62 protein-coding genes and 2 pseudogenes (2 of these 64 cut by a window edge) are annotated in these 57,671 nt (G+C 38.1%); 22 read left to right on the top strand and 42 right to left on the bottom strand.

Annotated features, from left to right (window positions below; all coding sequences use genetic code 11):
* Positions 1-1,155, top strand: the 3' portion of a protein-coding gene (locus AC1M9H_RS02335) for an MFS transporter (protein ID WP_481612668.1). Its footprint begins 54 nt before the window's first position; the window shows 1,155 of its 1,209 coding nt (coding positions 55-1,209); its start codon lies off the left edge, out of view; it ends in the stop codon at positions 1,153-1,155.
* 49 nt (positions 1,156-1,204) lie between these two features.
* On the opposite strand, the gene AC1M9H_RS02330 is transcribed toward AC1M9H_RS02335, so the two are convergent.
* The 5 genes from AC1M9H_RS02330 to AC1M9H_RS02310 all read right to left on the bottom strand — a co-directional run bounded on the left by AC1M9H_RS02330 (position 1,205) and on the right by AC1M9H_RS02310 (position 6,384).
* Positions 1,205-1,807, bottom strand: coding sequence for a nitroreductase family protein (locus AC1M9H_RS02330; protein ID WP_481612667.1), 603 nt, complete (start codon positions 1,805-1,807; stop codon positions 1,205-1,207).
* A gap of 245 nt (positions 1,808-2,052) precedes the next feature.
* Complete coding sequence (locus tag AC1M9H_RS02325) at positions 2,053-2,544, bottom strand: hypothetical protein (RefSeq protein WP_035267803.1); 492 nt, start codon at positions 2,542-2,544, stop codon at positions 2,053-2,055.
* 181 nt (positions 2,545-2,725) lie between these two features.
* Positions 2,726-3,625, bottom strand: coding sequence for a DUF4760 domain-containing protein (locus AC1M9H_RS02320; protein ID WP_481612666.1), 900 nt, complete (start codon positions 3,623-3,625; stop codon positions 2,726-2,728).
* A 252-nt stretch (positions 3,626-3,877) separates the two neighbouring features.
* Positions 3,878-5,272: a class II fumarate hydratase gene (gene fumC / locus AC1M9H_RS02315; protein WP_481612702.1), complete on the bottom strand. Its 1,395-nt coding sequence runs from the start codon at positions 5,270-5,272 to the stop codon at positions 3,878-3,880.
* 110 nt (positions 5,273-5,382) lie between these two features.
* On the bottom strand, positions 5,383-6,384 hold the full coding sequence (locus tag AC1M9H_RS02310) for an NAD-dependent epimerase/dehydratase family protein (protein WP_481612665.1): 1,002 nt from the start codon (positions 6,382-6,384) through the stop codon (positions 5,383-5,385).
* Positions 6,385-6,455: 71 nt separating this feature from the next.
* Between AC1M9H_RS02310 and tusD the strand changes: the two genes are divergently transcribed.
* Genes tusD through AC1M9H_RS02290 form a run of 4 tightly spaced genes read left to right on the top strand, consistent with a single transcriptional unit; the run spans position 6,456 to position 7,875 of the window.
* Positions 6,456-6,824, top strand: a complete 369-nt coding sequence (gene tusD / locus AC1M9H_RS02305; protein ID WP_481612664.1) for a sulfurtransferase complex subunit TusD — start codon at positions 6,456-6,458, stop codon at positions 6,822-6,824.
* A 44-nt stretch (positions 6,825-6,868) separates the two neighbouring features.
* Positions 6,869-7,219, top strand: a complete 351-nt coding sequence (locus AC1M9H_RS02300; RefSeq protein ID WP_035267809.1) for a hypothetical protein — start codon at positions 6,869-6,871, stop codon at positions 7,217-7,219.
* Positions 7,220-7,224: 5 nt separating this feature from the next.
* Entirely contained in the window at positions 7,225-7,524 is a 300-nt protein-coding gene (locus AC1M9H_RS02295) for a DsrH/TusB family sulfur metabolism protein (protein WP_481612663.1), read from the top strand.
* Between the two features lie 27 nt (positions 7,525-7,551).
* Positions 7,552-7,875: a TusE/DsrC/DsvC family sulfur relay protein gene (locus AC1M9H_RS02290; protein WP_179998007.1), complete on the top strand. Its 324-nt coding sequence runs from the start codon at positions 7,552-7,554 to the stop codon at positions 7,873-7,875.
* A gap of 253 nt (positions 7,876-8,128) precedes the next feature.
* On the opposite strand, the gene AC1M9H_RS02285 is transcribed toward AC1M9H_RS02290, so the two are convergent.
* Complete coding sequence (locus AC1M9H_RS02285) at positions 8,129-8,500, bottom strand: hypothetical protein (RefSeq protein WP_481612662.1); 372 nt, start codon at positions 8,498-8,500, stop codon at positions 8,129-8,131.
* Positions 8,500-8,850: an immunity protein Imm33 domain-containing protein gene (locus AC1M9H_RS02280; protein ID WP_481612701.1), complete on the bottom strand. Its 351-nt coding sequence runs from the start codon at positions 8,848-8,850 to the stop codon at positions 8,500-8,502. Before AC1M9H_RS02280 ends, AC1M9H_RS02285 begins: the two co-directional genes overlap by 1 nt.
* Positions 8,851-9,002: 152 nt before the next feature.
* Between AC1M9H_RS02280 and AC1M9H_RS02275 the strand changes: the two genes are divergently transcribed.
* The 5 genes from AC1M9H_RS02275 (at position 9,003) to accC (ending at position 13,490) form a co-directional block, all read left to right on the top strand.
* Entirely contained in the window at positions 9,003-9,620 is a 618-nt protein-coding gene (locus AC1M9H_RS02275) for a LexA family protein (RefSeq protein ID WP_481612661.1), read from the top strand.
* A 28-nt stretch (positions 9,621-9,648) separates the two neighbouring features.
* Entirely contained in the window at positions 9,649-10,980 is a 1,332-nt protein-coding gene (locus AC1M9H_RS02270; RefSeq protein WP_035267823.1) for a Y-family DNA polymerase, read from the top strand.
* A gap of 236 nt (positions 10,981-11,216) precedes the next feature.
* The gene (gene aroQ, locus AC1M9H_RS02265) at positions 11,217-11,672 is read left to right on the top strand and encodes a type II 3-dehydroquinate dehydratase (RefSeq protein ID WP_035267826.1); all 456 of its coding nucleotides are present in this window, start codon (positions 11,217-11,219) and stop codon (positions 11,670-11,672) included.
* Positions 11,673-11,690: 18 nt separating this feature from the next.
* A complete protein-coding gene (gene accB, locus AC1M9H_RS02260; protein WP_481612660.1) occupies positions 11,691-12,110 on the top strand; it encodes an acetyl-CoA carboxylase biotin carboxyl carrier protein in 420 nt (139 codons plus the stop codon).
* Between the two features lie 15 nt (positions 12,111-12,125).
* Complete coding sequence (gene accC, locus AC1M9H_RS02255; protein WP_035267832.1) at positions 12,126-13,490, top strand: acetyl-CoA carboxylase biotin carboxylase subunit; 1,365 nt, start codon at positions 12,126-12,128, stop codon at positions 13,488-13,490.
* Positions 13,491-13,573: 83 nt separating this feature from the next.
* Here the strand turns inward: accC and AC1M9H_RS02250 are convergent, their stop codons facing one another.
* Entirely contained in the window at positions 13,574-14,056 is a 483-nt protein-coding gene (locus tag AC1M9H_RS02250) for a hypothetical protein (protein WP_481612659.1), read from the bottom strand.
* 252 nt (positions 14,057-14,308) lie between these two features.
* On the opposite strand from AC1M9H_RS02250, the gene AC1M9H_RS02245 reads away from it, so the two are divergent.
* Positions 14,309-15,775 (top strand): GGDEF domain-containing protein, encoded by a 1,467-nt coding sequence (locus AC1M9H_RS02245; protein WP_481612658.1) that lies wholly within the window; start codon positions 14,309-14,311, stop codon positions 15,773-15,775.
* A 4-nt stretch (positions 15,776-15,779) separates the two neighbouring features.
* On the opposite strand, the pseudogene AC1M9H_RS02240 reads toward AC1M9H_RS02245, so the two are convergent.
* From AC1M9H_RS02240 to istA, 3 genes and pseudogenes are all read right to left on the bottom strand, one after another.
* Positions 15,780-16,304: pseudogene (locus AC1M9H_RS02240) on the bottom strand (MFS transporter); the annotation flags it as partial.
* A 52-nt stretch (positions 16,305-16,356) separates the two neighbouring features.
* Positions 16,357-17,115 carry an ATP-binding protein gene (locus AC1M9H_RS02235; RefSeq protein WP_481612657.1) on the bottom strand — a complete coding sequence of 253 codons (759 nt, stop codon included), beginning with the start codon at positions 17,113-17,115 and terminating at the stop codon, positions 16,357-16,359.
* Entirely contained in the window at positions 17,109-18,644 is a 1,536-nt protein-coding gene (istA, locus tag AC1M9H_RS02230; protein ID WP_481612656.1) for an IS21 family transposase, read from the bottom strand. Before istA ends, AC1M9H_RS02235 begins: the two co-directional genes overlap by 7 nt.
* Positions 18,645-19,038: 394 nt before the next feature.
* On the opposite strand from istA, the gene AC1M9H_RS02225 reads away from it, so the two are divergent.
* The 5 genes from AC1M9H_RS02225 (at position 19,039) to AC1M9H_RS02205 (ending at position 27,182) form a co-directional block, all read left to right on the top strand.
* Positions 19,039-19,947, top strand: coding sequence for an Arc family DNA-binding protein (locus AC1M9H_RS02225; RefSeq protein WP_481612655.1), 909 nt, complete (start codon positions 19,039-19,041; stop codon positions 19,945-19,947).
* A gap of 62 nt (positions 19,948-20,009) precedes the next feature.
* A complete protein-coding gene (locus AC1M9H_RS02220; protein WP_481612654.1) occupies positions 20,010-21,575 on the top strand; it encodes a type I restriction-modification system subunit M in 1,566 nt (521 codons plus the stop codon).
* Complete coding sequence (locus AC1M9H_RS02215) at positions 21,572-22,090, top strand: hypothetical protein (RefSeq protein WP_481612653.1); 519 nt, start codon at positions 21,572-21,574, stop codon at positions 22,088-22,090. Before AC1M9H_RS02220 ends, AC1M9H_RS02215 begins: the two co-directional genes overlap by 4 nt.
* A 14-nt stretch (positions 22,091-22,104) precedes the next feature.
* Positions 22,105-25,242, top strand: a complete 3,138-nt coding sequence (locus tag AC1M9H_RS02210; protein ID WP_481612652.1) for a type I restriction endonuclease subunit R — start codon at positions 22,105-22,107, stop codon at positions 25,240-25,242.
* 11 nt (positions 25,243-25,253) lie between these two features.
* The gene (locus AC1M9H_RS02205) at positions 25,254-27,182 is read left to right on the top strand and encodes an AAA family ATPase (RefSeq protein WP_481612651.1); all 1,929 of its coding nucleotides are present in this window, start codon (positions 25,254-25,256) and stop codon (positions 27,180-27,182) included.
* Positions 27,183-27,204: 22 nt separating this feature from the next.
* Here the strand turns inward: AC1M9H_RS02205 and AC1M9H_RS02200 are convergent, their stop codons facing one another.
* Positions 27,205-27,690: a hypothetical protein gene (locus AC1M9H_RS02200; protein ID WP_481612650.1), complete on the bottom strand. Its 486-nt coding sequence runs from the start codon at positions 27,688-27,690 to the stop codon at positions 27,205-27,207.
* An 80-nt stretch (positions 27,691-27,770) separates the two neighbouring features.
* Between AC1M9H_RS02200 and AC1M9H_RS02195 the strand changes: the two genes are divergently transcribed.
* On the top strand, positions 27,771-28,004 hold the full coding sequence (locus AC1M9H_RS02195; RefSeq protein WP_166171832.1) for a helix-turn-helix domain-containing protein: 234 nt from the start codon (positions 27,771-27,773) through the stop codon (positions 28,002-28,004).
* A gap of 78 nt (positions 28,005-28,082) precedes the next feature.
* On the opposite strand, the pseudogene AC1M9H_RS02190 reads toward AC1M9H_RS02195, so the two are convergent.
* Positions 28,083-28,736 (bottom strand): annotated as a pseudogene (locus tag AC1M9H_RS02190) (MFS transporter); the annotation flags it as partial.
* Positions 28,737-29,337: 601 nt separating this feature from the next.
* On the opposite strand from AC1M9H_RS02190, the gene AC1M9H_RS02185 reads away from it, so the two are divergent.
* Both AC1M9H_RS02185 and AC1M9H_RS02180 read left to right on the top strand, forming a co-directional pair.
* Positions 29,338-29,523, top strand: coding sequence for a hypothetical protein (locus tag AC1M9H_RS02185; RefSeq protein WP_481612649.1), 186 nt, complete (start codon positions 29,338-29,340; stop codon positions 29,521-29,523).
* Between the two features lie 65 nt (positions 29,524-29,588).
* Positions 29,589-29,813, top strand: a complete 225-nt coding sequence (locus tag AC1M9H_RS02180) for a hypothetical protein (protein WP_481612648.1) — start codon at positions 29,589-29,591, stop codon at positions 29,811-29,813.
* A gap of 451 nt (positions 29,814-30,264) precedes the next feature.
* Here AC1M9H_RS02180 and AC1M9H_RS02175 read toward each other — a convergent pair whose 3' ends face one another.
* From AC1M9H_RS02175 to AC1M9H_RS02035, 29 genes are all read right to left on the bottom strand, one after another.
* Positions 30,265-31,029, bottom strand: coding sequence for an N-acetylmuramoyl-L-alanine amidase (locus AC1M9H_RS02175; RefSeq protein ID WP_481612647.1), 765 nt, complete (start codon positions 31,027-31,029; stop codon positions 30,265-30,267).
* The gene (locus AC1M9H_RS02170; RefSeq protein WP_481595292.1) at positions 31,016-31,252 is read right to left on the bottom strand and encodes a holin; all 237 of its coding nucleotides are present in this window, start codon (positions 31,250-31,252) and stop codon (positions 31,016-31,018) included. The genes AC1M9H_RS02175 and AC1M9H_RS02170 overlap by 14 nt, the downstream gene beginning before the upstream one ends.
* A 59-nt stretch (positions 31,253-31,311) precedes the next feature.
* Complete coding sequence (locus AC1M9H_RS02165; RefSeq protein ID WP_481612646.1) at positions 31,312-33,801, bottom strand: phage tail protein; 2,490 nt, start codon at positions 33,799-33,801, stop codon at positions 31,312-31,314.
* Positions 33,801-34,223: an NlpC/P60 family protein gene (locus AC1M9H_RS02160; RefSeq protein ID WP_035265423.1), complete on the bottom strand. Its 423-nt coding sequence runs from the start codon at positions 34,221-34,223 to the stop codon at positions 33,801-33,803. The genes AC1M9H_RS02165 and AC1M9H_RS02160 overlap by 1 nt, the downstream gene beginning before the upstream one ends.
* Before the next feature lie 7 nt (positions 34,224-34,230).
* Positions 34,231-36,648, bottom strand: a complete 2,418-nt coding sequence (locus AC1M9H_RS02155; protein ID WP_481612645.1) for a hypothetical protein — start codon at positions 36,646-36,648, stop codon at positions 34,231-34,233.
* 59 nt (positions 36,649-36,707) lie between these two features.
* Positions 36,708-37,565 (bottom strand): DUF2163 domain-containing protein, encoded by an 858-nt coding sequence (locus tag AC1M9H_RS02150; protein WP_481612644.1) that lies wholly within the window; start codon positions 37,563-37,565, stop codon positions 36,708-36,710.
* Positions 37,562-38,215 (bottom strand): DUF2460 domain-containing protein, encoded by a 654-nt coding sequence (locus tag AC1M9H_RS02145; protein ID WP_481612643.1) that lies wholly within the window; start codon positions 38,213-38,215, stop codon positions 37,562-37,564. Before AC1M9H_RS02145 ends, AC1M9H_RS02150 begins: the two co-directional genes overlap by 4 nt.
* Positions 38,216-38,225: 10 nt before the next feature.
* Positions 38,226-41,921: a lytic transglycosylase domain-containing protein gene (locus AC1M9H_RS02140; protein ID WP_481612642.1), complete on the bottom strand. Its 3,696-nt coding sequence runs from the start codon at positions 41,919-41,921 to the stop codon at positions 38,226-38,228.
* Between the two features lie 111 nt (positions 41,922-42,032).
* Positions 42,033-42,812, bottom strand: coding sequence for a hypothetical protein (locus tag AC1M9H_RS02135; RefSeq protein WP_481612641.1), 780 nt, complete (start codon positions 42,810-42,812; stop codon positions 42,033-42,035).
* Positions 42,813-42,896: 84 nt separating this feature from the next.
* Positions 42,897-43,187, bottom strand: coding sequence for a hypothetical protein (locus AC1M9H_RS02130; protein WP_179998024.1), 291 nt, complete (start codon positions 43,185-43,187; stop codon positions 42,897-42,899).
* Between the two features lie 4 nt (positions 43,188-43,191).
* Positions 43,192-43,416 (bottom strand): hypothetical protein, encoded by a 225-nt coding sequence (locus AC1M9H_RS02125; protein ID WP_481612640.1) that lies wholly within the window; start codon positions 43,414-43,416, stop codon positions 43,192-43,194.
* 35 nt (positions 43,417-43,451) lie between these two features.
* Positions 43,452-43,772: a hypothetical protein gene (locus AC1M9H_RS02120; protein WP_481612639.1), complete on the bottom strand. Its 321-nt coding sequence runs from the start codon at positions 43,770-43,772 to the stop codon at positions 43,452-43,454.
* Positions 43,773-43,778: 6 nt separating this feature from the next.
* Positions 43,779-44,540 (bottom strand): hypothetical protein, encoded by a 762-nt coding sequence (locus AC1M9H_RS02115; RefSeq protein ID WP_481612638.1) that lies wholly within the window; start codon positions 44,538-44,540, stop codon positions 43,779-43,781.
* 59 nt (positions 44,541-44,599) lie between these two features.
* Positions 44,600-45,040, bottom strand: coding sequence for a hypothetical protein (locus AC1M9H_RS02110; protein WP_481612637.1), 441 nt, complete (start codon positions 45,038-45,040; stop codon positions 44,600-44,602).
* Complete coding sequence (locus AC1M9H_RS02105; RefSeq protein ID WP_481612636.1) at positions 45,033-45,515, bottom strand: hypothetical protein; 483 nt, start codon at positions 45,513-45,515, stop codon at positions 45,033-45,035. Before AC1M9H_RS02105 ends, AC1M9H_RS02110 begins: the two co-directional genes overlap by 8 nt.
* Before the next feature lie 7 nt (positions 45,516-45,522).
* On the bottom strand, positions 45,523-45,717 hold the full coding sequence (locus AC1M9H_RS02100; protein ID WP_179998029.1) for a hypothetical protein: 195 nt from the start codon (positions 45,715-45,717) through the stop codon (positions 45,523-45,525).
* A gap of 9 nt (positions 45,718-45,726) precedes the next feature.
* A complete protein-coding gene (locus AC1M9H_RS02095) occupies positions 45,727-46,110 on the bottom strand; it encodes a DUF4054 domain-containing protein (RefSeq protein WP_179998030.1) in 384 nt (127 codons plus the stop codon).
* Positions 46,111-46,118: 8 nt separating this feature from the next.
* Positions 46,119-46,505 carry a hypothetical protein gene (locus AC1M9H_RS02090; RefSeq protein WP_481612635.1) on the bottom strand — a complete coding sequence of 129 codons (387 nt, stop codon included), beginning with the start codon at positions 46,503-46,505 and terminating at the stop codon, positions 46,119-46,121.
* A gap of 13 nt (positions 46,506-46,518) precedes the next feature.
* On the bottom strand, positions 46,519-47,514 hold the full coding sequence (locus AC1M9H_RS02085; protein WP_481612634.1) for a DUF2184 domain-containing protein: 996 nt from the start codon (positions 47,512-47,514) through the stop codon (positions 46,519-46,521).
* 6 nt (positions 47,515-47,520) lie between these two features.
* Positions 47,521-47,991, bottom strand: coding sequence for a structural cement protein Gp24 (locus tag AC1M9H_RS02080; RefSeq protein ID WP_481612633.1), 471 nt, complete (start codon positions 47,989-47,991; stop codon positions 47,521-47,523).
* A gap of 14 nt (positions 47,992-48,005) precedes the next feature.
* Positions 48,006-49,190, bottom strand: a complete 1,185-nt coding sequence (locus AC1M9H_RS02075) for a DUF2213 domain-containing protein (RefSeq protein ID WP_481612632.1) — start codon at positions 49,188-49,190, stop codon at positions 48,006-48,008.
* 102 nt (positions 49,191-49,292) lie between these two features.
* Positions 49,293-49,589, bottom strand: coding sequence for a hypothetical protein (locus tag AC1M9H_RS02070; protein WP_481612631.1), 297 nt, complete (start codon positions 49,587-49,589; stop codon positions 49,293-49,295).
* A 47-nt stretch (positions 49,590-49,636) separates the two neighbouring features.
* A complete protein-coding gene (locus tag AC1M9H_RS02065; RefSeq protein WP_481612630.1) occupies positions 49,637-50,446 on the bottom strand; it encodes a phage head morphogenesis protein in 810 nt (269 codons plus the stop codon).
* Positions 50,421-51,779, bottom strand: a complete 1,359-nt coding sequence (locus AC1M9H_RS02060; RefSeq protein WP_481612629.1) for a DUF1073 domain-containing protein — start codon at positions 51,777-51,779, stop codon at positions 50,421-50,423. Before AC1M9H_RS02060 ends, AC1M9H_RS02065 begins: the two co-directional genes overlap by 26 nt.
* Positions 51,780-51,787: 8 nt before the next feature.
* A complete protein-coding gene (terL, locus tag AC1M9H_RS02055) occupies positions 51,788-53,314 on the bottom strand; it encodes a phage terminase large subunit (protein ID WP_481612628.1) in 1,527 nt (508 codons plus the stop codon).
* Positions 53,292-53,774 carry a DUF2280 domain-containing protein gene (locus AC1M9H_RS02050; RefSeq protein ID WP_168396906.1) on the bottom strand — a complete coding sequence of 161 codons (483 nt, stop codon included), beginning with the start codon at positions 53,772-53,774 and terminating at the stop codon, positions 53,292-53,294. The genes terL and AC1M9H_RS02050 overlap by 23 nt, the downstream gene beginning before the upstream one ends.
* Before the next feature lie 46 nt (positions 53,775-53,820).
* Positions 53,821-54,468, bottom strand: coding sequence for a putative metallopeptidase (locus AC1M9H_RS02045; protein WP_481612627.1), 648 nt, complete (start codon positions 54,466-54,468; stop codon positions 53,821-53,823).
* Positions 54,465-54,635, bottom strand: coding sequence for a hypothetical protein (locus tag AC1M9H_RS02040; RefSeq protein ID WP_481612626.1), 171 nt, complete (start codon positions 54,633-54,635; stop codon positions 54,465-54,467). Before AC1M9H_RS02040 ends, AC1M9H_RS02045 begins: the two co-directional genes overlap by 4 nt.
* A gap of 577 nt (positions 54,636-55,212) precedes the next feature.
* Positions 55,213-55,443: a hypothetical protein gene (locus AC1M9H_RS02035; RefSeq protein WP_481587460.1), complete on the bottom strand. Its 231-nt coding sequence runs from the start codon at positions 55,441-55,443 to the stop codon at positions 55,213-55,215.
* A gap of 325 nt (positions 55,444-55,768) precedes the next feature.
* Between AC1M9H_RS02035 and xseA the strand changes: the two genes are divergently transcribed.
* The 3 genes in view from xseA to AC1M9H_RS02020 are tightly spaced (at most 1 nt apart) and all read left to right on the top strand, a layout consistent with a single transcriptional unit that may run on beyond the window.
* Positions 55,769-57,031, top strand: coding sequence for an exodeoxyribonuclease VII large subunit (gene xseA / locus AC1M9H_RS02030; protein ID WP_481612700.1), 1,263 nt, complete (start codon positions 55,769-55,771; stop codon positions 57,029-57,031).
* The gene (xseB, locus tag AC1M9H_RS02025) at positions 57,024-57,218 is read left to right on the top strand and encodes an exodeoxyribonuclease VII small subunit (protein ID WP_481607380.1); all 195 of its coding nucleotides are present in this window, start codon (positions 57,024-57,026) and stop codon (positions 57,216-57,218) included. The genes xseA and xseB overlap by 8 nt, the downstream gene beginning before the upstream one ends.
* Before the next feature lies 1 nt (position 57,219).
* On the top strand, positions 57,220-57,671 hold the 5' portion of the coding sequence (locus tag AC1M9H_RS02020; protein ID WP_179998042.1) for a hypothetical protein. 232 nt of this gene lie beyond the right edge of the window; the window shows 452 of its 684 coding nt (coding positions 1-452); its start codon is at positions 57,220-57,222; the stop codon falls past the right edge of the window.

Below are 57,671 nucleotides of genomic sequence, written 5' to 3'. Positions count from 1 at the left end.
TTGGTCAGTTTAATTAACTTTCAATTGGTACTGACTTTTTATCTTCTTGTCATTGTCATTGTGGGATTTTCGATAGCAGAACTTGGAGCGACGACGGCGCAGGCTGGTTTAGAATCAGGACTTTTTATTGTGGGTACACTGATTGGTCGTTTATTGGTGGCTAAGTTCCTCGTTAAATTCGGTTCTAAAGTCACCATGCTGGTCGGACTCACTGGATTTCTCATATTTTCAGGCTTTTATTTTCTCCATTTAGAGGTTGGAGCTTTATTAATCGTTCGATTCTTGCATGGCTTTATGATGGGGGTTGCCTCCACCGTATTTGGCACAATTATCGCTCAAATTATTCCAGCTACTCGTCGTGGTGAAGGTATAGGTTACTACAGTATGAGTAGTACTTTAGGAACTGCAATTGGACCATTTTTGGCAATCTGGCTAATGCTTCATGTCAGTTACAACATTATTTTTGCCCTATCTTCAATCCTTGCAGTTTTATGTTTAATTACAGCTTTATTTATTCAAGTTCCTCAATTGCAACAGGTTTCGTCTATACCTGATCAGGCCCATACTCAAAATAGTTTTCTATCTCAATATATTGAAAAGAGCGCCTTACCCATTGCTCTGATCATGTTGGTAAGCTCCCTCTTTTACTCTGGTGTTCTATCGTTTATTAATTTTTATGCCAAAGAAATTGATCTGGTTGAAGCAGCATCATTTTTCTTTCTCATTTATGCGTTGACGATTCTGCTCTCTCGTCCTATTACGGGACCACTGATGGATAAAAAAGGCGAAAATATAATTATGTATCCGGCCTTCCTCATTATGGCACTTGCATTCTTCTTGTTGAGCCAAGCTAACAGTTCGGGCCTTTTGTTGATTTGCGCAGGATTATTAGGTTTAGGCTACGGTAATATCCAGTCAATTTGCCAAACGATTGCAGTGAAAAGTACTAGTTTGGAACGAATGGGATTTGCAACCTCAACTTATTTTATCTTTTTAGATGCAGGTTTGGGATTCGGTCCTTATTTCTTAGGTTTAGCTTTAGATTTGATCAGTTACCAACAACTCTATTTATATAGTGCTATGGGTACTTTATTTTGCATTGTCTTATATTATGTATTACATGGGAATAAAGTTAGAAATATGAATATTGCTTAGGCTATTTATGGGTTTAAAAAAAGCACTCCAATGAGTGCTTTTCCATATTTTATTTAAACATTTTAAAACGTGTGGCGTCGTCAATATAGCCTTTATCGAAAGCCTCTCCTTCTTTAGATCCAAATACCAATTGTGCGCGTAGTTTCCACGAAGCCGGTACAGCCCATTCAGATTGGACTTGATCATCTACAATCGGATTATAATGTTGAAGGTTTGCACCTAAACCTTCTGTATGTAAAGCTGTCCAAACCGCAAACTGTGCCATTGCTGTTGAATGTTCCGCCCAAATTGGGAAGTTTTCCGCATACGAAGGATATTTCTCTTGTAAGTCAGTGATTGTATCCATTTCTTCGAAAAATAATACAGTGCCTAAGCCTGCAGCAAAGCTATCCATTTTTGCAGAAGTTTTTGCTGCACTCGCCTCGTCCTTCGCATATGACTTTAGCTTCTCTTTCACAAAGCCCCAAAACTTTTCATGTTCAGCGTTAAATAAAATCACCGCACGTGAAGATTGAGAGTTAAAAGATGATGGGCTTTGTTTAATCGCATTCTGAATAAGATCTGTTAAGTACTCAGGAGATTGTTCAACTGCTTTTCCTAAAGCATAAATCGTACGGCGTTTTTGAATTAAATCTAAAAATTGATTCGACATTTTCTGAAATCCTTTGGTATTTCCTCGGGGAAATACGATACTCTGACCTTTAATTCATTAGAAATACTTAACCAAAGATTAAATATTCAACAAATCAAATATGTTGTAGTGTTACATTAAGCATTTATCAGACCAACATCTATCCATTTTGAACCCTAATTCGAAGATTTGATTTTATTCGTATTTTTTTTACCCAATAGTAAAAAGCCCTCCATGATAGAGGGCTTTTCTTGGCATATGTAAGCTTAAAATTTAGCCTCAAGAACCTGAGCCGATACTTGGTTTTTCCATAGGGAGCGTAAGGTTGGCAAATAGAATTTTTCACCTAACTCTACTAATTCAGCATCAATCGCCGTATGAACTTCATGCATGAACAAATAGTCTAAATCTACCGTACTGAGCTTAGGTTGTTCTTTAGAAAACTTTGCTCTTTTTTGTTGAGCAGTTTTTACTAGCTGATCTGCAAATTCACGATTTTTGAATTGTGTAATGGCATTTAGACGCAGTTCAATAACACCCCAACCTGTCAGTAGAAGTTTGAACGTTTCAAAATCTTTTGTTGTTGATTCCCACGTCATGTCTTCTAGATTTTCATCTTTAGGCAGAACAGGAAGTAGTAATTCCATGATACTTGGGAAGATTTTTTTAAAGTTAAGAATAAATTTAACAGGATGTTCACCTGGATAATCTTGAAATTGAACATTTTTTTGAACATCTGTTAAATATATATCGAGCATTGAAAATTTCCGTAGATTGGCTGTCTTAAGTCTAAGATAAGAACTTTGATACAACAGCAATTAAAAGCAATGTGTATTTTAACAATTGTGACGAGTTAATCAATCTCATAATAATTACATGACTATGTGATGAAGTTTTTACTTATTTTTTTAATGTTTTACAGTTATCGCATAATAAATCTTACTCCGTTGAATATTTCGTTAATTTCTCTATTAATCTCATGATAGCTATCATTATTAGCCACCCTGAGCCCGTTAAAATTGTTAATGTAATGTTCCGAAGATTATTAAATTTATGTTTCTTTCTATTCTGAACTTCATCATCAATACCTTGCTTACAATTGATACATTCTGGTTCTTTGTTCTCTTCCCACCTTTTATGCAAAATTTCGAGTTGATTGTAAATTTTAGGACTATCAATCTCTCTTAAATATTCAATTACAGGTTGGAAGAGGTTGTAATTAGCTTTAAGTATTGATTTGAAACTACTTTTTATTAATTCTTCATCTAAGTTGTTATGTCTGATTCCAATTGCTACAAATTCCAAAAAATTTAATAAATATGTTACAGCCGATTTTTCCTCATCTTCCAATGAATTAAATTTTTCTCTAGTCAATTGCACTTTATCTTTCGACTCTAGGTTTTGATCCTTCCCCAAATTCCTTCTTATTTTGGTTGCAATATCAACCTTAGCAATATACGCAGTAGAATTCCTACTATTCATCAATACTTGTACTGAATGACTTCTTATAGTGTTTATAATTTGCACCCTTGAAGTAAAAATCCAACCAAAAACGGCAGCTATAGCTGCTAAAACCGTAACTAATGCTGTCGTTTTAAACTGCCCATCTGTATTTTCTATATCAAAATTTAGAAATTTATAATCTTCAAAAAAACTTTTCCAAATTAATATTTCTACAAACGTGATACCTAATAAAATTAAGATGAGAAGGAGTTGATTACTACTTCTAATCTTAATAAAGAAATTATCTCTACGATAAATATAAAAATAAGCAATTACAGTGACATATGGAATAATCAAAAGATAAGTATAAAAGTAATTCAATTTTATTTTACTCAAAAATAAAGCACCCTAATGGATGCTTTATTACACAAATTTAAATGAGTCTCAACCTAATCCATAGCCTTCTTCAAGGATTAGACGAGCTTTATAATTATTCATGATTGTCTCCTTTATAAAAGCCTTAAGTGACGTATGAAAGGTCGTTATATAAATAGTATTCTGAAATGAATAATTGGTCAATATATTAAAGACAGTTGCTTGTCAATATATGTTATCAACATTCAAATCATAAAATTCACCAAATCAAAATCACTTCACATTAGGTGAAACCATATTCTCAGGTACAACGACTTCATCAAACTGCTCAGCTGTGACTAAATTCAGCTCTACAGCAACTTGTTTCAGAGTCTTTCCTTCCTTATAGGCAGTTTTCGCAACCTTAGCCGCGTTTTCATAACCAATCACAGGATTCAATGCAGTAACTAACATCAACGAGTTATGCAAGAAATAATCGATCTTATCTTGGTTTGGCTCAATCCCCACAGCACAATGCTCATTAAAGCTATTACATGCATCACCTAGCAGTTGAATTGATTGCAGTAAATTATAAGCAATAACCGGCATAAAAACATTTAGTTCAAAATTACCTGAAGCACCAGCGATATTAATTGTCGTGTCATTACCCAAAACCTGCGCAACAACCATCGTCATAGCTTCACTTTGAGTAGGATTCACCTTACCTGGCATAATACTCGAACCTGGTTCATTTTCAGGAATACGAATCTCCCCAAAACCACAACGAGGACCACTCGCTAACCAACGAATATCATTGGCAATCTTATTTAAACTCGCAGCAAGTGTTTTCAGTGCGCCAGAAGCAAATACTGCAGCATCACGTCCTGCTAGTGCTTCAAACTTATTTGGTGCAGGCACAAAAGGTAAACCCGTAAGCTCAGCCAATTTTTTTGCTGCATTTATAGCATAATCAGGATGAGCATTTAGACCTGTCCCGACAGCTGTACCACCTAATGGCAATTCATATAACCCTTCTAAAGCTTGCTCTAGACGCTTTAATCCATGATCGAGTTGGGATACGTAACCACTGAATTCCTGGCCTAAAGTTAACGGCGTTGCATCTTGTAAATGTGTACGCCCAATCTTAACGATATTTGAAAATTCTTGAGACTTCTGATGTAAAGTTTCACGTAAAGCTTGAACTGCTGGAATCAGTAACTCATTGATCTGTAAACTAGCAGCGACATGAATCGCTGTTGGAAACGAATCATTTGTAGATTGAGCTCGATTAACATGATCATTTGGATGAACGGGTTTCTGTGCTCCAAGCGGATTACCCAGTTTTTGATTCGCAATATTTGCAATGACTTCATTACAGTTCATATTGCTTTGAGTACCAGAACCTGTTTGCCATACCACTAATGGAAATTGACTGTCCCATTGCCCCGTAATCACTTCTTCTGCAGCACCCACAATATAATTCGCCAATTCAGCAGGAATCTGATTTAACTCAGCATTGGTAAGTGCAGCAGCTTTTTTGACCAGCCCCATACCACGGATCATCGCACGAGGAAGTCGCTCACCACCAATTTTGAAATTTTGCAAACTGCGCTGGGTTTGAGCCCCCCACATCGCATCACTTGGTACTTCTACATCACCCATCGTGTCGTGTTCTATACGTGTTTGCATATCAGCCTCAAATATTTCGCTATTCATTGGAAGAATCATGTTTGATTCAGATTGATCCACCGTTGATTTGATGCTAATCAAAAAAACCATAAATGTAAATGATTATCATTTTAATTATTAAAGGTGCTTTGATAGTATCGCCATTGATCTTCAATCATTTGTTGTAGTGATCGATGTGCTTTCCATTGCAATAATTCAAATGCTTTTAAACTATTCGAACCAATTTGATCTAATTCTTGGAAAACATAATCAGTTTCCTCAGTTCGAATTTTGGTTTCAGTCACTTTTTCTACCGTATTAATCAAGTTTTGAATTGAACTTGGCTGACCTGCGATATCAAATGCTTCGCACGTTGATCTTTGATTAAATAACCACTTTAAAGTTGCAATGACTGCCTCACACACATCAATGACATGCACAAAACTTCGTTCAACCGTTTGGTCTTTTGTCTTGGCATTCTTTTGTAATTGAATGGAATCGCGCTGCATGGCTGCGACTTGTAATACCAAAGGCAAAATATTTTTAGGTAAAGGGGCAACCACTTCTCCCAAAACTCCATGTTCAAAAGCACCAGCTACATTTGCTAGTCTCAGGATCGCAATACTCCATTCTTCGTCCGTTTTAGAGGTATCACGGATGATCTCTTCAATCATTTGCTGGGATTTAATATAAGGGTTTGGATTGGCAAAATTGAGAGGATGCTCTTCATTTAAATTCAAACTCGAAGTGCCATAAACCGCCATACTTGAAAGATGTAATAATGTTCGTACACCTGTTCGTTGCATTGCACGCATCAGACTCATAATGCAACTGACATTATCATTATAATATTCAAGCGGTTTTAAGCGAGACTCCTCTAAAGACTTAAATCCTGCAGTATGTATAACAGCACGGATTGAGTACTGCTCAAAAACTTTATTCAGAGCAGGCGTATTTCTAACATCTAGCTTTACAAAAGGTACATACATTCCAGAAATATATTCAAGACGTTCAAGTGTTTGTAAATTCGCATTGGCAAGATTATCTACAATGACGACTTCTTGACCATGTGCCAATAAGCTTAAAACAACGTGTGAACCTATAAAGCCTAATCCACCTGTCACTAAAATCATTGTATACTACCTTTTTGTTTAAAAGCCTGAACAAGCTATTTTCAGTTTGATCACCCTATGCGAAGTTTTAAATGAGTACGTTATTACTAATTACCTCGGCACCTAGCTCAATCCATGCTTGGCATGCATTAGGACTCGCACAATCATTGCAAGCGAAAGGCGAAATTTTTCGAGTTTTCTTTTATCAAGAAGGCGTTCAAGTTGCAAACAACTTACAGTGGTCGCCAGATGATCAAAGAAGTCTCACACAAGAGTGGCAAAAATTAAATATCAAACTTCCTGTTTGCGTAAGTGCTGCCCTAGCACGTGGAATCACTGATGCTGAAAATGCTCAACGCCATCACATTGAGTCCCATAATCTGGCTGAAGGTTTTCAGCTGGTAGGACTCGGTGAATTGGCAGATGCTGTCTCAACTTCAGCACGTCTAGTTCAATTCTAAATTATTCATTTTTCATTGATTGTTGCAATTGAAAGGTAAATTGTGTGAAATCTGTACTGGTTATATTAACCCAATCAAATCTCAACTCGCTACAAGTTCATGAGAGCCTTTCTGCAACCATGGTTTTAGCAACTTTTGGCGCTGAAGTAAAAGTTTTATTGCAAGGCGCAGCTTTAAGTTTACTCCGTTCCGAATTAAGCTTCGAACCCATTAAACATGCGTTTAAACTGGCTTCCAACCTCGTCGATAGCTTTGAGTTTTACGATCTAAGCCCTATTTTGGTTGAATCCAATCAACAAGATAATCCCTTTGTTCAACATACTACGCATGAAATTAAATTTATTGAATTTAATAAAGAGTTAATTCAAAGCTTTGACCATGTGCTGTATTGGTAACTCATATGACCGATAAAACGCTTTATTTAATACAATCTCAATTTGCAAATACTGAACATTGTATTCAACAGGTTCAAAAAACACTGGATACCGATGATGCTTTAGTGCTTATGGGGGATGCGGTGTTGGCATTGTTTACACCATCTGTACTTACGATTCAAAACAAGGTCTACGTTTTAGATCGAGATGCTGAGTTATTACCTTCGCATCTATTGAACGGCGAGTATTTTCAAATTGAAGTGATTGATTACACCACTTTTGCAGATATCATTTTGGGCTTTACACGCTGTATTAGCCTTAAATAAAACAAATTTATTGACTTAGGTTTTACCATGACCACTGAATTATCCCTTGAACTCGATCAAGATGGTCATTTAGTTGACTATACCATTTGGAATGAAAATGTAGCGCAAGTACTCGCGAATACGCTCGAGCTTGAGCTAACAGCTTGGCATTTCGAAGTATTGCATGCGGTTCGCCAGTTCTACGCTCAATTTGGTCATTCTCCTGCAACTCGTCCCTTAATCAAATTTTTAATGAAACACGTCAGCGCTGACATTGATAATGCAGTATTGCAAGAAAGGTTTAAAACAGGCCTAGTTGCTCGCCATCTAAGTCGATTAGCCGGAATACCAAAACCAGCCAATTGTCTGTGAGCCAAAGCTACTTTTTTTGATTTACATAGTATAGTTAGTCAGTTCAGTTCGTAGCTTAAAAAATGAATTAATCAGTGAAATAGACATTAAAAAACCCGCTATGCAGCGGGTTTAGACATCACCTAGACTAATGATGGTTAAGATGTCGCGTGTCAATCAGGGAAATTGGAATACGTCAACTCAACGCAAAAAATTATAATAAAGTTCGAGTTATCAATTCAGTCCAAATTCATATCAATATCTGACAAATTTGCTAGTTTGCGCTACACCAATCATCAATTGTCATGCCCGATTGTTGAAAACTCGTAGATTGCTGATTTAAATAAAATTGCGCAATACGTTTCATTACATGTGCTTGTTCAACTTGAATGAACTGGTCTGCTAAACCAACAATGTTTTGATAGGCCTTTAACCTTCCGCATAAAGCAAGTTGTTGCTCCATCGGTGTGGCTGTAGAGTGTGCATCATCTAAAATTTGCTTGGTTTGTTCGATCAGCTGCATTTCATGATCCAGTTTTTGCTGATACGCCATTTGTTGTGCATCAATCAAATCATTCGCTACAACCTGTTGTGATATAACAAAACTTAAACCTACAAAAATCAACCTCACCCATAACATGCGCATTAGATTCCTAAATCAGGCTCAGCTTTCCAAACATCCTCATAATCATCTCGATCAATCATAAAACGGAAACCTGTTTCCAATGCAAGAAATGGAATGGCATCGGGTAAAATTTCTTCAAGCTCTTTCACCGTCATCGTCTCAAAAAAATCTTTGCCCTCGCCTAATTCACCACCATAAATAAACCATGCCACTTTCTCACCTGGTTCAGGCTTATTACGCAAACCGACGATTGGCTCTTGATCTAAAGTATGCTTAGCCACAGCAACAATATCATCTTCATTCACTTTGATGTAAGCAGAATCAAACTCCTCACAGACTAATTTTTGCTCTTCAATAAAATCTTGCAACATGGATGATTCCATTTTCATCATAAATTCAGACCTAATTTTAAGCATAGTGTCGTATAAGCACAATCAATCCGACGAAACAATCTGTTTTTACAATGTTTTTTTTGCTATCTTGATTTTGTTACATATTCAAGATTAAATGGGGGGAATTTCATATGAGCAGCAATTCAAATATTTCAGCAACAAATACCGCTTCTCTACATGGTGGTAAACGTGCCAATGCAGGTCGAAAATCACAGTTTTCAGAAAAAACAGTAGTAATGCGTGTTCCTGAATCAAAAGTGATTCAAATTAAAGAATGGTTAAAAATACGACCTGAAGATGATTTCAATCAACAAATTGAAATTTCACCAATCCAATTTAGAACATGTTTAAAAATCGCCTATCCTATTGAATCTGTGGCAGCAGGCTTCCCTTCCCCAGCACAAGATTATGTAGAAGGACATATTGATCTAAATGAATACTTGGTTCACAACGTAGCATCTACTTTTATACTACGCGTAAATTCTTTATCAATGAAAAATGCAGGGATTGAAGTTGGTGATCAAATCTTGATTGACCGGAGTTTGAATGCAGAACATGGTGATATCGTCTTGGCGCTGATTAATAATGAATTCACAGTAAAAAGATTAATGTTAGAAAAACAAAAGGATGGAACGATCCTTTTATGGTTAAAAGCCGAGAATCCAGACTACCCTGACATCTATCCTCGTAGCGAAGAACAAATCATGGTCTGGGGTGTAGTGACTTGTATTTTAAAAAAACTGAAATAAATTGATCTAAGCAGTTCACCCTACTCCTATGCAAAATATTTATCATCAAGAGATTTTTGCGCTCATTGATATTAATAACTGCTATGTCAGTTGTGAGCGTGTATTTAATCCAAGTTTAAATGGTCAACCGGTCGTTGTTTTAAGTAATAACGATGGTTGTGTCGTATCTCGTAGTGAGGAAGCGAAAGCTCTCAATATTGGCATGGCCGTGCCATGGTATGAAATTGAAAAAGATATGCTTAAAGCTGGTGTTAAAGTATTTTCAAGCAACTATGCCCTCTACGGCGATATGTCTAGTCGCTTTTTCACTATTTTAGAGCAACACTTTCATGCAGATTCAGATCTAGAGCCCTATTCAATTGATGAATGTTTTATTCGCCTAACACATTATCAAAGTCTTTTTGATTTAGAAAAATTTTGTCGAGAATTAGTCGACCGTATTCAACAATGGATCGGTTTACCTTGTTGTATCGGGATTGGTTACAGTAAAACACAAGCTAAACTCGCCAATCACTTTGCCAAAAAACGTTCTGGTTTTAACCGAGTGTGTTCTTTATTGGATTTGGATCCATGCAGTTTTGATCAATTACTTATAGAAACCTCAGTATCGGAAATTTGGGGCGTAGGTCGAAAAATTAGTAAACAACTTGAAAGTTACGGTATTTATAATTGCTATGACTTAACTTTTGCCAATGAACACTATTTGATGAAGCAGTTTTCAGTGCTCATGGGGCGTACCATTCGTGAGCTAAAAGGTCAGTCCTGTATTTCACTAGAAGATCCTGATTTACCGTCTAAACGAATCTTAGCATCACGAAGTTTTGCATCAGCATTAAAGGATAAAGCATTAATCAAGCAAGCCATGATTTTTCATTTGAGTCGGGCTCATGAGCGTTTAACCAAGCAAGAACAATTATGCGCCTGTGTCCATGTGTCTCTTTATGAAAAAATTCCAGTAAAACCATTCAAGAAATCACATTCTCATGTAATTGGTTTGGAATATCCGACGGATGATTTATTAATCCTGACCCATGCAGCACAACAGCAAATTGATGTTTTATTTAAAGAAAATATACGTTATGTAAAAGTTTCCGTCATGTTTTCTGCTTTGAGTGCTAAAAAAACACATACACATGACCTTTGGCAGCCTCATGATTTAATCCAGCAGCGAGATTCACTCATGACAACAATTGGCGCTATGAAAAACCGCTTTGGAAAGCATTGTATTCAAGTGGGCTATCATACCAATCAACAACAATGGAAAATGAAGCAATTGCACCACTCTCCACGCTATACCACCTCATGGTCAGAAATGCTGACTATTGATGACTCACATATGGCGGTTACACAAAACAAATGAATACTTTTGGTCAATTCGGTTTAAAATAGCAGACTCGAAGAATTAAAAGAAAAATGTAATTTTTTAACATTGCCAATTGACTGCAAAGTTCTCAAAATACAGCTCATTGACGACATTGTTTTTTTGCTATTTTTGAAACAAAATATAAATGAAAAGCTTAAAAACATGCCATAATATGCAAACTTTGCAGACATCTTGCAAGGTTATATTGCAACTTTCATATTGGAGCTGTCTTCATGAGTTCGACCATTTTGGTCATACATGGACCAAATTTAAATTTGCTAGGAAAGCGAGAACCTGAAGTTTACGGACATTTAACTTTAGACGATATCAATCATCAACTCATACAGCAAGCTCAAGAAAGTTCAATTCAACTTGAAACCTTCCAAAGCAATTGGGAAGGTGCCATTGTAGACCGAATTCATCAAGCCCAAATTGATGGTATAAAATTTATCATCATCAATCCTGCTGCACTGACCCACACCTCAGTAGCAGTACGTGATGCCCTATTAGGTGTTGCGATCCCATTTATTGAAGTTCACCTTTCAAATGTTCACGCACGTGAAGCATTTAGACACCACTCTTATCTCTCAGATAAAGCTGTCGGTGTCATTTGTGGACTAGGCGCACAGGGTTATTCATTTGCATTAACTCATGCCGTGCAAAAAATTCAAACTTCTACACATCTTTAACCTTAGGAATACGAATTCATGGATATTCGCAAAATTAAAAAGCTCATCGACTTAATGATTGAATCGGATCTTCAATCTATTGAAGTAAAAGAAGGTGATCAATCCATTGCTTTAGCGCGTCGTAATCCTATCGTAGCCGCTGGTGTTGCACCAATACAACCTGCTGCGCCAGAAGCTCCAGTTGTGAAACCAGCTTCTCGTGGTGCTGTTGAAACCTCACCAATGGTTGGCGTGTTCTATGCTGCACCAAGTCCAGGCGAAGCACCATTTGTAAATGTAGGACAAACTGTTTCAGCAGGCGAAACGCTTGGAATTATTGAAGCAATGAAAATCATGAACCCAATTGAGGCAACTCAAAGTGGTGTGATTGAAGAAATTTTAGTTAAAAATGGTGATGTAATCCAATTCGGTCAACCTTTATTCCGCTACCGCGCGTAATCGTTGGGGGTTGGTATGTTGCAAAAAGTTCTCATTGCCAACCGAGGTGAAATTGCACTGCGTATTACACGTGCTTGCAAAACACTCGGTATTAAAACAGTCGGTATCTACTCGGATGCCGATAAAGACCTCATGCATTTACGCTTTGTTGATGAAGCCGTTTGTATTGGTCCTGGTGCAAGTAGCGAAAGTTATCTAAATATTCCTGCAATTATTACAGCAGCGGAAGTGACTGGTGCAGATGCAATTCATCCAGGTTATGGCTTTTTATCAGAAAATGCTGAATTTGCTGAGATTGTAGAAAGTTCTGGTTTTATCTTTATTGGTCCACGTCCTGAACATATTCGCCTTATGGGGAATAAAGTGTCAGCGATTATGGCGATGCGTAAAGCTGGTGTACCAACCGTTCCAGGTTCAGCTCATGCTGTAACACCAAACAATGCCTTGGCCGAAGCAAAAGAGATTGGCTTCCCACTTATCGTTAAAGCTGCTGCTGGTGGTGGCGGTCGCGGTATGCGAATTGTTGAACGTGTTGATACACTGTTGGAGTCTGTACAAGCAGCTCAACGTGATGCTGAAATGTGGTTCGGTGATGATACGGTTTACATGGAACGTTTCCTTCAAAAGCCACGCCATGTTGAAGTACAGGTGATTGGCGATGGTAATGGTCACGCCGTACATTTATATGATCGTGACTGTTCATTACAACGTCGTCATCAAAAAGTGCTTGAGGAAGCTCCTGCTCCGAACCTTCCAGAAGAAGCTCGTGCTGAAATTTTAGCAGCTTGCGTAAAAGCATGCGAATTAATGCAGTATCGTGGCGCAGGCACGTTCGAATTCTTATTTGAAGATGGTGAGTTCTTCTTTATTGAGATGAATACACGTGTTCAAGTAGAACATCCTGTGACTGAAATGGTAACGGGTGTCGATATTATTGAACAACAGCTTCGTGTAGCCGCTGGTCTTGGTTTAAATCTAGAACAAGATCAAATCAAAGTACACGGTCATGCAATTGAATGCCGTATTAATGCAGAAGATCCAACCACCTTCCTTCCATCACCAGGTAAAATCGAGCAATTCTACACACCTGGTGGTGCAGGCATCCGTTTAGATTCTCATATCTATCCAGGTTATAGCATTCCACCTTACTATGATTCGATGATTGCTAAATTAATCGCACATGGTAAAGATCGCGAAACCGCTTTGGCTCGTATGAAACAAGCCTTAGATGAAATGATCTTAACTGGAATCAAAACCAATATTCCGCTACACAAAGATCTCATCCTTGAAGATAAGAACTTTGCAGAACAGGCTATGGATATTCACTACTTAGAGAAACATTTGTTGAAACAGGTACAAGGACATAGCGAAGCTGAGTAATTACAGCTTTACAAGATGAATAAAAAAGCCTCTTTTTCAAGAGGCTTTTTTATTATTGAAGAATAGACTGCAAAGATTTTAGCTTAAGGCAATATACGATTAAGTTTTGCAAAACATTGTCCACCCTTTTCAGATGCACAGAAATTGATTTGATTCGGATTGTCCCATTTTACAAAATATTGAGACAAATCTCCTGCCTGATCTACTTGATTACCAGAACAGTCTTTTTCGTTGTTCTCATAATTGACTTGCATGACCAAGGTAGGCAACAAGCCCGAAGAGCTGTCTTGAGATGGTTGATACTCAAATAAACCGACCGACCACTCTTTAGCACTATTCACGACCACCTCATTGTTACCACGGAAATTATAATACTCAACACATTTTTTATTATTTGGCATTTCCATTCCCCATAAACCTAAAATTTCTGGGCGCATGTTGATTCGAATATTATTTTCAGGCTGTTGTAAATCAGCACCTTTAGCTTGCGCTTGGACATTTTGATCGGCAGAAGAAAAAGACGTCATTAATAAAAGTAAAGGTGCAAAAAAAACTGTTTTTTTCATACAACATCTATAGGTCAACGTTTAGAGCTAAATTAGCACATTTCAGCAAGAAAACTCATAGAATTAACGTGATAAGAACAATTTTATATAAGAAAATGAATTCCCTATTGATGAACTTTAAATCATCAGCAGTTTAATGCGATCTATTGATTTATTAGTCCAAAAATATATTCTTATCAGAATAATATTCATTCTATACCTCACAGAAAGCTTAAAAATATAAGATTTTATGCAAGGGAATATACGTTAAGTATGACCATATGGATACGAACAGAGCTGATTAAAAACAATGCACAATCTTTTTTGATTGTCATGCTCATCATTACACTTTGTGCTTTGGCTGGAATATTTGGTCGACCTCTCTCATTTCTTTCAATTTTCTGGCCTGCAAATGCCGTACTACTTGGTCTTTTTTTAAGATTTAGTTATCTCAATAATCTTGGTGGCTGGCTTGGGGCCTTTTCTGGGTATATGCTTGCAGACCTAGGTACTGGCAACACTTTACAACTTACTTGGTTGTTAACTCTTGCTAACTTGCTAAACCCATTAGTGACCTTATACCTACTGAACCGGTTAAAAATCAATTATCAAGAATTCAATAAAGGTCTTACATTTGTTTACTTATTTTTAATTAGTGCTTTTGGAGGGTGCCTAGCGAGCCCAACCTTTGCGATTTTAACCATCCCTTATGTTCCTAACAGCTTTATGGAACTCAGCCGTATTTGGGTTGATTTTGGCATGTGGTGGAGTGGTGAAATTCTTAACTTTGTCGCTTTTTTACCTATTGTTCTCGCATTACCAAACAAAACTACAGTTCAACAATATTTTGTAAATCAAAAAAATCAACGTTTAAGTTTGCCCCTTGTCTTACCCTTCATATTTGTCGTTGTATCTGTAATTCTAACTCACTTTTTTATTGGCCCTGGCGCCATCATGTTCCCGATCGGAGCACTCATCTGGGCAGCATTAACCTACAATTTATTGTTGGTTGCAATCATCAACTGCTTTGTATGTATGTTCTTATACAACAGCTTAAGTGCATATTATCTAACAGAATCTCCAGAAGCATTTATTTCGACAACACTGTCTGTTCGCATCGGTCTTTTCATGCTGGCTTTAGGCCCACTAACATTATCAATTATTAGTTTGAATCGCCAAAAGCTATATCACCAAATATTATATTTAGCGAACCATGACAGTTTAACAACGACTATGAATCGCCGATATTTTTATGAAGAAAGCGAAAAGACGATAGACTCAACTCATAGGGAGGCGAAATCCAATATTCACAGCGTGTCTATTCTACTACTCGATATTGACCACTTTAAAAAAATTAATGATCAATATGGACATGAAATAGGTGATATTGTTCTCAAAGACTTTAGCAATATCGTCAGATCTCAAATTAGATCAAATGATTTATTCGGTAGAGTTGGCGGTGAAGAATTTGCCATCTTAATTAAAGATAGTAACCTACCAGCCTGCATTAAAATCGCACAGCGTATATGCGACCGCGTGGCAGAAACACCGATTATGATCAGGCAAAATCAACATCTCAATATTAGTGTAAGCATAGGTTTAAGTTATCAACAACTTCCGTCTGGCACCCCATTCCAACAATTGATTAATCGTGCAGATGTTGCCCTTTATCAAGCGAAATCTGAAGGACGAAATAGATTATGCGTGGATCCGCAATTACTATTTACTCAAACATCATAAGTCACTATCTTGCTTCAGTGGGCTTGAGATTTGGTAAAGCGGATAAAAATATGAAACCAATCAACGTTGAAGCTCCTGCAATGATAAAAATATAGCTGCCAGAAATCAGCTCCCAATATTGTCCTGCCAATACGCTTCCAGATGCCACACCCAAGCCCCACATCGTACTATACAAAGCTTGAGCTCTACCCTGCTGCCCAGCAGAAAAGTGCTCAAAAATAATGCGCATCGCCAATAAGTGAAATAAACCGAAACTGAATGCATGCATTGTCTGGGAGAGAAATTGGAGAACAAAACTTTCAGGAAATAAACCAACAATCAAAAACCTAAGCCCAGTCATCCATAAACAGATCGCAACCAACTGACGCCATGTAAAACGATTTAAAAAAAATGATGCATAGGCAAACATCATGATTTCAGCAATAACACCTGTTGACCAAAGAAATCCTGTTGCTGTGGTACTAAATCCAGATGACTGTAAGTAATTGCTATAAAAACTATAGAATGGTGCTTGAGCAAACAACATAATTGAATATCACATCCAAAATCAGCCATCCGTTTCACATGAAAACCAACCACTCTTAAAGAGTGGTTATTTCATTATTAGCAGAACTAATTTTCCTCATCGAGTCGCCACTTATTTCAAATGTATACGAGTTGTGAATAATGCGATCTAAGATAGCATCTGCTATCGTAGGGTCATTAAATTTTTCATGCCATAATTCATAAGAAAATTGACTAGTGATAAGTAAACTTCCATGCATTGAGAAACTATCAATGAAATCCAATAGGAAACTTTCAATTTTTGCAGGAGTATGATTAAGCCCAAAATCATCTAACACTATGAGATCAAATTTAATTAACTTTTTTATTAAAAGCTTTTCATTTGAATTATCTATAGCTTGTTCTAGTAAATCTATCAAATCTGCATATTTGAAAAACTTGGTTTTGTAACCTTCTAAGCATGCTTTGGTAGCAAATGCACAACCAAGCCATGTCTTACCGATACCAGTTGGACCTAAAATATTTAGATTCTTATGGTTACGAATCCATGTACATTCTGAAAATCTATTTAGTGTCTGTGAAGTGAAGCCTATACGATTGGTATCAAATCGTACATCCTCAATTCGTGCATGCGGATATTTTAGAGTTGCGCATCTTATAAGGCGATCAATAGTCTTTTGATTGCGTATTAATATCTCTGAATTAAATGCGTCAATTAAAGCTTCTTCAAAATTAATTCGATTTGCATAAATCTCATCAATATTAGACTTTAATGAAGTCACAACTCCATGTAGTTTTAACTTCGTAAGCAATTCAACCAGTCGGTGATTTAGCATTTTTCAGTCCCCTTATAATAATTTGAACCACGCAAATTTTTATGCTTTTTAGAAGTGTTATTTTCAGTATTTAGATAAGAATTACTTTCAATAATGGACTGTAAGCGGGCTAAGTTTTGTATTTTTAATTTAAAGGCATATTGTAATGCTGGTTCAAGTCTATCAATTAGCCTCTTATCAGTAGCCCAGTCTCTTAATTTAAATAAATAAGTAAGATTATTATGAAGATTTGGTCCTGCGCCTATAATAAAATTACAGTAATTCAATGTGTTAAATCCAATATGTTCAGCCCATCTTAAGATACTATCTTTCGTTAGATGATCACGAATGAGGTGATTTTTAGCTTTATGCTCAGTCAAAGTTGAAATTTTATCAGTACCTAAAAGTACCTTATGTTGGGCGATAAGCTCTTTTTCATCACGAATAAATAAATTACTATCTTCAACTCTTAACTCTACCGTCTTCCTCACATAAGAATGAGGTACAGAGTAAAAGTTGTTTAAATATTCAACATGGTAATTTGTTGGAACTACCATTAATTCATGATGGGCTACGATGGGAAATAAAATATCTGGGAGTGGTTTTAACACTTTTCTTTCATGCTTTTCAAAAGCATCTTTTCTACCTTCCTGAAAGGTTTTTGTGATTTTGCGATTATAATAGTCTGTCATATATTCAAGGCGTTCATTTAATGCCTCAAGACTTGAAAATTTTTCATTACGTAAACGCATCAATATTTGTTTTTGAGCTAGATTTACACCATTTTCCCCCTTAGCTTTATCTTTTGGTTTACGCTTTCGAGCAGGTAGAACCGAAATATTATAAAAATAGAGGTACTCTTCAAAATATGGATTAATCTTAACTATACGACCATTATTTTGTGTTATTAATGCTTTAGCATTATCACAAACAATATGTTCAGGGAGACCTCCAAATTTGGAAAACATCATATTACATGATTTTAGCCAATCTTCAGATTTTTGTGTCATTGTGGCATAATTGAAAAGTAAACCTGAAAAAGGTAGAACACCAACAAAAATATTAGCTTTTATTGTTTGACCATCAGGTAAATCAATATCAACTAAGTCGCCACTATAATCAATTTGTACTGCTTCGCCTGCATGGTATATCTGCTTCTGCGAAATATCTTGTTTTTTCTGCTCATTTTTGAGTATTTCGCAGAACCTAGTATAACCAACACCTTTGCCTTGTGTTTTTTTAAGGAATTCTTCCCAAAGAACCGTTTTTGTTAGTCCTTTGTGTTTCTCTAATTCGGTACAATAATATTTGGCATCAGGTTGTACTTTTTTAGTACATTGAAATAAACGATTGATCTTTAGCTTTGCTTCTAATGCCGAATTACTAAGTTGAGTAAACTCTTCATACCTTAATTCTGAAACAATCATGAGATCTTTAATCTTGGCAACAGTTTCACGTGAGACTGCTACAGTTTTAGCTATCTCTCGATTGCTAAGATGATTAAATAGGTAGCCAATAACCAACCTAATTTTTTCAATAGATGTGTGCATATGATGCTCCTAAATGCTAGAAGCAAAAATGAAATGATCGTGAGTTGACAAAACTCTCCTATGATCACAAAATGATTAAGTCTTGATCCGCAATGATAGACAAACACTCTGAAAGCTCATGTACCGCAAATACATGGGCTTTTTTCATTTCTGCAATGAATTAAGAATTCTTTTCCTTAATAGAACTCATAAACTGGTATAAAATGAAATTAATCTGAGCATTCATAGATCTTTGATTTAAAGCAGAATGTCTTTTTAACTGCTGTTTTAGATCGCTTGAAAGCCTAATTTTCATTTGACTATTTGGTGAATCTATTTTCATTTCCTTCTCGATATGAACCATAGTGACACCACAAATATAAACCAAAATGACATCATGTCAATAAGGTATTTTATGATCACGCCTAATGACTCACAATTAAAACTAAGACTACCTTCTGATTTGAAACAGAAGATTGAAGAAATCGCTGAATCTGAAAAGCGATCAATGAATGCAGAAATTATTGCACGCTTAGAAAATTCTTTTAATTTTCAATCAGGTTTAATTAATGAACCCAATTCAACAAAATTAGCTAACCCTTATTTATTGGTAGATCGTAAGTCTGAGATTTCCGAGCGTCTTATCCAATCTATTGAATGGATCAACTCATATAAAATGAATAGCCTGAAGTATTCGCATATTGCTGAGCATTGTGGATATGAGCATGGGCAAGTTTTTCTAGATTGGATCAAGGCTGAGATCGAACCAACTTTTAAAGAATTAAGACAAGTGGCTGACTACTTTGGGATAAATTCAGAATGGCTTGTTCACGGTGACGGTCAGTTACTTAATGTGGCTCACTTTGATACCGATACAACTGATCTAGATCGAATTTTTAATAGCACTAAGCAAGAAAAAATAGAAAACCTTCTATTGATTCGTGATGATTCAGAAGAAGGTAACCTTCTAATTATCAAGAAGCTAGAGGGTTGGAAAATTGAACTATTTACAACCTATCTACACCTATCTACGGTCAATGGTGTAGGCGGATCAAGAAATCTCCAAAGCTTTGCTGAACAATGTAAAGCTATTTATAAGAGTACTTATTTGACTAAGACTTTCGGCTACTTAGTATCGAGCCAAGACTTTGAGAAAATGCTGACTTTAGAGAAACATCCACTTTCTATTTTGAAGCCATATCAAGTTAGCCCTTGGTGGGAAGCGATATGGGATAAAAGCGATGCTCAAAAGCTTAAAGATCATCTCGAATCAAAATGGAAGGACTGGTTAGAAACTGTTGAATTAGCAACCAATAAACAGTAAATAATTTTAATTTTTATCAGCGATTTGCTTTAATTGAAACACGAATTTTAGGAATGTATTCAGTGGCTAAAAAACCTACTAAATCAAAAGTAAAAAGTTTTGAAGAATCTTTATGGGATAGTGCCAATAAGTTACGTGGTAGTGTTGAACCTGCTGAATATAAACATATTGTTTTATCATTAGTTTTTCTTAAATTTATTGGTGATCTTTATGATGTTCAACGGAACAAAATTATTGAAACCTATGGAATACAATTTGTAGATAGAAAAGAGTTTTATCAGAAGGACAATGTTTTCTTTTTAGTCGAGGAAGCAAGATGGTCGTATATTGTAAAAAATTCCAAACAAACTGATATTTCCATAAAAATAGACAAAGCATTAACAGAAATAGAAAAAAATAATAAGTCTTTGCAGGGAGCGCTACCTGAAAACTATTTCTCTAGAATGCAAATTCCAGCTAATAAAATGTCTTCATTAATTGATGTTGTGAACGATATAGAATCAGTTCATAACTATCATGAAGATCTTATTGGTCGTATTTACGAATATTTCTTATCTAACTTTGCTCTTGCTGAAGGCAAAGGAAAGGGAGAATTTTATACTCCTAAAAGTATAGTAGATCTAATTGCAGAACTAATACAGCCATTTCAAGGAAAAATTTATGACCCATGCTGCGGTTCAGGAGGTATGTTTGTTCAATCAATAAAGTTTGTAGAAAACCATAAAGGGAATAAAAAGAATATTTCTATTTATGGTCAAGAACAAACAACTACTACCTATAAATTAGCAAAAATGAACCTTGCAATTAGGGGGCTGAGTGCAAATTTAGGGCAAATTGCAACTGATACTCTTCATGATGACCAACATAAAGATGAAAAGTTCGATTTTATAATGGCTAATCCACCGTTTAATCAAAAAGATTGGCGCAATGAAAAAGAGCTAACTAATGATCCAAGATGGTCTGCCTATGCGATACCTCCTAAAAGTAATGCAAATTATGCATGGATTTTGCATATGGTTTCTAAACTATCTCAAAATGGAATAGCTGGATTTATCCTATCTAATGGTGCTTTATCAGCAACAGGTGTAGAGTTTGAAATCAGAAAAAAACTGATTGAAAATGATTTAGTTGAGGCTATTATTGTCCTTCCAATGGATATGTTTTATACCACAGATATTAGTGTTTCTTTATGGATCGTTTCTAGAAACAAAAAAGAACGTGTAATAACTGATGGCGATAGTACATGTACACTACGTGATAGAAGTAATGAAGTTTTATTCATAGATGCAAGAAACTGTGGTGAAATTTATCAAAAGAAATTCATTCAAATTGTAGAGAAAGATATAGCACTTATCTCCAATATATTTTCAAATTGGAAATACAAGGATTTATATACAAATTATCAAGATATTGATGAACTATGTTATTCAGCAAATATTGATGAAATTCAAAAAAATAACTTTAGCTTGGTTCCGAGTAATTATATTAAATTTAATGAGAGAGATATTTTTAGTGATATTGAGGATAATTTAGATTCTTATAAAAAGAATATATTATCTTCTTTAGAAAAAGATATCAAAATTAATCAAAATTTAATTAATGCTATTCTAGGTGGATCAAGTAAATGAAATACTCAAAGCTAAAAGATTTCGTTAAACAAACCAATAATCGGAATACAGATTTATCAGTTAGTGATTTAAAAGGCATTAACATGAATAAAAATTTCTTTCCTTCAGTAGCAAATATTAATGGTACTGATATGAGTAAATATAAGGTGGTTTTCCAAGGACAATTTGCATTTAATCCAATGCATGTTGGTCGAGATAGATTAGTACCTATAAGTTTACATCTAGAGGAAAATCCTATTATTGTTTCACCTGCTTATATAACATTTGAAATATTCAATGATGAAATTCTTCCACAATATTTGATGTATTGGTTTCAGTTCTCTGATTTTGATAGAAAAGCATGGTTCACTACTGATAATAGTGTTCGAGGTGGTCTGAGTTGGGACTCTTTTGTAAATATGGATATACCAGTTCCAAGCAAAGAGATGCAAGCAGTAATTTGTTTGCGTGATATATTACCCCATCAAGAAAAAGTTAATTTAAAAAAGACGTTTCTTAACTTAAATAATTTTTAGGGATAATTACATTAATGTTATTCACGGAAGAAAAATTAGAACAAGCAATATTAAGTATTTTTTTAGAAAATAATATAGGGGTGGTTAATGGTAAAAACATGCTAGAAAAAACCTCCCCTATATTTTTTGAAGATTTTAATATTTATTTAAATTCAAATTATGATTTAACTCCTACTGAGTTGGATAGATTGCATCATGAGGTTTTTTATAGTGGTAACTTAGGTGTTTATAATTTTAATAAAAACTTTATGAATAAAATATCTAATGGGTTTTTATTTGCTAGAGATGATAAAAAAAACCCACCTGTATTTATTGAATTCTTTCATCATAAAAAAAATCTATTTAAATTTGTAACGCAATTAAAAATTCATGGAGAATGCCTTAGAATTCCTGACGGTATTCTCTATATCAATGGCATTCCATTAGTTGTTTTCGAATTCAAAAGTGCTATTCGTGAAGATGCTACTATTTACGATGCTTATCAGCAGTTAACTGTACGTTATAAGCGTGATATCCCTGAGCTTATGAAATACAACGCCCTATGCGTGATTAGTGATGGGGTAAATACAAAGATGGGATCTTTGTTTGCACCTTATGAGTTTTTCTATGCATGGCGTAAAGTGACAGGGAATGAAACCCTTGAAAAAAATGGTATTGACTCCTTACATACCATGATCGAAGGCTTATTCGATCCTAAACGATTAGTTGATGTTATTCGAAATTTTATTTATTTCCCTGATACGACTAAGCGAGATGATAAGATCGTTTGTCGCTACCCTCAGTATTATGCAGCCAATAAGTTATTTGAAAATATTAAGAAACATCGTAAGCCATTAGGTGATGGTAAAGGTGGTACTTATTTTGGTGCAACTGGATGTGGTAAAAGCTTCACAATGCTCTTTCTATCGCGCTTGATTATGAAAAGTGTTGAGTTTGAAAGCCCAACGATTGTGGTCATTACAGACCGTACAGACTTGGATGATCAGCTTTCTGCTCAGTTTACCAATGCAAAGGGCTTCATTGGTGATGAAACAATTATCAGTGTGGAAAGCAGACAGCACCTTAGAGAGCTACTTCAAGGTCGAAAAAGTGGTGGTGTGTTCTTAACAACTATTCACAAATTCACAGAAGACATTGAATTATTAACTGAACGTACAAATGTCATCTGTATCTCAGATGAAGCGCATCGCAGCCAAATTAATTTAGATCAAAAAATCCGTGTAACTGAAGACGGTGTGAAGAAAACATACGGGTTTGCTAAGTACCTGCATGACTCCTTGCCTAATGCAACGTATGTTGGTTTTACAGGTACTCCAGTAGATGCCACTTTAGATGTGTTTGGTGATGTCGTTGACTCTTATACGATGAATGAATCAGTACAAGATGAGATTACAGTACGACTGGTCTATGAAGGTCGTGCAGCGAAAGTATTGCTAGACAATAAAAAACTTCAAGAAATTGAAGACTACTATAAAAAGTGTCAAGAAAATGATGGTGCTTCAACCTATGCCGTTGAAGAAAGTAAGAAAGCTATGGCAAATATGCGGTTAATTTTGGGTAATCCAGACCGAATTAAAGCTATTGCTGAAGACTTTGTAAATCATTATGAAACCCGTGTGAGCGAAGGCTCTACAAGCATGGGGAAAGCAATGTTTGTGTGTGCATCAAGACAAATTGCTTTTAATCTGTATCAAGAAATCATTGCGCTTCGACCTGAATGGGCTGAAGTCAAAGAAACCGATGAAGGGATCACCTTAACAGAGCAAGAAAGAAAAGAGATCAAGCCAAATGCGAAAATCAAGCTAATTGCTACAAGACATAAAGATGATGAAAAAGAACTTTATGATCTGTGCGGTACTAAAGATGATCGTAAAGAACATGACCGACAATTTAAGAATCCAAAGTCCAACTTCAAAATTGCGATTGTTGTCGATATGTGGCTGACAGGCTTTGATGTTCCCTTCCTAGATACGATTTATATTGATAAACCGATTCAACAACATAACTTAATTCAAACGATTTCTCGTGTGAATCGAAAATTTGAGGGTAAAGAGAAAGGTTTAGTCGTCGATTACATCGGTATCAAAAACCAAATGAAACTGGCTTTAGCTCATTACAATAAATCTGATGCAAAAAACTTTGAAGATGTTGAGCAATCCATCATTGTCGTTAAAGACCATCTAGAATTATTGAAAGACTTATTTAATAAGTTCGATACATCACCTTATTTTTCAGGAGAGCCTTTAAAACAGCTTCAGTGCTTAAATAAAGCATCTGAGTATGTTCAGCTTACCAAAGAGCTAGAACATCGTTTTATGAAGCTTGTGAAGCGTTTAAAAGCAGCTTATGACGTTTGCAATGGCTCAGAAAAGATTAGTCAGGATGAGCGAGATCTTATTCACTTCTATTTAGCTGTACGTTCTATCGTGTTTAAGTTAACGAGGGGTGATGCTCCTGATACTGCTCAAATAAATCTGCAAGTACAAAAGATGATTGCAGAAGCTTTAGAAGCAGATGGCGTTGACGAAATTCTTAAGATTGGTGAAGAGGAATCTAGTGAGGTTGATATCTTTGGAGATGACTACTTAGCTAAGCTAGAAAAAATTAAGCTCCCAAATACTAAGATTAAACTGTTGCAAAAATTATTAGCTAAAGCTATTGGTAAGTTCAAACAAGTGAACCGAACAAAATCTATTGATTTCTCTAAACGTTTTAAGGCTTTAGTTGATAACTATAACGAACGTAAAGAAGACAGTATATTAGTCAGTGGTGTTCTTGAAGACTTTTCAAATGAAATTATGAATCTACTTCAAGATTTAAAACAAGAAATGGGCTCATTTGCCGATCTTGGTATTGGCATTGAAGAGAAAGCATTCTATGACATTCTTCAATCTTTGGCGGTGAAATATGACTTCACTTACCCTGAAGACCAGCTATTAGATTTAGCTAAAGCGGTTAAAGCCGTAGTAGATGATAAGGCTAGCTACCCTGACTGGAGTGATCGAGAAGATATTCGTGCTGAACTAAAAGTCGATCTGATTGTATTGCTTGCTGAATATGGCTATCCACCGATTGATCATGATGAAGTGTATAAAGAAATCTTCGAGCAAGCGGAAAATTTTAAGAAGTATTCAGTAATTTTAGAAAGCTAAATGAGTAGAAAATGTATATAAATAATATTTTTATAGAAAACATGGGAGCAATTGAAAAACTCCAACTTACATCAAGTCAATTAATCAAGGCTGATAAAAATCCTAAAACTCTGATTCTTGTCGGTAAAAATGGTACAGGGAAGACAACCTTACTATCAAGTATAGTTGATTCACTATATGAGTTGTCCAATAAGGCATTTAGTGATGTATTGCCAAAAGATGGTATGGGGCACAAATATTTTCGTATTTCAGGTGCAACAAATATAAGAGTTGGCTCAAACTATGCTTTTTCTTATATTGATTTTATAAGTAATAAACAGAGTAAGTATGAATATATCGAAAAAAATGGGCAAATTTCAATTGAAGAACTTAAGCAAAAAACTAATCACTTATTAAATATTAATGAATTAAATAAACAAGGTAATTTTAAACAAACGACAAATACAGAGAAGAATAAAGAGTTTCAAGATGACTTTTCTTCAAATTCTTATTGTTATTTTCCTTCTGATAGGTATGAATTACCTTATTGGTTAAATAAGGATAGTATTAGCGAAAGTGAGCAGTTTCTGGATGTTCAAAGATTTAATGGAGTACTAGATCGAGAGATTTTAGTTCGTAGATCAATTAATGATGTTAAGCAATGGATTTTAGAAGTATTTTTAGATTCTAGAGCAGATTTAATTTTTGTAGATGACAAAGTAATAACATCAACAGATTTGGCAACATTAAAGTTGCTCAAACAATCTATTGAAAATATTGAAAATATTCTTTCTAAAATTGTTCAAAAAGATATCGCTATAAATTTAAATTTTAGAGGACATTCACACTCGCGTATTAAGTTGGTAGAAAAAAATACAGGAAAACTATTTATTCCTACACTCGATAATTTATCTGCGGGTCAAAGTACTCTATTGGGTATTTTTGCAACAATAATTAAATATTCAGATAGAGAGCAAATATCAAAAAGCATAAATTTAAATGATATAGAAGGAATTATTATAATTGATGAAGTTGACCTTCATTTACATATTGAGCTTCAATATAAAGTATTACCACAGTTAATTCAGCTATTTCCAAAAGTTCAATTCATTATCACGACTCACTCACCATTCTTACTTGCTGGAATTTCACATAATTTTCAAAAAGATGACTACCTTATGGTTAATATGCCTGATGGTATGCTTATTGAAAGGGCCGATGATTTTGAGGAGTTTACAAAGGCTTATAGCCTATTCCAAGATATTACGAATGCACATAAAGAAGAACTAAACATTCTCAGAGATGAAATTTCACGTTCCAATAAGCCTCTGATCATTACAGAGGGAAAAACAGATTGGAAACATTTGGTAGCTGCTTATAAACAGTTAAGTGATGAGTACACTAAGCTTGATATAGAATTTCTTGAATTTGATGATGAGCTTAAAATGGGCTCATCTGCATTGAAAACTATGTTAGAAAACTTAAAAAAAGTTCCTCAATCTAGAAAAATAATCGGCATATTTGATAGAGATGAGCCTCCAATTTTGAAGGAGTATGGTGGAAATCTTTATACTGATCTAGGAAACAATGTATATGCATTATGTATTCCTAAGATAAGTGAAGAATTAGATCAGATATCGATTGAATATTACTATCTTGCTTCTGATTTAAAAAGAGAAGATCAACATGGAAGACGATTATTTGATGGTCTAGAATTTCATAAAAGCGGTAACAGTAGGTGTGGGAAATTTCAGACTCAAGAGAAAAGCAAAACAGATAAACAAGTGATTATTGATAGTGGGGTTTTTAAGTCTGATGATCTTGACTGGAAAAGTTCAATTGCTTTAAGTAAAAATAATTTTGCAGAATATATTTTAAACAAAGATGCAAGATTTTCTGACATCCAGTTTTCAAATTTTAAAAAAATATTTGAAGTTATTAAAACTATAACCGTTAGCTAAATAAGAGTCTTATGATAGAAGCCTAACAGGCTTCTATCATATTCTTTATTGCAGTCAGCTCACATTTTAGTAAACCAATTTCTTTTTCTTTTATTTTAACTAAATTTCGAATTATTTCAGAAAGTGTCGGAAATCGTTGAAGATAACTTTGATAAATAGAAATTTCATTATTAATCTTCTTAATTTCACTGATGACTCTATCACTTTCAACTGCAAGATCAGTTTTAATATCGCAATTGAATGCATTCATGGTAATTAAATCCAATATATCTATACGTTCATAATTTGAAGAGTACTTATAAGTACATGTTCGGCTATCGATTGATATTAGATTTATTGAAGCTAGCTCTCTAATTGTCTGATAAATCTTCGCATAATATTTTTTAGCACTAAATTCAGGATACTGACTGATGAAAAGCGTTCTTAAGTCTTTAAACTCATAGCCTGAGAATGTTCTATTTGATAAAAAATCAAACAAACAGTTTTTAAGCTGATGATTTGTAGACATATAGATATACCGAATAGACAATTGAACATGAAATTATCCTATTTTGGGATAATTTCATTAATAGTACAACATCTTGGGCTATGAGCTCAATACATGACCCTCGATACAAAAACTTGATCAAAGAATTAATTAAAATACGTGAGTTGAAAAATATTACTCAGGTAGAACTTGCTACATCCTTAAAAAAGCCACAATCATACATAGCTAAAGTTGAAAACCTAGACAGAAGAATTGATATATTAGAATTGCATGATTGGTTATCAGCTTTAGATAAATCTATTGATGATTTTTTAGTATGCTGTTTTGAGCAGTAATATTTTTTAGTGGCAAGTTTTGAAGTGAAATTAGTGGACTACCGATAAATGTAAAGGGTGGACTAAGATCAATGATATATACAACATAATGAACTCAATTAAGAAAATTGCTTTCACAACTGGTTGTTTTAAAACTGGAATAATGGATTCAAGTGTTTTTTGGGCTTTTGGTGCGCCCTTCGGTTCTTTTACTGTAAATGACCATAAAAACGCTAGAAATGAAATACTCAGTAATAAAATCGGGAGATACTGAATATCGATGATTTCAAGAATTAGACCAATAAAGAAAACACCAACAATAAACCCAATCGATCCCCATTTTCTCACTTTGCCATAAAGTTCATTTCGTTTTTCGCCTAACCAAAATAATGTAACGCCTTCAAATTGAGCAAGTATCGCATTTTGAAAAAAGCTGAAGATCAACATTAACAAGGCAATTGATTGAAAATTATTAGGTATAATAAAAATGAGGAACCATATACTCGCTTCCATCCATGTTGCGATTCGCACTAATAGCATTCTTTTACCCGTTTTATCCGCCACCCAACCCCAAATAAACGGCGCAAAAAAACGTGTCATGATTGCAATTGCACTAAGCCCCCCAATCTCTAAAAAGCTAAATCCCTGATCTTGCAGATATAGACTCCAATACGGCATGAAGGTACCAACAATCGCATAGTAGAAAAAATAGAATCCACCTAATTTTGTTTTAATTGGCAACGCTTGTATCATATTGCAATTACCAGTATTTTCAATAAGTTAATATCATTTAATAGTTGCATACATTTGTTACCACTTAGGTGTAATTGCACTTCATCAGTCTACAAATCAGTCTACAAATTTATTTTTTTGTAGACTCTTCATTTTTTGTAGACTGAAGATATTTACGTCTTAGAAAATAATTCTGTGATCATTTTCATCAGAATTAATTGTTAGTAAGTTACTAAAGAAATTTTATACTTTACCTATAAGGTTTCCTACCCAATTTTGCTATTTCTCTTTTTTGAGAATTCAGCGGATAGCATAACTTGCAAATTATTAAAAAATTTCAATCTATAGATTGAATCGTACTAGACTGGGGTAATAGAGTTTGATGAGGAGATTACTGCTAAATTACTAATGTAAAAATTTATGACAATGCATGAGTAAGAGTTTTTATAAATTACAAATATATTAATTTAAATATTATATTAATAATCGATTAATATCAGGCACTCATAATAAATATTTCTAAAACTATAAATCTTGATACATATTCAGGGTATCTATTAATAAATATAAGGCACATGCTGAGTTTGTCGATAATACTATTGACAATTCAAGGACAATCATTATGTCAAATTTCACAAAGTCAAGTGACTCTAAAACCCAGCAACAGAACCAGCAAAAATCAAATCCTGCAGGCGATAATACGCAAAAAACTCAGCAAGAAAAAAATAAGGAACAGCAATTAAATGCTGAGAATAGACAAACTAAAGATGCTCCGAAAGAGCATAATGAGGTCGAAGTTAAAAAATAACTTATAACTCAGAATTCTTAAATCATTTAAAAGGTTTAACTCCTTTTAGGTGATTAGGATAAATAATGAATATTGTTAAAGTTAAAGTCCATAAAATGTATGAAAACTTTCACAGAAATCCAGCTATTCAATATGTTGGTTTTTTTGATGATAATAGTGTATTAATCAGCTTATACGATAACAATAATATTAAACTCATTAATAAAATCGGGACGTTGCAATGGGTAAGCATTGCTACTAATCAAGCTTACTTTGTTGAAATACCAGATTATATTAGTGCCGAGAATTAAACTCATGATGATTAAATACCCTCAAGTAATCCTCGTTTTTCACAAAGAGTCAAACCACAGTGATCGTAGATGTGCTTGGGCAAACTATAATTATCAAGGGAAACTAAATAACATTACAGATTTTTATGGTCAGAATTTATCTCTTTACGATGGCAATAAAGTTGTCATCGATGGTGATATTTGGGTTCTGGAAAGTCATCTACACAAGGTATATAGAGATAGAGGTCGCAAATGAAAAAAATTCTAAGTGCATTCGATTTAAAACGTAATTTATATTTCAGAAAATTAATGCTCGATGGTGATTACAAACAAAATGTATATGATTTAAAGCATAGGAATAATTATGATTTATATGTATATAAATTAATAGATAGTGAATCAGGCAGAAAACTGTACTTTAAAAATTTTATTATATTTAAATAAATTAGCCCTCATTTAGAGGGCTATATCCTTACTGATTAGCGATAATTACTTTTGAGATTTCCCTTGCAATCAACCATGCTCGATCTTGAATAAGTTTGGCTTCGGCATCATTAGAGATAAAGCCAACTTCAAGAATTAAACCTCCATTTTGAACAAAGGCTAATTTACCTCGAGCTGATTTAGATTGCTCAATCCAACCATTATCTCCACGAAGTCGTGAACCAGTGATTTTCTGGACGGCTTTAGAGATCTCTTGAGCCAACTTTCTATCTTTAGGTAATGAGATGGTTTCAATACCCACAGCAGATTTGTTTGCTGCTGCATTCATGTGAATCTCTAGAGCAATTTTAGAGCCTTTGATCAATTTGAGTGCTGAAGACAATGGATCATTCTGAGTGCCGATACCATCAGTTTTAACCTGTAAGCCCGCCTGCTTTAGGTAATAAGCTAAAGCATTTCGAATGGTTACAACAAAATCGGCTTCTTTAAGATTGCCATTTACCGCACCAGGATCAGAATTTGAATGCCCTGCTGTTACAGTTACAAACTGATTTACGCCATGCAGTTCAGGTTGAGCTTTTAAGCGCGCAAGCACCATTGCTACACCCACAAAACACCCGACAAATTCTTTCCATTGTTCTGGAATGTAGGTTTTTAGCTCTGGTGGAATAACATTCCACACCTGCACAAACTGATCACAGAATAAAATCAAGGCATAAAAAAAGGCGCCAAATGCGCCCACTTGTACTGACTTGAGTTTCCAAGCCTGTTTCCAATTATCAATTAATTTCATTTTTACCTCTGTGCTTTTCTTCAGCACGTTTGTTTTCAAGTCGTTTGTAATGCCAATTCACTAGAAATGTGAGAAATGCCAATAGCAGACTCAGCCAAGGAATCCAGTTGATAGTTGCCACCCATGAAAAAAGGGTGCCTATTCCTAGACACCCATATGTAAATTTTGTAGCTGTGGACGCGGCAACCGCCGCATCTACGGCTAATTGCGCCTTTTCAGACATCTCGCCCCCTAAATTTTGGTAATAAAAAAGCACCCGAAGGTGCTTTATGGTTGAAAACTTTAACTATCAGCAGTTGCCTGTGTGATTCGTGTTGAATAGTTCCACGAGGTCGGCTTCCATACGTCCCGTGCAGCAACACGAACATAATATGTTGTCGTTGATTGCAAGCCAGTAATCGTGCAAGCATTTTCGGTACCCGTCCAACGTGCTGCCGTTGTATCAGGATCAAAGTTCGCATTGGTACTGATCCACACCTGGTAATCTTTCAGATCCGGTACTTCACTTGGAATCCAAGTCACTGTGATCGAATCTGCAGTTGCCGATGTGTACACGTTCAACAATTGTGGTGGCACTGGATTACTGATATTCAGCTCTGCAAAAGTGCTGACAATCGAACCGTTTTTACTTGCGACACGTACTGTATAAGCACGTTGAATACCATCGATTTTTGCTTCATCCATGCTGTATGAATAGTCGGTATTCGTTGTATCAACAGTTCGAAGCAATACACCATTCGACCAAATCTGAACAATATAACCTGTTGCCCCAGCTGCACTTTGCCATTGAACTTTAAAGCTTGTGCCTTCAAATGCAGATTGCAGCGATAAACCTTTGACACCTGCAGGACGACCACCATTGATGGTGTAACTGTATGCCGTCACTTCATCCAAAGTTTCTTCTTTTTGCTCAAGACCATTGAAGCTTGTGAACTTCAAATAAATCTGTTTTCCCACCATATTTGAGTTGAAGTCATACTCAAATATGGCCCGATCAATACGAACAAATGACTCACCTGCATTATGTGAGCTTGCATCATCAAAACGCCCACGAAGCATACCACTTAATGTATAACGCCCTGATCCATCCAAGGTTGCATCAATATAGTTGATATATTCATCACCGACTTTACACAGTGTTGCATCAACTTCAGCATCTTCAAGCGTACCACCAAAGATTTGGCTAGAAGTATTCAACTGGACCTGCATCGATGTGTCATCTGCATCAATGGCTGAAACTAATGTACCGTAACGCGCTGAACCATAAATGGTCCCGATCATTTCATAAGTCGTGTTATCTATACTCGCCCAGACGTTACAACCACCCCAATTAATACCACCTGATGCAGCTACCCAGATCTGATTTTTACCACCGGTTAATTCTAAAGGAGGCTCAAAAATTGCCGGTGCATTGACGTTGCCTGGTTCCTCATTGCCACCTTGATACCCATTCGATGATTGCAGGTCATACTCAACTGCTGAGCGAGATCCGACGGCTAACTCTTCAGCTGTAATCGAAAGCACTCCTTCTTCATCTTCTTCAACTCGTGTGATTCGTACTGGAAACTGATTCAAACCTAAGGATTCATCCGTAATCGTCACAATATCCATCGGCTCAAGTCGGCAGTACTTCCAGCCCAATTCAAACTCATATTCATTTCGAACATAGAGTTTTCGCTGTAATAGCAATTGCACCGCATGACGAGCAATTTTTGGCTCACAGAAAAAGTCAAACTTAACTGGATCTTGTGTACGGAGCCCAAACATTTCAATATTTGCTTGGTCCTTTGCTTCAACGGTTTCCGTGTTGTACTGGTTGAAGCGATTCACGTACTCAATTTGGCAATGATTATATGCATCAGTATCACGGCTTCGACGCACACGTACTGGCTGATCTTCACCTAAAAAATCGTCATCTGTTAAGTGATATACCGGTTCAAGATTTGGCGTAAATGTTACGCCATTACCCGTCACTGCACTGTCACCATAAGAACGGATTTTTAAACCGTCTGGACTTGGTACCACAGCACAATTCACCGCTTCCACAATTTCATTGATGATTTCAAATGCTTCACGCTGTTCAGTCAAAGCAGGACTGATCAACAAATTGGTGGCTGCACAATACGTCCGAAATTCAGATAAATCTGCCATATTCAAACTTGGTGCTGCACCGTACCGTGGATTGGTGATGAAGTCTTCTATCACGTCAGCGGGATTCGCATCATGAATCGTTTCTGAAAATGTAATGTCGCTGATCACTTCAAAATTGTGATTCGATAATGCTGCACTACCGCCCAGATCATAATTGGCACATGCCACATATCCAAGGAATGGATAATGCACCGCTTCATCGGGATGCTTGGATGCTAAATATCCCCAAACAAGATTGTGATCACCATCAAAGAGTTCAAAACCAATCTGATCTATTGGCTTGAGTTGCACACCGCCTTCAGTCTTTGTGACAATCTGCTCTTTATCACGCCAGATGATGCCAATGTCTTTGATTTTGTTTTCACACAGACCCAACATCAAAGATGCTGAATATGTATATGTTGTGTTTTTGGTCTTGGTTTTTCCACCTTTACCACCAGATTTAGTCGTCGTAGTATGAGCAGTGGATTTAAAATCCCCGTACCAAAACATATTGGCTGCAACACGATTTTTGCCATAGACCAACGGCTGAGTCAGACCGTATGCAGATTGCTGAATGCGCATCGAATTGATGCGCTTATCAGACGTACTGATCGTCGTACTTCCAAGTATTCCGCCCATTATTCTTTTAGCCTCTTCATACGAAAAAAGCCCGCAATTCTGCGAGCTAGACTTCCTTTTGTGCCATCTTGGAGTATTACTCCTTGATGTATATAGGAGTGAATAATCGTTGGCCATTCGACGACAATTGCACCATGACTGATGCACTTGCCAAAATGGTATAAAACAATGTCACCTGGCTGTGGCTCATCGACTTCATAGCACACCGATAAAACGTGCTCTAAATATCGTTGGCCGAGCTGGTGCATGTGCCAGTCTGGTGGATATGGACGTGGATCTAGGTGATCCATCAAGCCCACTTTTTCATAGACTTCACAAATCAAAGTTCCACAATCCACTCCAACACCTTTAACACGACCCTGATGATGATATGGTGTGCCGAGCCAAGTCATGGCTTCATTAACTGCTTCTAAATTCTTCATAGTAAGACTACTTAAATTTAAGTACTAAATAACCGTAGTTTTTAGTTGCATCAATCTTCACTAAAATTGAATTACTTGCAAATTTTGAAAGCAATGTAACATTGCTAGATTTCTCAACTATGTCAAATTCACGACCAACAAGGTCCGAAGACAGCTCAATTTCGTCTGTTTTCGCTGCATGCCAATCAAGATACAGATAATCCCCCAGCTCTGAGCGAACAACATATTTGCAAGTGCGTGCAGTACTACGTTTAAAGTATTTTCGATATGCAATAGCAGCGAAAGCATCACCTTCATTAATCTTGTTAATTGAGTTTGAATCAATTAAACGCGGATAAAGTTTTAAAGAGCTGTTGCGGATCTCTAAATATTTGTTTGAAGCATTTGCCACACGAACATCAGCCGCAGCATCGAGTACTGGTAAATAGCCTGTCGCATATCCAACCTGATCATTTAGCATGATGATGCGGTCAATCGGTTTAACCCCTGCTTCTTGACGTGCTGCAGTCAAATAGAGCGCAGTGGATGGATTTTTACTATATAGATTTTCAAGTTGCGAAAAATTATATGTATAGCCACCTTCCGCGAATTCTACAGCTTTCGGGATGTAGTTATAAACTGTACCGTTACCCTGAGCTAACTGAATTGACTGAGTTATCATTTGGTCAACTAAATCAACTGTTTTACGACCTACACCGCCAAAGTAAATTGTACAGCCACATTCGTGGTCAAATGTGTATCCAAAGTTCACTGTGTAACATGGTACAGCGTTATAGTTAACGTGGTTTTGACCTTTGTTTACGATCAGCCATTCGACAATGTCCGACTTTTTCATGATGCTGTATGACTCTAAAAACTTAACTGTGTTTTTAAAGCTATGTGTCGCATCTTTAGTTAAATCAATTTTCACATTATCAACAAAGCAAGTGAGCTTTCGATCACGGATTGCCGGGTACCATTGCGTACCGTTTGTTGCTGTTGGTGTAAAGCTTGCCGTATTGCTTGCACCGCTTACATGAGTTAATTCAGCAAGAATAAATGCAGAATTATCAGCACGTGATGTAATGCTTAGAACATCATTTGAGATGATGCCGACAATCACATACTGCTTACCACCACTTGTCCAAACTGAACCAATATCAGCTAAAGTTTTGCCATGACTTGCCAGTGTTAAGTTTGATTTTTGATAGCCGTGATTAGCTCCGATTGTCGCACCATCCATACGCATTGGCGCAACATCATCTGATAAAGTACGTTGAATCACACTATTTACTGTATCTCTAGCAAAGTTAAATACAGATGGATCTCCATCTGCGTTCACTTTTGTTAGCCATGCATCAATTTTAATAGGCACACCATCAACTGTTCCTATGATGCTTATATCATTTCCATTTATTTTTAAGCTATTTTCAGACAAGTATTGCACTGTACTAATATATGAAGCATCGATCTGGATTTTGCTGCCACCAGACTCATAATTCGTTGCGGTTTGTCCTTTTTCTACCTGCACATTTTTTGCTGTGATCGTAGAGCTATCTAAATTTACTACCAGATAATTTGCACCTACAGGTGCCTGTACAGTTAAAGGGTTTGAACTTGAAGTATTAAATTCAATAGCGGTCATACCAACCGTACCTTTCTCAGCATAAAATGCTAAGTTTTGACGCTTTGCTGCAAAAGATACTGTGTAAAATTCACCCGGAGTGACAGGAATAAAATCAGAACACGACCATCCTGCTGCATTTTGAATAGCACCATTATTGCCGACAATAATATTTAACTGCTTCTTGCTTTCATCACATAAGTTTTTTGAAGTAACAATAATTTCATAATCTTTAGCTGTAAGAGGCTCAACAAGTTCAGCTAATTCATTTTTACTAACTATGGTTTCTGGATTCAAACTTTCGGGCAATGCTTCCGGCTTAACCAATAACTTATATTCTTCATAAGAGGTAGCAGTACTACCTTTTTCAACCTGAACATTGCTTGAAACAACAGTTGTAGAATCCACATTAATAACTAAATATTTAGCATTAGATGGTGCAGTTACGATCACTGTTCCAGCTAACGCATTGTAGCTTGATGCTATATACGTTTTATTTGAGTCATAGAATGCCAAACCTACACGTCTTGCTACTGCTGAAATTGTATATTGTTTACCAGCTTCTATTTCAATGTATTGAGAAATTGACCAACCTTCTGTAGCAGCAATAGTTCCACTAGCATTAATATATTTACCCATAATTATTGAAGATTTATCAAAAAGGTTTTTTCCTGAGGTAGCTAAGTCAGTCTTTAACTTTTCTGTTCTTGCCTGCGCATCCTCTTTAGACTCCACATTCTCTGCTAACTGCCCAAGTCGTTGCTTCATCTGCGTATTGGTAGCATTTGGATCTGTTAATTCAGCTGCTGTCGGTAAAGGCATTTTCTCACCCTATTAAAAAACCCAGCTCAATGGCCGGGTATGGATTAATACAAATTTAGTTAAACGGCTGTTTCTGGTACCGGTATAAATGGCGCACCACGGAAACGGCTGGAGTTATTAAAACGGTTTTGACAAGTTTCCAGTCGCTTATCACATCCAGGATAGACTTTGATACGCTGCCCTATTTGCGGTGCTTCCAACAATGGCAAAGTCAATAACAAAGCACCTGATTCATGCATGCGAATGGTCCGTTTTAGACCTGAATTTCCACCGTCTAAAAATTCAATCACACCCTGAGTAAACCAACCCTGCGGCTGATTCACCTGACATAAAATTCGTGCTGCAGTACTGCCTGATTCAATTGTTGTTTGCACCACAAAGTTTTGACGCAATAGACCGCATGCCGTATCAAATAGCGTGTTGGTACAGCTTGGCTGATACAGATTTCGTGGCATTTGCACATTCAATTCATCCAGATCTGACGCAACACTGGCTTGAATCGAATTACGATCTAAGTCAGGCTCAATGATTCGACCTTCGAACAACTTAATGGTGCCGGCACTGGTGTCCGTTGGTGTATTGATATCCATAAATATGCGTTCCAACTTAAATCGAGCACCATCCAGCTGGCCATTATGAAACGCTTGAACAACATTGATGCCGTTCCATTCATTGTCATCAATACACTTAATACTGATCGATAAATTATCAACCTCAATACCCAATGAGAGGCTGATCCCTTCACGACTGATGATGGGACCACTCGAACTATATGTTTGACCTGCAACAGTCAAATCAAAGTCATAATTCGTATATCGGAATTCATCACCTTGAACAGTTGTGATGGTGTAGAGATCTGCCATTACAAACTGATCAGCATCAAGTAATTCAATTAATTTTGCAGAAGCTGCTCTCATACTTTATTTCCTAGAGATCCAACGAGATCAACTCTTTTTGCATTCCAAAGTTTATGCATGAAATTCGTAAACTGTTGTTCATCATCAGCAAATCGACAGCGGTAGTAATATGTTCCATCGACTTCAAACTTAAAGCCTTCATCTATTGGTTTGGATAACGTGATCTTTCCATCTTTTGAAATAATTGCAGTTGTATCATCCCAAAACAGATCGTCGTCGTTATCACTCCAAAATTGCTGATTGTCATTTTCATTCCAAAATGTTGGATCCACATCAATAATTGTCTCAGCCTTAGTGTGAGCCAAAGGTATTACGGATTTATGCATTTGCTTATAAAGTTGATAGCTTGTTGTCGTGCCATCACCTTGAAAAGTGCAATTAAACTCATAATCATCAGGCATTTTGAAAAGAAACGAATCGAAAGCACCACGGCGCTCTAAAAAGAAACTTTCAAGTTGCTGTAATTCATTCCTACCATTCTTTTCACGTAAAAATGCAAATGACATTGAGATTTCATACTTAGGAATGGCTTGGTAACTTGCGCGAAGTTCCCGACCATTCACCGATGTCATAATTTTGGTATTAAAAATGGGAGTTTTTGACAACTCCCATTCAAGACCTGGTAATTCAGGAAATAATACATCAGACACAAAAAACTCCTTAGGTACCGAAATTACGGCGATGGCCCTTTAATCCACTCGCCAATTCACGACCGTGCTTTTCAAAGAAACGCTTTACGTCACGTGAGTCAAAGGCTTGAATTGAGAAATGGTTACTCACTTGCTGACTTGGATTTTGAGATGTGCCAAAGCCTCCATCTGCACTTAATGACTTACCTAAGGCACGAATCGTATTCGCGTGCTGCTTAGGTAAAACCATTTCTTCTTCGTGAAGTTGTGTCATAGGGTTTACACCTGCAGGAATATCGTAACCACCTCGGGCTGATGCCACTTTTCCCACAATTGCAGATACACCCGCGAATGCAGCAATACCAGCAGCCACACCCAATGCAGGACCTACGATTGGTATTGACGATAGCGCAGCCCAAGCACCAGCCATAGCCTCCCAAGCTGACATCATGATTGACTTTAAGACTTCCATGAGCTTTAAACCTAAACGAGCAATTACACCTGTTGAGGTTGCAGCGGTTTTCATGCCTTCACCAGCTACCACAGCACCAGTCTGAGCAGCTTGCCCAGCTACTTCAGCCGCCGTCTCTGATTTGATAAACCCTAATTTAATCGCCATACGAGTTGCTAAACTTGCAGCGTATTTTTTCAGTGGTTCACTAATCATGCTTTGAATAAATGCCCCTGCCAGTTCTGTAAAAATGGCATTCATGGCATTTTTCCAAGTCAGCGTGCCATTCATCATGGACTGAATGCCTTTATCCCATAGACCAGACATTCGTGACGTTAGATTCCCAAACTTATCTTCAAAGTCTTTCATTTGGGCATCAGAAATCATGCCTGGTGCTTGGATATCAGACACCGATCTTTGATGATCTAATGCACTGATTTCATTGGTTACGCCACTTACCCCAGAACTATTCCCAGTGAGTTGACTTAGCTCTTGTTCAAGATCTAGGCGCTCCTCCAATCCAATACGCTTGATGGCATACAACTGTTCTTCAAGTTGCTTTGCAAGACGTACCTTTTCAACATTATTGATTCTTCCAGCATCAAGATCATCATCCAAACGTGCCATTTCTAGCTCGAATATTTGCTGAGACAAAATCATCTTGCCTTGAAGCTCTTCCTCATGAAGTGCCTTGAGTTTTTCAAGCTGCTCAATTCGAATAGCTTTGATTTTGTCAGTGGCTTCCTGCTCAGCTTTGATTGAAAAAGCTTTCTTATCTTCAGCTGACAATATAGAAGAATCAATATCACTAAGTTCTTTCTTAAGATCTAAAGCAACCTGCTTGCTTTCTTCTGCATATTTATACTGCAGTGCTAGCATTTCCTTTTCAGCTTCTTCAGCTTTGCGGATTTGCTCTTGAAGTGATTTATCAAAATCTGAAGATTCAGTCCCTGCTTGTACACCGTTAACGCCAGCCATGTAACCCTTGACGTTTTTTACGTACTGGCGATTAATTGGACCAATACCGGTACCACGATCAACATTCCCTTCACCTGCATGATAAGCAGAAATAGCCTTGTTGATATCACCATACTTATCTAGCAAGAAACGCATGTATTTGGCTGCGCCTTCAGCAGCTTGTTTTGTGTCGAATGGATCAGATACGCCAAAGCGCTTGGCGGTCATATCCAGCATTTGAAAGTTGCCTTTCGCCGTGCCGTATTTAGTCTGAACGCCTTCAACATTTCGACCCTTAGTCTCTTGCATGTTAAGAGCTGATAGCATGCCACTCGGCAAGCCATACTTGGCTTCAAAGCCTGAATAGTTAAACTTTTCAGCATTTGCTTTTACACGTTCATTAACTTGCAAGATCTGTTGCTGTTTTTCAAGCTCCTTGGTTTGACGTTTTTGAGTCTCCTCAGCTTTCTTTTCTGCCTCCTCACGCGCTTCAGCTGCTTGTTTACGCTTCCAGTCCGCTTCTTCAGCCTGTTTAACAGCTTCAGGCATTGCACCGTCTTTAGCGGTGTATCCCATACCAGCCTTATCACGAGCATCTGCCATGTGCTCAGCACGCTCACGTGACACACCACCAACGTTCATGTTGTGTTGAATATAGCGTTCTCTTTCAGACTGTTTGTTAGATTCACGAACATACTCCATCTGCTTTGCAGTCAAATTGGCTAATGCATTTGCTTTATCGTTGATGGAATTGGTGTGTTCCTTATTATCCTTAGTACCTTGTGTCACAACTTGGTTATAAGTCTTTAGAACACCCTGAGCATCAATGACTGCTTTACGCTCTTTATTAACGGCAGCAGCTTTCTCATCAATTCCAGCCTTATGTTTAGACTCAACTGTTCGTAGGTTATTAATACCTGTGGCTAGTTGATCTGAATTCAGCTTGCCTTGAATATATTGATCGTGGAGCTCTTTAGCTGCTTTTTTATCAGCATCTGATGCATCGGAATGATTAACAACCGCACGCACCAAGCCAAGTAATGCAATTTCCTGTTTACGGAAACCTTGCTCAGCTTTAGATAGGTCTGCCGTGGCTTGTCGCGTCAATACACGCTGTTGAGCCTTATCAAGCTTTTCATATTCCTCGCGAAGTTGAGCAACTGTTTTGCCTTGTGTGCTTAAAGCCGGTACAGCTTCATCACTGATTCGTTTCATGTAAAGGAATGCAGCACCAGCAGCAACACCTTGAAGTGCCAACATACCCAAACCAGCAGGTCCACCAAGCAAAGCTGAAGCACTACGTAAGACACCCATTGCCGTTGCGGTACGCATTGCCTGTCCTTGAAGCGCAGACAATTGCATTTGATAAGCCATGCCTTGGGCAACACCAATCACAAACTCTTTAGCTAATACGGCGCATTGAACAACCAATTTGGCTGAAATAGCTGCACCTAAAGCGATGGCTACAGCTTTAATATTGTCAAAGTTCTGCGCAATAGCAGTCACTGCAGGCGTTACTGAATTGATCAGCATTGCCTGAAAGCCTTGGAACTGAAGCTCTAGTGTGTAAAGGTTTTCTTTAGCCTTACCGAGGTTGTCCACCATATCTTTAGACATGATAGCGCCAGCATTCTTGGCTTCTTCACCCCATTTTTTAAATCCTGCACCGCCGTCTTTGAGTAATGGAATAAGCAAACTGCCATCATTGACGATCTGCTCCATGTAAGTGATAGTTTCAGCGTGCGATAAATTGGCTTTTTCCAATCCATCGTAATATGCCTGGATAACTTCTGGACCACTTAAATCTTTGAACATATCGATGGTCACACCAATTTTAGGCGCAACCTTTTCAAAGAAGTCCATCATTTCGCCTTCACCACGGCGTGCTTCACCGAGCCGATCTAGCGCGTCCTTACCCATCATGCCGAACTGTTCTAATGACAATCCAGCTGTTTGAGCACCCTTGGCAAAGTATTGGAGGTCTTCTACCGATTCACCCAGCATGTCAGACATTTTCTGAACTTCTGAAGCGGTGCTAATTGCATTGCGAGTGAAACTGACCAATCCATCTACAGCTAAGGCAGAACCAATACCAGCAGCAATTTTTTTACATAGGCCCAGCATCTGCGTTGAGATATTGCTTGAAAGATTATCGAAGGTCTTTTGCACACCAGACACGTCAATCTGAAAGTCCACTTTCTTACCTGTGACTTCAATCTCCTGCGCCGTATCTTTGACAATACTTTCAGCTTCATTCATGCCTTTTTTTAGTTCAGAAGTCTTCGCACCAACGTGCACTTCCAGTCGATTGTTGCTCATAATCCCTATCTCACAGGCATAAAAAAACCGCCGTGAGGCGGTATTGAAAATTTTCAGGTATTAAAAAGCACCCTAAGGTGCTTCTTTAAGTAAGTTTCAAAACTATGGGAGTTACTGTTTTGTTCCTAAGTACAGTACTGCGTTCTGTCTATTACTATTTTCTGCCACTGCATAAAGTGATTTAATTGATGAATCATAATAAACCACACCCTTTACAGACTGTCCCGCTAAGAGACAAGGTGAATAACCAAAAGCTAAATCAACATTGTAGTAAGGTGCATTTTCTTCAACTGCTATTTTCCCCGTGAACGTACAGCCACTTTGTCCCTTACCTGAAATCACACCCGTATTTGAAATTGTTAAGGTTGCTTCTTCAATACCTTCAACTATCGCTGATTGACCTATATAAGATCCTGCGATTGTCGTGAGATTGGATACCGAGTTATTTAATTCAGCATCATATAAAGTGTCAAATGTAACCTGATTTGAAGGCGTATAAGTGATCGTTCCATTTAGGCTCTTTTTAGTTTCAAAAGTACCATTAATAGATGTGTCGTAAACTGCACTACCACCAAAATAAAAGTCTTTCCCTTTAGTCGCTTTTACTGTGTTACCAGAAACAGTTAAGTCACCAGTCATGAAGCCAGTAATTCCGTTAGAATAAGGTGGTGTATATAGAAACCAGAATTTATTATTTTTATCTACCAACCCAATAACATTTTGCGCTTGATTGGTCTTGCCAGTGTAAACACCAGTGACTTCAGCATTAGCTACAGGTGTTTTATCTCCCTCATTATTAGAAGAAGATGAATTACCCCCGCCACCACCGCAAGCAGTCAATGCCAAAGTTAATAGACCCAATCCAATTACTTTTTTCATGGTTATATCCAAGTTGTTATAAAGTTCCCGCGAACTTTAACCAACTCAAAAACTTTAATCAATCAGGGCAGCCTTAGCCACCCTGAATAAAACTGACTACGCATTACGCATAATTTTGATTTTAGGCTTATCCACAATGCCAGCATAATGATTTACCTGCTCAACAACATGCATCAATTCTTGGTTAATCGAAGTGATTTCATTCACCAAACTACCCAACTTTGCATGATCTAGTGTTTGTATGGAATCAGATACACTTCCAGAAATACGAGCATTCAAAGTTACTCGATCAATACTGCTTGCTAAATTATGTCGCTGGGTTATTAATCGCTGGTACTGCTCCAATACAGTATGGTAACGACCTAATGCCTCATAATCTACAGTCATAAAATTATCCTTGTGGAAAGTTAATCAAAGCATCCATTAAATCATCTTCATCATCGCTTTGAGTATCTTCTGAACCAGTACTGTCTTCAATCCCCATAAATGCCTCAAGGATCCGACACAGACGCTGAATGCCAACATGGCTGGGAGGACACTGCTTGTGATACGCATTCAATGCTTTGACTCTTGGGAAATCCAATTCATTACGCACATAGTCGTAATCCTTGCCCAAAGTCAGTACCAAATGCGTGTACAGCTCCTCCCAGTCTATTCCCCCGAATCAGTGGCCTGCTCGTCCTCACCTGTATAAACCAGACCAGAAGCCCCCATGACCGTTTCAAATATGGCGTTCACGTGACCAACATCAAGCAGTTCATCAGCAATAAATTCGCGGGTAATGTCAGGATAGTTACGCTTTAAAGAGCTATGTGCTACATCTGCCACTAAAGCAAAGTCACTTGGATCAAAGGTTTTAAGCTTTGGCATCAGCTTTTCAGCAGCACCCAAGGATAACGGCGCAAAAATCCAAATCTGGCCATTAATTTTAAGCGGATTACCACGTGGGTTTTCGACCTGGTTAAATTGCATCTGGTATTACTCCGAAGTAGTCCATTTGAAGACACGGCCTAAATCATCGGCCATTGGCTGGAATTCAAACTCAGGTAGATCGTAATCATCCTGTTTTGAACTGAACGCAAGCTTATTGCTGACACAGCGGAAGAATTCAATACCAAAGAATTTACCCTTGTAGTCACGCATCAGATCAACACTCAATTCAGGTGTATAACCCATATCCAAGTTGCTTACGATACCTGATTTGGCACCTGCCACCGTCGCTGTGTATTTAAAGCTGATAAATACCGTTTTACCCACATCAGCTGCTGCAAAGGTATAAACGCCTGTCGCTTCATCCACACTGTATTGACCTGCAACTGGTGCACTCGCCACACGCTTTAAAGGAACTGCTTTGGCATCAGTCACACCTAAATCCTTCATGAATGTACCGCTGTTCGGAACGACTGGTGTTACTGACGCTGCAACGACTTCACCATTGATGGTTTGAGCGACTGCAGTAATACCCCCCTCAGTGACCACGCCACCAAAGAAAATGGAATTCAACAATGCGCCGTTGATGCGACCCATTGTCGCTTTACACTTAATCGAACCTTTACCTCGTGCGGCATCCACGGCGAACTGACCACGCCCATAGAGTTCTTTTAAGTCATAGCTGATATCAACTGACGTTGACTGCAGTACGCCCACTTCAACGGGTGTACCATTGGTGATTGGATTACCGTGCACATCCTGTAATGGTGTGGCAAAGATTTTACCGGCACCAAATAAATATTGAGCCATATCGACCTCTTAAAAATGAAAAACCGCCGTATTGGCGGTCATGGAATTTATGAATTGCTTTAGGTAGTGGTGAGGATCCGAATCGGAATAATGGCAATCCCTTGGTCATCGAGCATGTTTTCCACTGCTTCAAAAACTTCGATAGTGCCTTCGATCCAGCAATGTTCGACCAATCCCCCTAAGGTTTGGTATTCGCAGATATCAGGATGATCAGGCGCAAGCTTGGCACGTACTTGATCAATCATCTGATTCAACTGGACCGACGGCGGTATGGATGGATCTGATTCATGAATGTAAACGTACACTTCCGCTTCAAGTTCAACCTTGGCATCCAAGCCTTTCACTGGTGCTTGGGTTTGATCACCCTGGGTGACGAATAAGGCAGGACGCTCTTCGGGTACAACATGATTGAAATGCTTTAAACGGCGACTGGTGGTTTTAATCCCCTCGATGCCTGACAAGCGATTAAACAATGCCTGGTAAATGGCTTCACTATTCACTGCTCAATCCCCTTTCAATTGCAGCATCAATATTCTTCGGCACAATCTTAGCCACTTCACCCAATGAATCACGCATAAAACGGCGCTCTTGCATATCGACTTTACGAGAATGCGCTTTAATCATGATTTGACGTGGTGTGATCGGCTGACCAAAGACTTTCTTAATCATCCGAAGATGCGCCTTAATGGCCATCGCACCTTTAAGCCCAAATTCATGCGCAAAGGCATACGGTACCAAGGCACCACCAGCACCGACTGTACCCTCGATCCAGTCCTTATCCTCTTCCACATTGGATGAAACGGATCCTCTTAAACGTCCAGACTGCACATTCAAACGCTGACCTGTCAGCATATCTTCCTGAATAGTGCGCTGAAGTTTAAGTGTGAGTGCATTTACCGTGCGCCGTATTTCAGCACGTACACGTTCATTGACCTCGTTAAAATCAACATCAGCATCAACACGGTAATCACTCATATATCACCTACTTTGCAGCAGCAGTTTCTTTTTTAGGTTCTGCTTTGGTTTCAGGTACCGCACGTTTAAAACCATGCGGTGCCAAGATGTGTGCAATATCGGTATCCGACTCAATCACACCTTTTTCAACCTTGTATGTGGTGCCTGCAATTTCAAGCGAAGTCGCTTTAAAGTTTTCAGGCGCTTGATACTTAAATGACATGCCTTGCTCCTAAACAACGAAAGCACCAACACCAATACGATTGGGATTAGTACCATCATTGCCAACTGGAATTGAATTTTTTAATGCCAGGTAACGCTGACCATAAATACTTTGGTTATAAAATGCATCGGTACCAGAACGTGAAAAACTCACGCTCTGACCTGCAATAGTCATACTTGATGCATCTGAAAAGCTGTTACCTGACTTTGATTTATGTGCAACTCTGAGAATATGTGCTGCATATAGACCCACAGCACGTTCTTTCAGATCACCAAATTCAAGCGCCGTTACAACAAGACCAGCTTCTTCTAGTGCATCGGCAATTTCAGCATCAGAAGTATTTAATAATGTTGTGTCGTACTTAAACTTTAATTTAAAAGCTTGTGGGTCCATAGTTCACCTTATTCAGTGGCTTGAGCAAGTTTTTCTTGCAGCTGTTCAAGGGTTTCATCGTAAGCAAAGGTGATTTCAAGATCAGTCAGCGCTTTACGTACGTCATCAATCGTGAGCTCAGCAGGTTTGGATTCATCCTTGCCTTTACCTTCATCAGTTTTACCTGATTGAGCACCTTTACCACGACCTGAAGTAGGTTTTGAATCACCGACTTCTGCAATTTCTTCAACAGCCAGCTCACCTACATCAATCAGGTGCTTGGCAAACTTGTTCTTTTGAAGTGCCTTATGCTGGTTTGCTTCAAGCACTACAGCGATACCTTTGGGTAAGGTTGCCACACCCGCAAAAACAAAAGCGGCATTAGAGCCGCTGTAAGTGTATGAATATTTAGCCATGAGATTTTAATCCTTATGCATGATCAAGGTAACGAAGTGAATCAACACGTTTCAACCAAACGCCCTGGTATTTGTAATGACCAGGTACAAGCACATCTAAGCCTTTTGGTTGCGCCGTCAGGAACTCAACGCTGTTACCTTTGAATTGAATACATGATGGATCACGGCGATAGATGATCGAACGGTCTGCATTAGCAGTACCTTTACCATTACCACGACCAGAACCACGAATCGTTAATGGCTTACCCTGAGTGGTGAAGATGTTGTTTTCTTCAATGTACTTCAAGAATGTTTTACCGCCTGAGTTTGGTACCACACGTGTTGAAAGGTGTGTGTACTGCGCTGATGCCATCAAGTAGGTATCAGGCTCAATAGACGCATCACCGTCAAACAGGTCTGCTGAGTCAGCCAGCGAATTATTGAAGTCGGATAATACCTCTTCGATGGTCGCTGTAGCCCAATCGTGCTGACCTGTCACGATGGTAACGCCTGTTTGGTTCAAGAAGCCATTCACTTGTTCAAGCTGTCCACTGGCATTCGATTTGGTGTAACCGTACCAAGCGACATTTGACATGTGCTTTTCAGCAGCTAAGTTTGCAGCCTGAACTTTATCAGCTTCGATTTGAAGCCCCATTTTTTGTGCAGTTGCCAATTCAACCACTGAATATTGGTAGCCAATCACACCCACCTTCGCAGGTAGGCTTACAGTATCGTATTCAACTTCTGCAAGCGGAATATCATCACCTGTACCAGCATAGTCTTCGCCGATACCCACGCCTTTTTTACGAGACAGAATTTCACCACCACCATAAACCGCATTTACATTGGTCACTGGGATGAACTTGGCATAGTCAAGAACCTGTGCCAGCTGTGGTGTAATTTCGTTTTGTTCTTCGATCTTTACGAAGAGCTGTGCCAATGCATCCATGTTGAACGCATCGCCAACTTGTGCCTGAATGGCATGTGAAATCGGCGTTAAACGCGCTTTCATTTTTGCTAATTTGCTCATGTGTTATTAAGCTCCACGAAGATTAAGAAGGGCTAAACCATCGGCACCTGTCACGGTTTCCCATGCTGCACCTGGTAATACTGTTCCGTCAGTTGCTGAGCTCGACAAAGAACCCAACGGCGCCGCTGTGGTGCCGTTTGCAGTTTTTACATAAACCGCAGCAGTAATATCAGTGATTGGCGCTGTAGGCTTGACCCAAATTGCACCTTCAAACATCACTGGCACCATATCAGCCGCTTTATAGGCTTCTTTACCAGCCGCCGTTTTGCCTGTCTTACCAACGCCGTGGCGTACCACCACACCAAAACGTGTAGGTGTAGCACCTGACACAGCCGTTACTGATTTTCCGTCAGTCGTGCGGACAACTACGTCACCGTCATTGACTAAAGTCAGACCTGAAAGCGGTAATGACAGTACAACCTCTTTGGCAGTTAAACGGCCACGTTGACCGACCACCGCATTTAATTGCTGAACCATGATTCAAGTTCCCCTTAAATTGTTTTGTATGCAGCAGACTTGTCATAACCCTTATTTTCTTTAGGGTCCTGATTATTGTTTTGCTGTTGTTGCTGTTGTTGTAATGCATCACCAACTGAATTGCCTGGTGTGGTCGATTTCACTGCTGACAGTGCACGGAACACCGTGTCGATCTGTTCAGGTTTAGCATCACCGACGGCGACACCACCCAGTACAGCGGTCACCAATGTGTCACCTGCTTTGGCTGCAATCACATCACGTTTGATTTGCTCACATGAACAGCCTTCGGTTTTGATACCTGGTACCAATGCAACAGCATCCGCAACCACTGACGCACGTTCAGCCACGACCTGATCAAGTTTTTCAGGTGTCATTTGGTTTTTCTCAAGATCACCGACTTTTTGCTTCAGTTCTGCATTTTCAGTCTGCAAGGTATCAACCACTGCTTGTACAGCTGGCAATTCGTCACCGATGGCAAATTGTTTATCACCGACTTTGAGTTTTGCTGCTTTCAAGTTTTCAAGCTGGTCTTCTTGTTGCTTTACAGCATCAGCTAGCGCTTGGTTGTCACCAATCTCAAAGCGAATACCGTTTACTTTAATTTCCATCTTTTTCCCCTTTGGGTTTGGTTTATGGTCACCGACGCGACAATCACCGCCACAGCGACCGTATTTAACCAGCGCCACGTGATTGCCTTTAAAATTGATAAATTTGGCTTGATACGGCGTACCATCAGGCGCCGTGCCTTGTTCAAGGACTAGATCAGCCGCATAGCCCAATGAGATCTCAACGCGCTCATTGTTTTGGATTAAACCGATACTGTTTTGATCTTTGATGATCAGGTCACCGACCAAGAAATCACCCTCTTGGCGCACGTTGAAGCATTCGCCAATGTGGTACTCCTTCCAGTTGGAAGCATTGATTTCATTCTTAGGTGGGTGATAGTCCGTTGTGTCTACGCCGTCGAATCCTTTAATGACTTCAGGTTTGAATAGGTCCTCAGCTGCCACATAGACATTGATGACCTGATCCGCTGAATAGCCTTCCAAATTTGGAAATTCATAAGCGTAGTACTGACGAACTTGAGGTGCTTTGGCCAAACGTACGTTGACGCATTTCAGATACCCTTCTTGAGTAAATGAGCGTGTACTTTCGCTTGGTGCAAAGTCACCTATTTTGAGTTGATAAATGAGTTTCATAAATTGAGCTCAATAAAAAAGAGCCTTTATGGCTCCTTCAATTTTTGGCAATAAAAAACCCACCGAAGTGGGTTAAATTAGATAAAACATCAAGTGACTTTACTATTGATCTTTAAGTGAATTCATCATTACCGAAGCATCTGCTGCCCAACACTCTAAAGCACAATCTTTATCAAATTTACTTAAACCAATCCCTTCACAACAATTTTTAGTCACTTGTAGAATTTCAATTGAATCCATATTCAACAGCAACTCGATATCGAAGCTCGATTCTTTAAAAACATCAAATAAAGGCTGAAAGTGGGGATCAACCACATCCATAGAAAGATACTTTCCAATCCATTTATTTGCTCTATTTTTTACATCCAACAAAATATCTAGTTTTTGGTCTTGATGCATCTGTAATCCCCTGCATATCGAAAGATACTTTAAATCAAACTATTAAATCAGTCGATCAAAATATCTTCATAATTCGGCAATGCGGTGCATCGACATCCAATCTTTTGACCAGGATGACCACCCTTAGGCGGCGTATCCCATCGAAAGGTTTTGCCATGATGGCTGGCACATAACGGACGAACCTTTTCATCCTTTGATGTTAAATAATCGTAAGTCGTTACACCTAAAGACGTCTGACGCTTCTTATTGATAGCGCCGTTGATCTTACCCATCTGATCGGCTGCAATCAGTCGTGCACGATTGTCTGTGCTATGACCGAGTTTTTTTATTTCCTGAGCCAGTTCCTGATTAGTTTGCCCTGTCTGCAAGGCATTCATCACCAACGCTTCAAGCTTATCAGTGTACTGACTTGGAATAGACTTAATCAAAGATACGTTTGCAGCAATCTGATTATCGATTTCATCCTGAATATCTGCACCACGGAAAAACGGCGTAAGGTCCACACCAAGAATGGTCTTGGTATGACTGGCAATCTGCTTATCCACTTCCTTGCTGGTATCCATGACGACCTTAGTGGCCAAAGATACCGACACTTCCATGGTGTACTTCACCATCTTTTCACGTAACGCCGTGAATATATCCGTCACCCAGCTATCACCAATGTTCTTCCCTACCGTAGGTAAAACAAAATTCTTGGTTTGTTGCTGACAAAATTTAGAGATTTCCAAAAGCTGACGTGTATAGAACAGCTCGACACGGCGATTGACTTTGACTGCCTTGGGCTTAGCCTTTCGTCCTTTCTTGCTTTTCTTAATCTGCTGAAGCTGAGGCTTAAGGATCTGTATGATCGTCGTCATTTGGCTTCACCATGGTTTCCAGCAATTTGATGTGTTTTTCATCAATGACTGAATAAACGCCGTCGATATTCAGCTGACGAGCGATCTGCGGTTCAGTAATGATGCCCATATTGAGATACTTTTCATCACGCTCAGCATTGGCTTTTTCCACCTCTGCACGGACTTTAGCATCCAATTGCCAAAGTGGATTGAATACGACATCCAATTCAGGAAATTGACGTCCGAACGTAGACTGACAGATCACGGCGAGGAACTTCATCAAGATCGGCTTGAGGTCCCATTCCTGCTTAGTAGCAATCGAGTCATAATAATTACGAGTGTCATGCTCACCAGTGGCATTCATGCCTGCAGGTGATTGGCCAAACAGAATCGTATAAGGGATATCTGCCGCGCCTGCCGTCTGAACAGAGAATTCACGCATCATGTCAGGCAAGCCGCCGAAACTATACGTTTTTGATTCGTACTTTTCTTCAGCATCAAGGACTAACATACCGTTTAGGCTTTTCATCAGCCCCACAGACATGAAACGTTCCATGACGCCTTTCATATCCTCTCTAATCTTATCGACCAAGTTCGGCGTTTGAATGACATCAATCTTTGACTCATGAATAAGGCTAGCAGATCCACGCTTAACGCTGGCATGATCCAGCAGATCCTCATAGACTTCTTGCAGAATGCTTTGAGGCTCTTCATTTACCACATCAGCATGAGCAATACGAATTAGACGAGTATGGTGAATGCGCTTTTTCGCTTCACCCCCCATTTTCATTTCGTAAAATTCAGGCTGTTTTAGCAGCCCACAGCATGCCGACGGCGGCAAATAACTGTTTTTATCCGCCGTGATGTATTTCTTTTTCACGACTGTGAAGAATTCCAAACGACCTTGGCCGAGTTTAGAAATATCTAAAGGTTGATCTAGAGCAGCTCCGTCTGCCGTTCCAAGCAGAATGTACACAACGCCGTAGAGGCGAGAAAGGATTAAGCCCGATAAAAGCACATGCTCTAAGTTAAATGCCTTACACGCTTCCTCAAGGCGTTTTAAATCATCACCTTGAATGCCTTCATAGAACCATCCAGCACGCAGCATGTCAGATGCAGGGCGATTGACAATACGGCGTGCAAGCCAATTCTGATACACCGCTTCAAGTTGATCATCGTCAATGTCTTTACGGACGAACTTGCCACCTGTGGCTTTGTCACGCTCGGTACCAATATTGGATACCAAATTGGTATATGCACCCGCATCGCCAATAGCGTTGATTGCCTGTTTTACTGCATCTGCTACAAGCGTTTTAATTTTACCGCCTGTATCAGACTTTTTATCTTTAGCCATAAATACCTCTAATCAAATACAGTCGGCTTTTTCGCAAGTGAGTCATTAATCGCATCGATAGTAGGGTCCCATTGGTCATCATGCTCATGTGTGAAGTCGGCTTTAAGACCCTCGATTTCTTCAACATAATTCAATAACCACGGCGCACTCACAGGTAGAACAACACGGCGATCTTCAACATAGAACACCACATCCATAGTACGAGTCAGCTTGTCTGTATCACGCTGAATCGCTTTGATCGGTAATGTGGTTTCACGCGAAATGTTTTGAATCAGCATCGTTCCAGATGCTTTATCCTCGATGGCCATGTATCGAAGCTTGCCGATCTTGGTGTTGCTTTCCTTGTGCTTATTAATGAAATCCTTGGCTTCCTTAATCAGCTCAGGTGCTTCCCATTTGCCACGGCGCACGTCGATGATGTACAGGCGATTGTCATAACCTAGCCCTGCACATAAGAACACTGAATAATCGTTATGTTCTTTGGTTTTTTGCGCCGTATCTGCCCATATCGCACGCCACTTGAGTACTGGTAACTCATGGTATCGATCGAACCATTCAGCCTTAACAAGGTCACCACCGAGCTTTTTAGGCTCTTGCTGGTACTGACTGCTGAACGTATAACGCGACACTGTAGCGCCGTCTTTATCCTGACCGCCTTTCTCTAACTGCAGTAATGACTGTAACGACTCTTTCAGTGGCCAATAACTCTGACGTCCTTTCTCATCACGCTCGACATCACGTGGTACCTTACGGCGTATATGCTCAGGCAATGAGTTGATATAGTCATCATCAATCAGTGCTGGTATCGAGATCTGATGCCATTTCCCTGGCACGTTGCCAGTCATCACAAAGTTGGTCGGATCCTCAACGTGTAAACGCTGCATGATCAGAATAATTGGTGTGGATGATTTGGCTTTACGTGAGTTGACTGTGTTCAGAATCTTACGATTTGCCTTGTTACGTGCCGTCTTACTAAATGCATCTTCAGGCTTGAGCGGATCGTCCAGGATAATCGCACCAGTAAATCCAGCATCTGCCAAAGTACCTGCACGGCGGCCCGTAACTTGACCACCCATCGAAGCGGAATAAACATGTCCCGCTTCATAGCCGTCTACAGTCGTTTTCCAGCTTGCCTTAGCATCGGTACTGGTCGAGATCTTCACAGGCCATAAGCCCTGAAAATCAGCCGATTTCACGATGTTTCGCGCCGTAGATGACACATCCTCTACAAGTGACTGCGAGAATGATAAATATAAGAATCGTGAACGCTGATTCCGTGCGATACCACGTGCGATCAAATTGGTCAGTAATTCAGTCTTGCCTGAACCTGGTGGAACGTTAATGACTAGGTTTTCAATGCGACCAGCAATGACCTCATCAATTGCCCATGCAATATATTCATGGTGCCAATTGACTGAAAATTTAAAGCCCATTCTTGGCATGAAAAAACGGCGTGTGAAAAACAAATGTTCACGTTCGCATTTGTCACGTTCTATCTTTATCTCAAGCGGTCTAGTATTTACTTTCGAGTTCATCTAACACCTGCTTCACTAATTCAGGGCTAGCATCCACGTAGGTAACATTTTCGCTTTGTAATGGTCCACCACCTGCGCCAGTCAATTCTGTTTTATTGGTGTATTTGCCACCGACGTCTTCTGCCACTTGTTTAAGAATGGTCAGCTGTAAAATCGGATTGCGTTTGTTCTGTGGGTTATTCAGCAAGTTCTCATAATGACGTAAGCGCACGGCGAGATTCGCCAAGGGCATTTCATCTGTGTTTTTACGGAACTGCTCCCGGGTTTTATAAAACTCGTCAGCTAATGCTTTACTGAGGTTTTGCCCTGTCCGTTTGGTCGGGTCGTATGCCTCACACTGCTGACGTGAAATAGTGATGCCAAACTCTTGTTGGACAAGCTCAACGGTTTCAGTAGGTGTATTCCACTGCGCTAAGCTACGCACGATAAAGAGTTTGTGCTTTTGATTTAGCGTTGCCATTGCTCTTTATCCGTCCAACTTCGTCCAACTTAATGGACAAAAAAATTTAAACGACCTTCAGGAAGCAAGTACCACACGCATGGTAAATATCGGCTCTTGAAATTTCAGGTCGCTGTTTCGCTGCATCAATCATGGTTTGAACTTCTTCGCTTGCACCATAACGGCGTACCACACCAGTGAATTCCTCCACGTCATGCCCTTTGATCTCAAGCTTTGGTAAACCTGTTTCACGGTTAAATTGTGGGATACCCCATTCATCACGCTTATGTGCAATGTGGTAAAGCTCATGCTCAACCAGTGCACAAAAGGCAATATCATTCGCCACTTGGGCAAATTTGGCATCAACGGTAATGAGGTATTCAGGAACTTGAACGAACCATTGCTCAAATTGTTCCTCTTGGCGTGCTTTCTTCCATCCACCTACATTGATCATGACTTTCTCAGCTTGACCAACGACAAAGCGCCCCTGTTTGATAAATCCGCCGTTTGCCCACATCACGGCGATCTGTGGCCAGTAAAATGAGTCCAGGTGAATATGATCAGGGTTAAACACTTCGGAATGTTCATTTAGGAATACAGCTTTAATCCATGCCCATAGTTCTGGTGCCGGCATAAAGTTAGGCGTATCTAAATCGAATATTTCTTTTGGTGGGTATGGTCGAACTGGTATGGCTTGTCCGACTTCATTGCTCATTGCAGTACGTTCCGTAAGTTTCGGATACGCTCCTTAAGCTCAATCATGATTTCATCAATCGCAATCATTTGATGGCGCTTAAGTCCTGAACGGCTGAGGTTTTGATATTTCGCCAGCTCCGTACAACAGAACTGTAAATCTTGTTTAGCTTGCACACGATCTGTCATATAAGTCCCTACCGCGTTAATACAATATTTCAAACAAAAGAAACCCCACTAACAATTACGTTAGTGAGGTTTAGTGCCGTAATAAGTTCGGCAAGTACTTCAAAAAGGGCTTGCTCTTACCTGCGAGCCCTTTAGGTTGGCATGGTGCAAATACATGCATGCGTTAGAAATTCAAGTTAGATGTTAAACATCCAGGTTTATTGAAAGGAAAACGCAATTCCGGATTTCAACTTGAATAGTTCCGTTTTGCTTACGGTTACAACCCAAGATCACATTAACACCCATTTAAACTTGAAATTTAAAGTTAATGTAAGGGAATTTATTTAGTGTTTTAACTTGCTAATTCAATGAAAGATTAATTATGTAAATAATCCAATCTCAATTTATTTGTGATTTTAAACACAATAAAATTAACTGATAGATATTCATTAACTGTTAATAATTTAAAAGGCAAAAAAATACCTCCTGGGTGAGGAGGTAAAATTGAAGAACAGGTTAGGTCCTGTGCATAAATAATATTCAATTTCTAAAAGCGTAGCATTAGCAATAAGTTACAATATTATATTAGAAGAATTCATTAACCCGAAGATTTTAATTCAAGCTGTCTATCATCTTGAGTAATCTTAATTTTAATATTTTGATAAGTACGCTTACTAGGATTCATAGCGGATCCTACTACCTCTTCAAAAAACCTTCTATCTTTCATTAACTCTGCATATAGCTTGTAGCCTATCAATATTCTTTCAGGTTTTTTATTATTCGCTAATGTTTCTTTAAAAATATTGTTTAACTGGTTTACATCTACCATAAATAAAAATTAGCTCTAAATTTAAGAAGCCCATTATGCCTTATTTAAAAGTACAAACAATGACAACTGCCTGTTATTAAAGCTTTCAGAACAAACAAACGTTTAAAACACTATACTTCGTAACTTTGTCACCCAAAAAAAGAAATATTGATAACAAAAAAGCCCACCATTTGGCGAGCTTTTAAATCAACTTAGTGCATCAACGTACACTTCGGTCACTATAGCTGAAATATGCCACAACCCTTGTACAAGGTCAAACATTCGTCATTGTCTTTGAACAATATGTTCGTTAGTATTTTTAGTAACCTCATCTCGCTGCTCAATGATGTCTGATTACAAGCTAAACTTAAGTGAATATTTATCCACTGTTCAAGAAGTTATACGGGTCACCTTTGATGAACCTGTTTGGGTCAAAGCAGAGATAAGAAATTTAAATATTAAAAGCGGACATTATTATCTTGAGCTGGCTGAAAAAGAGGAAGGTTCAGACAAAGTGATCGCTAGTTGTAAAGCGACTCTTTGGAAGTCTTCTGCTCAAAAGATGGTTCTAAAGTTCGAACGTGAAAGTGGTATTGTGTTATCTCGAGATCTTAATGTTCTGATAAAAGTTAAAGCCAAGTTTGACCCTCAATATGGTTTCTCAGTTAATGTAGAAGATATTGATTCAAGCTTTACGTTAGGTGATATAGCACGGCGCTATCAGCAGACATTAGAAAAATTACAAACCGAAGGTCTTGCAGATAAAAATAAACAGCTACCTACGCCGTTTGATATTCAAAATGTCCTGGTCATTGCACCTGAAAATGCTGCAGGTTTAGGCGATTTCAAAAAGGATGCTGACGCATTAGACAAAGCCGGTGTCTGCCATTTCGTTTATCACAGTGCAACTTTCCAAGGCAATACAGCGCCAATAAGTATCCGAGATTCTTTAATAACTGCCCTTAAGCAATGGGTCAAAGATTATGAAGTTGCCCCTGATCTCATCGTTCTTATTCGCGGTGGTGGATCTGTAAATGATTTAGCATATTTAAATGATTTTGATTTGGCAGCTCTGCTTTGTAAGCGTTCCGTCCCTATCTGGGTCGGTATTGGCCATGAAAAAGACCGAACGATTTTAGATGAAATTGCACATAGATCTTTTGATACTCCCAGTAAGGTCATTGGAGGTATACGTAATTTGATTGTAGAGCGTGTCCAAGATGTAACTGATTCTCTACAAACTATTAAGTTGTTATCTCAGCATCAGATCACGGCGTATCAAAGCCAGAATGATCAATACATAAAGTCAATCAAGACACTGGCGAATAATCAAATTAGTTTAACTAATCGAAATTTAGACTTAAATAAAGACACCACTCAATATTTAGCTCAGCAACAGGTTAAGCTGGCTTCTCAGCAAGTTGAATCTCTCATGCGCGAAACATTACTTCAGAATCCCAAAAATGTTATGGCCAAAGGTTTTGGTATCGTCCGTAGCCAAGGAAAAGCAATACGTTCTATTCAACAAATATCAGGTGATAGCATTCAAGTAGAATTACAGGATGGTATTATTACTGCCAATGTGACTCAGGTATCTAGCAATGACTAAGAAAGAATTAACGTTTAAAGAAGGCTATGAAATTCTCAAAAAGAACACCGAGCTCCTTGAGTCTCAAGATGAACCAGATATTGATAATTTGATGAAAATTGTTGAAGAATCGATGTCAGCATATAAAGCCTGTAAATCACGTGTAGACGCCGTTCAACAAGCTTTGAATGAGACATTTAAGGATTGAAATGCATAATTCACTTGAAAGCTTCTTAAAAAGAATATCTTTTTTCCTTATTTATTTACCAGCACTCATTTATGGTTGCCAAATTGCTTATTTTTCAGGAATAAGTGAACCGTTGGGAATAGACATCTCATCCTTAGGAATGAATTATTTTGAGGTTTCATTTTTTGGTTATTTAAATCTATCTACTACGTTTTTAGATAATTTAAATAAACTAGTATTATTAATTGCATTTTCTATATTGTATTTAGCCATAGCATTTTTATTACATGTTTTGGCGATTCACCCTTCAGAAAAAGAAAATGAAAAATTCAGAGTTGATGCACTATTATCTAGTTTTGAATTTCAGAAACCGATTATTTACTCTAAGTTTGTCAAAATGGTTAATTCATTTTGGTTTACCACTACTATCTATTTCTTTATATTTATTTTTAGTCTATTACTCATTCTTACATT

The sequence above is a fragment of the Acinetobacter sp. ANC_7512 genome (genome assembly GCF_056779935.1).
The sequence above is the reverse complement of the archived record's forward strand: the minus strand, read 5'-3'. Positions and strand labels throughout refer to the sequence as shown.

Coding starts and splice junctions, on each gene's coding strand:
- terL (WP_481612628.1), bottom strand. CDS start 53,314: ATGAACTCGAAAGTAAATACTAGACCGCTTGAGATAAAGATAGAACGT.
- AC1M9H_RS02050 (WP_168396906.1), bottom strand. CDS start 53,774: ATGGCAACGCTAAATCAAAAGCACAAACTCTTTATCGTGCGTAGCTTA.
- AC1M9H_RS02040 (WP_481612626.1), bottom strand. CDS start 54,635: ATGACAGATCGTGTGCAAGCTAAACAAGATTTACAGTTCTGTTGTACG.
- AC1M9H_RS02285 (WP_481612662.1), bottom strand. CDS start 8,500: ATGCGCATGTTATGGGTGAGGTTGATTTTTGTAGGTTTAAGTTTTGTT.
- AC1M9H_RS02170 (WP_481595292.1), bottom strand. CDS start 31,252: ATGTCTGAAAAGGCGCAATTAGCCGTAGATGCGGCGGTTGCCGCGTCC.
- AC1M9H_RS02295 (WP_481612663.1), top strand. CDS start 7,225: ATGACCGATAAAACGCTTTATTTAATACAATCTCAATTTGCAAATACT.
- AC1M9H_RS02060 (WP_481612629.1), bottom strand. CDS start 51,779: ATGGCTAAAGATAAAAAGTCTGATACAGGCGGTAAAATTAAAACGCTT.
- AC1M9H_RS02115 (WP_481612638.1), bottom strand. CDS start 44,540: ATGGCTCAATATTTATTTGGTGCCGGTAAAATCTTTGCCACACCATTA.
- AC1M9H_RS02070 (WP_481612631.1), bottom strand. CDS start 49,589: ATGCATCAAGACCAAAAACTAGATATTTTGTTGGATGTAAAAAATAGA.
- istA (WP_481612656.1), bottom strand. CDS start 18,644: ATGCACACATCTATTGAAAAAATTAGGTTGGTTATTGGCTACCTATTT.
- AC1M9H_RS02175 (WP_481612647.1), bottom strand. CDS start 31,029: ATGAAATTAATTGATAATTGGAAACAGGCTTGGAAACTCAAGTCAGTA.
- AC1M9H_RS02180 (WP_481612648.1), top strand. CDS start 29,589: ATGAATATTGTTAAAGTTAAAGTCCATAAAATGTATGAAAACTTTCAC.
- AC1M9H_RS02250 (WP_481612659.1), bottom strand. CDS start 14,056: ATGAAAAAAACAGTTTTTTTTGCACCTTTACTTTTATTAATGACGTCT.
- AC1M9H_RS02275 (WP_481612661.1), top strand. CDS start 9,003: ATGAGCAGCAATTCAAATATTTCAGCAACAAATACCGCTTCTCTACAT.
- AC1M9H_RS02120 (WP_481612639.1), bottom strand. CDS start 43,772: ATGCAATTTAACCAGGTCGAAAACCCACGTGGTAATCCGCTTAAAATT.
- AC1M9H_RS02160 (WP_035265423.1), bottom strand. CDS start 34,223: ATGAAGAATTTAGAAGCAGTTAATGAAGCCATGACTTGGCTCGGCACA.
- AC1M9H_RS02150 (WP_481612644.1), bottom strand. CDS start 37,565: ATGAGAGCAGCTTCTGCAAAATTAATTGAATTACTTGATGCTGATCAG.
- AC1M9H_RS02270 (WP_035267823.1), top strand. CDS start 9,649: ATGCAAAATATTTATCATCAAGAGATTTTTGCGCTCATTGATATTAAT.
- AC1M9H_RS02035 (WP_481587460.1), bottom strand. CDS start 55,443: ATGGTAGATGTAAACCAGTTAAACAATATTTTTAAAGAAACATTAGCG.
- AC1M9H_RS02080 (WP_481612633.1), bottom strand. CDS start 47,991: ATGGTTCAGCAATTAAATGCGGTGGTCGGTCAACGTGGCCGTTTAACT.
- AC1M9H_RS02290 (WP_179998007.1), top strand. CDS start 7,552: ATGACCACTGAATTATCCCTTGAACTCGATCAAGATGGTCATTTAGTT.
- AC1M9H_RS02310 (WP_481612665.1), bottom strand. CDS start 6,384: ATGATTTTAGTGACAGGTGGATTAGGCTTTATAGGTTCACACGTTGTT.
- AC1M9H_RS02210 (WP_481612652.1), top strand. CDS start 22,105: ATGTTATTCACGGAAGAAAAATTAGAACAAGCAATATTAAGTATTTTT.
- AC1M9H_RS02235 (WP_481612657.1), bottom strand. CDS start 17,115: ATGCTAAATCACCGACTGGTTGAATTGCTTACGAAGTTAAAACTACAT.
- AC1M9H_RS02325 (WP_035267803.1), bottom strand. CDS start 2,544: ATGCTCGATATATATTTAACAGATGTTCAAAAAAATGTTCAATTTCAA.
- tusD (WP_481612664.1), top strand. CDS start 6,456: ATGAGTACGTTATTACTAATTACCTCGGCACCTAGCTCAATCCATGCT.
- AC1M9H_RS02215 (WP_481612653.1), top strand. CDS start 21,572: ATGAAATACTCAAAGCTAAAAGATTTCGTTAAACAAACCAATAATCGG.
- AC1M9H_RS02185 (WP_481612649.1), top strand. CDS start 29,338: ATGTCAAATTTCACAAAGTCAAGTGACTCTAAAACCCAGCAACAGAAC.
- AC1M9H_RS02195 (WP_166171832.1), top strand. CDS start 27,771: ATGAGCTCAATACATGACCCTCGATACAAAAACTTGATCAAAGAATTA.
- AC1M9H_RS02155 (WP_481612645.1), bottom strand. CDS start 36,648: ATGCCTTTACCGACAGCAGCTGAATTAACAGATCCAAATGCTACCAAT.
- xseA (WP_481612700.1), top strand. CDS start 55,769: ATGTCTGATTACAAGCTAAACTTAAGTGAATATTTATCCACTGTTCAA.
- fumC (WP_481612702.1), bottom strand. CDS start 5,272: ATGCAAACACGTATAGAACACGACACGATGGGTGATGTAGAAGTACCA.
- AC1M9H_RS02280 (WP_481612701.1), bottom strand. CDS start 8,850: ATGTTGCAAGATTTTATTGAAGAGCAAAAATTAGTCTGTGAGGAGTTT.
- AC1M9H_RS02330 (WP_481612667.1), bottom strand. CDS start 1,807: ATGTCGAATCAATTTTTAGATTTAATTCAAAAACGCCGTACGATTTAT.
- AC1M9H_RS02065 (WP_481612630.1), bottom strand. CDS start 50,446: ATGACGACGATCATACAGATCCTTAAGCCTCAGCTTCAGCAGATTAAG.
- xseB (WP_481607380.1), top strand. CDS start 57,024: ATGACTAAGAAAGAATTAACGTTTAAAGAAGGCTATGAAATTCTCAAA.
- AC1M9H_RS02105 (WP_481612636.1), bottom strand. CDS start 45,515: ATGAGTGATTACCGTGTTGATGCTGATGTTGATTTTAACGAGGTCAAT.
- AC1M9H_RS02225 (WP_481612655.1), top strand. CDS start 19,039: ATGATCACGCCTAATGACTCACAATTAAAACTAAGACTACCTTCTGAT.
- AC1M9H_RS02140 (WP_481612642.1), bottom strand. CDS start 41,921: ATGAGCAACAATCGACTGGAAGTGCACGTTGGTGCGAAGACTTCTGAA.
- AC1M9H_RS02090 (WP_481612635.1), bottom strand. CDS start 46,505: ATGGCTAAATATTCATACACTTACAGCGGCTCTAATGCCGCTTTTGTT.
- accC (WP_035267832.1), top strand. CDS start 12,126: ATGTTGCAAAAAGTTCTCATTGCCAACCGAGGTGAAATTGCACTGCGT.
- accB (WP_481612660.1), top strand. CDS start 11,691: ATGGATATTCGCAAAATTAAAAAGCTCATCGACTTAATGATTGAATCG.
- AC1M9H_RS02045 (WP_481612627.1), bottom strand. CDS start 54,468: ATGAGCAATGAAGTCGGACAAGCCATACCAGTTCGACCATACCCACCA.
- AC1M9H_RS02095 (WP_179998030.1), bottom strand. CDS start 46,110: ATGGACCCACAAGCTTTTAAATTAAAGTTTAAGTACGACACAACATTA.
- AC1M9H_RS02245 (WP_481612658.1), top strand. CDS start 14,309: ATGACCATATGGATACGAACAGAGCTGATTAAAAACAATGCACAATCT.
- AC1M9H_RS02205 (WP_481612651.1), top strand. CDS start 25,254: ATGTATATAAATAATATTTTTATAGAAAACATGGGAGCAATTGAAAAA.
- AC1M9H_RS02165 (WP_481612646.1), bottom strand. CDS start 33,801: ATGGGCGGAATACTTGGAAGTACGACGATCAGTACGTCTGATAAGCGC.
- AC1M9H_RS02130 (WP_179998024.1), bottom strand. CDS start 43,187: ATGACTGTAGATTATGAGGCATTAGGTCGTTACCATACTGTATTGGAG.
- AC1M9H_RS02075 (WP_481612632.1), bottom strand. CDS start 49,190: ATGAAACTCATTTATCAACTCAAAATAGGTGACTTTGCACCAAGCGAA.
- AC1M9H_RS02200 (WP_481612650.1), bottom strand. CDS start 27,690: ATGTCTACAAATCATCAGCTTAAAAACTGTTTGTTTGATTTTTTATCA.
- AC1M9H_RS02100 (WP_179998029.1), bottom strand. CDS start 45,717: ATGTCATTTAAGTATCAAGCGCCTGAAAACTTTAAAGCGACTTCGCTT.
- aroQ (WP_035267826.1), top strand. CDS start 11,217: ATGAGTTCGACCATTTTGGTCATACATGGACCAAATTTAAATTTGCTA.
- AC1M9H_RS02085 (WP_481612634.1), bottom strand. CDS start 47,514: ATGAGCAAATTAGCAAAAATGAAAGCGCGTTTAACGCCGATTTCACAT.